The sequence below is a fragment of the Flexivirga sp. YIM B11880 genome, from assembly GCF_058148645.1.
Genome location: NZ_JBMAMH010000001.1, coordinates 227,090 through 281,305 on the forward strand (window position 1 = coordinate 227,090; position 54,216 = coordinate 281,305).

Below are 54,216 nucleotides of genomic sequence, written 5' to 3' on the forward strand. Positions count from 1 at the left end.
GCGGTGTTGCGGCGTCGCGACCGCCTGCCGCGGCCTCGGCGGCGGCCTGCAGCGCGGGACCGATGCCGTCGGACCGGGCCCCGTCATACGCCTCCAGCGCCGGCAGCCACGCGTCGATCATCGTCTTGTCACCGGCCTCCGCCTTCCCGCGTTGGACGATCCCGTCGACGCCGGCGCGCAGCGCGGCGCCAAGCGTTGCCGCATCGACCGCTCCGTCGCCCAACGCACCGCCGAAGCGCAGGAAGAACGTGCCGTAGAGCGGTCCGCTCGCCCCACCGACCGAGCTGACCAGCGTCATTCCGACCTTCTTGAAAAGCGCTGCAGGAGTGTCGAACTCGCCGGCATCGAGCGCCGCCGCCACCGCGCGCATCCCACGGTCCATGTTGCTGCCGTGGTCGGCGTCGCCGATCGCCGAGTCGAGCTCGGTGAGTTCCGCCGCGTTGTCGTGTATGACGCCCGCGAACGCTCGCATCCACTCGATGAACCGGTCGAGGTCCACGTCGTCCGCCATCATGCGGGGTCCCCGCGAAGTATCCGGAGGAGCGCAGCGGAGGAGGAACTTCGTGGGGTGCTCATCATGCGCCCCAGCGGAGCCCGGGGGTGTTGACCGGTGCGTCCCAGAGGCCGATGAACTCGTCGTCGGCCTTCACCAGGGTCACCGAGCAGCCGGCCATCTCCAACGAGGTGATGTAGTTGCCCACCAGACAGCGCGCGACGGTGATGCCGGCCTGTTCCAGCAGCCGATGGACCTCGGCATACATCAGGTAGAGCTCCAACAGCGGTGTCCCACCCATGCCGTTGACCATCGCGATCACCGAATCGCCGGTGCCGTACGGCAGGTCGGCCAACACCGGATCGACGAGCAGTTGCGCTGCTTCCCGGGCGGACGCCAGCGGGACGCGACTGCGGCCCGGCTCGCCGTGGATGCCGATGCCGAGTTCCATCTCGTCCTCGGCCAGTTCGAAGGTGGGTTTGCCGGCGGCCGGCACCGTGCACGAGGTGAGTGCGAGACCCATGCTGCGGCCGGCCTGGTTGACCCTGATCGCCAGGTCGGTGACGTCGTCGAGCGACCGGCCGCTCTCGGCGGCCGCACCGGCGAGCTTCTCCAGGATCACCGTGGTGCCGACCCCACGACGCCCTGCCGTGTAGAGACTGTCCTGCACCGCGACATCGTCGTCCACGACGACCGACCGCACCTGCACACCGCTGTCCGCGGCGAGCTCCGCGGCCATCTCGAAGTTCATCACGTCGCCGGTGTAGTTCTTCACGATGTGCAGCACGCCGGCGCCGCCGTCCACCGCGCTGGTCGCCGCCAGCATCTGGTCCGGCACCGGGGAGGTGAAGATCTCGCCGCAGCAGGCCGCGTCGAGCATCCCGGGTCCGACATACCCGCCGTGCAGGGGCTCGTGCCCGGAGCCACCCCCGGAGATCAGCCCGACCTTGCCCTGACGCGGTGCGTCCTTGCGGTAGATCACCTTGTGATCGTGATCGATCCGAAGCCGATCACCGTGCGCGGCTTCCACGCCGAGCAGCGTCTCGGAGACAACATCGGCCGGATCGTTGATGAGCTTCTTCATGTCCTCATCGGACCACTCTTCGCCTCAGTCGACAAGGACTTGCCTCAGGGCGCGAGCGCGTGTGCCTCCCCCGGCTTGACCAGCTTCTTGACCGTCCGCCCGTCGTGGAACTCGCCGATGGCGCGCATCTGCCAGGTCTCCGGGCCGATTCGCCGCAGTGCCGCCATCAGCACCCCGGTGGCCGGCTCCGAGCGGGACAAGTCGAAGCGGACCAGTTCCTGACCGGTCACGTCGTCGACCAGCCGGCAGAATGCCCGCCGCACGTCAGTGAACTTCTGCCCGCTGAACGAATTGATGGTGAAGATCAATGTGGCGATCTGCGGAGGTATGGCGAGCAGGTCCACCTTGATCTGCTCGTCGTCCCCTTCACCGGCGCCGGTCAAGTTGTCCCCGGAATGCCGTATGGCGCCGCCGAACTCGGCCTTGTGCATGAACCAGACGATCTCCAGTTTCCTGCCCGAGCCGTCATAGGCGATGACCGATGCGTCCAGGTCGATGTTGCCGCGGCCGGGTGCCGGATCCCAGCCGAGCCCCATGGTGACCTTCGCGAGCGGCGGTGCGCCGGTCTTCGTCAGGTCGACGCGCGCTCGCTTGGTCAGGTCCACCCTGCCCTTGTCGAGATTGACGACGCCAGCAGCGGTCCGCGGCGGGGCCGCCAGGGCCGGTGGCGGCATGTGCGCGACCGGTGCTCCCTGCGGCGGAGCCATCGGCATCGGAGCGGGCGGTGCGCCGTGCGGCGACACACCGGGCATCGGCGTCGGCGACAGCTGAGGCGGCGTGGGCGACTCCGGCTCGGTCTCCACCGAGATGCCGAAATCCGTTGCCAGTCCGGCGAGCCCGGAGCTGTAGCCCTGTCCCACGGCCCGAAGCTTCCACTGGCCCTGCCCCAGGTAGAGCTCGCCGCTGACGAACGCGGTCTCGTTCTCGGCCGCCATGTCGAAGGTGGCCAGTTCGACACCGGAGCTCGGGTCGGAAGCCACCAACCGCAGCCCTGGGACCTGTCCGAACGTGCCACCGTCGGCCGACGCGGCCAGCACCACGCGCGGCACCTCCCCCGGCAGCCCGGCGAGATCCACCTCGAGCGCATCGGCGCCGGGCTGTTTGCCGAGGTGCCGCACGGCGCCGCTCGGGTGCGCGGGCTGGTTGTAGAAGACGAAGTCGTCGTCCGAGCCGACCCGGCCCGCTTCACCCAGCAGCAATGCGGACGCGTCCACGTCGGGCACGCCCGGGCCCGGTTGCCACTGCAGGGTGATCCTGACCTGCGCGGTGTCGATCGGCGTGTTCGAGCCCTTGGTCAGCTGGGTCATGCGGTCAATCCTCACACGCGCTCCACGCGCTCCCGACGATGTTCGGTGAAGGGACGTCAGGACTTGTGGCGGCGTTCCGCGATCCGCAGCGCCAGCTGGAAACGGGTGCTCACATCGTGCTCGCTCATCATGGCGGCGATGCGCCGACGCACGGTGCGCAAGGACACCCCCATCGCGCGTGCGATCGCCTCGTCGGTCAGCCCCTGCTGCATCCAGTCCACGAGTGCGTTCGACGAAGGGTCGTCGGTGCGTTCGGCGGGCGTCGCGGCCGCCCACAACCGGTCGAAGAGCGCGATGAACGCGGCAACCACCATCGGGTCCCGCAGCACCACATAGTCGCCGCCGTCCTGCCCCCACTCGGTCGAGCCGATCGCCACCTCCTCACCGAAAACGACGAACTCGGAAGGCAATCCGCTCACGACACGCTGTTGCTCACCGAGACCCGCCCATTGCGCGAGCGGCTCGCCATACTCCTGCAGCGCCTCGGGCAGGTAGAGCGTACGTAGCTCGCGGCCCGCACTCAGCTGCTGGCGCACCGTCGGGAAATCCTCGGCGGACCGCGGTTCGCCCGGCTTGGCCTGCCGGATGATGCCGACCGTCGACGCCACCAGGTGCTCGTAGACCGAGTTGAACACCGCCTGGTCGACGCGCTCCCGCAGCGGCTGTTCCGACGCCTGCGTCTCCTGTCCGGCGCGATGGTCCGTGACGAAGGTGTCGATGGCGTCCCGCACCCGCGCCAGGTCCTGCCGACGGGTCGCCAGTCGCGCCTCCTCCGCGCTGACCACCCGCTCCAGGGCTGCGCGGGGGTGATCGGCGACGACCTCACCCAGGTTCGTCACCCGCACCAGGCGCCGCGCTCGCAACTGCTCGATGGCGTGCTCGGCCTCGTAGTCGGTCCAGCCCAGCTGTGCCACGTGGGCGGCCAGCGTCAGGCCCGGCGCGCGCAACACGTGCCGGTAGAGCTCCTCGCCCTGCGGCCCGACACCGAGCACTCCGAGTCTTCCGTCCACGTCGCCAAGCGTATGGCGACCCGGCACCCGCTCCCGTTCCGAACGACGAAAAAGCAACTGACCGGTAGGGGTTGACGCCACCAGCGGCCGTCCTCCACAGTTACCTAACACGATTTAGGTAATGGGAGCAGATCGATGGCAGACATCACCAGGAGGCTCGCCCTCGGCGCAGCGGGTGCCGGCACACTCGCGGCCCTGACCGCCGGATTTCCCCGCCTGTCCGGCCTCGACATTCCGTCCCGGCGGACGAACGCGCTGAAGGTCGCCCTCAACGGCACCCAGCAAGCAGCGGACGCGCAGCGGCAACTGGCCGCGGCGTTCCGCAAGAAGCATCCCGACATCGACGTGATGATCATGCCGATCCAGGGCCAGGACTGGGGCGACTTCTTCGCCAAGATCCTCACCATGGTGGCGGCCGGCACACCACCGGACGTCGTCAACGTCGCGACCGAGGGCGCCCAGCTGTTCGCCTCCCGGCTGGCGCACCCGCTCGACGCCTACGTCCGCCAGGACAAGGCCGAGATGCAGGACTACTTCTCCGACGTGCACCCGGCGTTGATCGACGCGTTCATGTATCGCGGCTCCCTCTACCAGCTGCCGGACAACTTCAACGCCGGCAACATCTTCATGAACATGAGCGCGGTGCGGAAGGCCGGCTTCGACTACCCGCCGGACAACTGGACCAAGGACGACTTCGTCAAGATGCTGCGGGCGATCAAACGCACCGCCGGCCGCGGCGTCGTGCCGTTCTACTGGACCAACCGCATGTGGGGCGGCGTCACGCCGTGGCTCTACATCAACAACACGTCGATCCTCACCGAGACGAAGGCTCCCGGTGGGCACTGGATGTGGGAGACCTTCTACCGCGGGGCACGGGGCGCCGAGGGCCGCGCCGGCGGACCGCTGTGGCTCGAAGCAGCGGCCAACACTTCGGCGGTCGAGGAGACCTTCGAGTTCCTCCGGGAGCTGGTGGTCGACGGCCTCGCCAGCAGCCCGGCACAGGGCGGCGGGAACACGCTGGTGCCGCAGTTCGCGAGTGGCCGGGTGGCGATGACCGTCGCGGGCGGTTATTGGGTGGACGGCCTGCACCAGGCCGGCATCCCGAACAACGTCTACGACGTGCAGTACATGCCGCAGTGGAAGTCCCAGAACGCCCAGTTCGGCGCCGCCGGCTGGTCGATCATGAAGACGTCGGCCAAGAAGGACGCCGCGTGGGAGTGGCTGAAGTTCTGTGTCAGCCGTGAGGGTATGGCGATCACCTACCCGATCCCGAACAACACTCCCACTCGCCGCTCCATGTGCAACGGCACCTTCTACGGCAAGGAAGGCCCGAAGCACTGGAAGGTCTTCTACGACACTCTGGACGACTTCCCGGGGACCCACCCGATCCCCGCACCGCCGAACGAGAGCGCCATCGAGCTCGCCCTCGACAAGAACACCATCAACGCGGTGACCGGCGGGTCCGGTCAGCTGAAGTCGGCTCTGCGCAGCCTGCAGGGCGACCTGAACCGAGCCCTGGAGGCGACGCCATGACCACCATCGCGAAGAAGCCGGCGATCCATCGGGACAATGCCGCGACGGATCTGGCACCGTCGGCGGTCCGCAAACGCGAAAAGCGTATGGCGATGGCCTTTCTCGCGCCCACGGTCATCGGCCTCGGACTCTTCACGCTGGTGCCGATCATCGCGTCCGTCGTGCTCGCCTTCTTCAAGTGGGACGTCATCAGCGCTCCACGCTGGGCCGGCCTGAGCAACTTCGGCAGCCTGTTCAGCGACCCGACGCTGCGGACGTCGTTCGTCAACACGATCCTGTTCGTGGTCGTCACGGTCATCCTGCAACTGTCGATCGCGTTGTTCCTCGCAGTGCTGATCAACAGCAGGCTGCCGAAGTGGTTGCAGTCGACCCTGCGCTCGGTGTTCTTCTTCCCGCTGATCCTGTCGGCCGCGTCGGTGTCGATCATCATGTCCTACCTGTTCAACCAGGACTTCGGGCTGGTCAACACCTATCTGCAGGACGTCGGACTGGGCAAAGTGCCGTGGCTGACCAATGGCTTCAGCGCCCAGGTCATGGTCGTGCTCGTCTATGTGTGGCAGAACTTCGGCTTCACGTTCCTGCTCTTCCTCGGCGGACTCGCCGCCATACCGAGGGACGTCTACGAGGCGTCGTCGATCGACGGCGCCGGCGGGTGGCGGCAGTTCCGCTACATCACGCTGCCACTCCTCTCGCCGACCACCCTGGTGGCGTCGGTGATGGCGATCATCTCCGCCCTGCAGATCTTCGATCAGGCCTATGTCCTCACCCGGGGTGGTCCGGGTGATTCGACGCGCACCGTCGTGATGGTGATCTACCAGGACGCCTTCGGGCAATTGCAGTTCGGCACCGCGTCCGCCATCGGGGTCGTGCTCACCATCGTGATCATGCTCGTAACTGCCCTGCAGTTCCGGTTGTCCCGCCGATTCGTCTACTACAGCTAGGAATTCAGGTCATGGCTACGATCTCCGCAACGACCACGGCGGGACAGCGCAAGCGCTCGGCGGCGCTGACGAGTCTGCCGAAGATGCTGATCCTCCTGGTGGCGCTCGTGCTGACGCTCGGTCCGGTCGCGTGGACGCTGCTGTCCTCCCTGCGGCCCCCGAGCGAGTCTCTCGGCGGATCGCCGATCAGCTTCAGCCACCTCAGTTTCGACGCCTACCGGCAGGCATTCCAGCAGGTCGACATGTGGCTGCTGATCCTCAACAGCGTGCTCGTGACCGGGCTGATCGCCTTCGCCCAGATGGTCACCGCCGGCTTCGCCGGTTATGTCTTCGCGCGCATCCCCTTCCGCGGCCGCACCCCGCTCTTCGGGATCGTGCTGGCCACGATGATGGTGCCGATGCAGGTGACGATCGTGCCGGTGTTCATGCTGATTCGAGGCATGGGCCTCTCGGACACGCTGTGGGCACTGATCATCCCCGCTATACCGACGGCCTTCGGGACGTTCCTGATGCGGCAGTACTACCTGACGCTGCCGCCCGAGTTGGCCGAGGCCGCAGCCATCGACGGCGCGAGCCCGTGGCGCACGTTCCGCTCGGTCTACGCTCCGCTGTCGACCCCCGGTCTCGCGATCGTCGGCATCCTGGCGTTCAACGCGATCTGGAACGAGTTCTTCCGTCCGCTGATCATGGAGATCAGCTCCAGGAACTTCACCCTTCCCCTCGGCCTGGTCTCGCTGCAGGGCAACATGGGCACCGGCAGCGTCTCGGTCGTCCTGGCCGGAGTCATCATCTCGATGATCCCGGCGCTGCTCGTCTTCGTCTTCGGCCAGCGCACCCTTCGGCAGGGCCTGACCACCGGCAGCTTCCGCTGAGCCCCCCTTTCCGCACCATCCATCGAGAATCCGAGGTCACCCTCCAGATGCCGAACACCTTGCCCACCCTGCACATTCAGCCGCTCACGGGCTGGCTGAACGACCCCAACGGAGTGGTGCACCGGGACGGGCGGTGGCATGTGTTCTACCAGGCGAACCCGCACGCGCCGGTGCACGCCGACATCGAGTGGGGACACGTCAGCAGCGACGACCTCGTCGTATGGCGGCATCACCCGTCCGCGTTCCGGCCGGTGCCCGGCGGACCGGACTCGGCCGGCTGTTGGACCGGCGTCTACCTGCCCTGGCTGCCACGGCCGGCTGTCGCCTATTCCGGTGTCACCGTTGACGATTGCCGCTCAACCGTGTGCGTGCGGGAGGCGGTCGACCCGGATCTGGTCGACTGGAGCAAGCCGCGCGTCGTCGCCCGCACTCCGGACGACGTGCCCGAGATGCGGGATCCGTTCTGCTTCAGCTGGGGCGGTCGCCGGCTGGCGGTCATCGGCGCCCAACTGGCCACCGGGGAGGCAGCCGTGTTGCTGTATGACGTCCAGGACCCCGACGCCTGGCAGTACCTCGGCGTACTGCTGCGCAGCGGCCAACTGGACGTCGACCCGCCCCACGCCGACATCTGGGAGTGCCCGCAACTGGTCATCGAGGGCAGCCGCTGCTGGCTCATCGTCTCGCGCTGGATCGCGGGCGAGACGGTGAACGTCATCGCGTTCCGCGGCACCGTCACCGACCGGAACGGCTTGCCGGCGCTGCAGATCACCGGTATCGAGGAGTTGGACGCCGGTGACACCTTCTACGCACCGCAGATCGCTCTGGACGGCGACGACGCTCCGCTGTTGTTCGGCTGGATCCGGGAACCCGACACGACCGCCGCGGCGGCCAGCGGGATCAGCGGCTGCCTCACCCTGCCACGTCGCGTCGACACGTCCGGCGACAAGCTGCGATTCAGCATTGACGACGGTCTGCAGCGGTATGCCGACGATGCGCCCGCCATACAGCTGCACCTGCCGGCCGATCAGCCGACCGCGCTGCCGCCCGTCGCCCGGATTCGCGGCACGGCGGGCTCGGTCCGGCTGAGCGGTGCGCGACAAGATCTCCGAATCGATTGCCCGACAGGGCAGTTCGAACTATGGGCGGACCACGAGATCCTCGAGTTCTTTCCGCAGGGAGCTGCCCCGGTCACCCTGCGCGACGCGGGCACCGAGCAGTGGCTGATCAGCGTCGACGCGCCGTCGACGCTGACCGTTTCCGAGCTGGCGCCGCCACCGACTCCCGCAGCACCGCCGGCGAAGGCAGCAGCGTCGGTGTCGCCGGCATCGTGCCACTGGTGAGCCGATCGACCAGCAGTGCAACGGCGGTCTCGCCCATCTGCCGGTGCGGCAGCGCGAAGGTCGTGAGGGCGGGCACCAGGTTGGCGGCCAGCTCCTCCTGATCGTCGAACCCCAGGATCGACACGTCCTCCGGAACGCGCAGTCCGAGCCGGGCCGACGCGAGCAGCGCTCCCGCGGCGACGCGATCGGTGACACAGAAGACCGCGGTCGGGCGCTTGGCTGCCGCTCGGTCCAGCAGCGCGGTCGCCGCCCGGAAGCCTTCGTCGATCGTCCAGTTGCGTCTGCCGAGCGACAGGACCTCGGGCGTGCAGCCCTGCTCGGCGAGGCGCGTGGTGAAGCCTTCGTGCCGCCAGCGGCCCGCGATCGCGATGTCTCCGGTGATGGTGGCGATCTCCCGGTGGCCGAAGTCCAGCAGCAGCTGGGCCGCGGCCGTTCCGGCCTCGCGCTCGGCCGGGATCACGCTCGGCAGGCTGGAGTCGGCGGAGAAGCAGTTTGCCAGCACGACCGGCAGCCCCGCGGTCGGCACGTGGGCGACCTCCCGCAGACCCATCGACGCATAGACGAGGCCGTCGACCCGGCGCCGGCGGAACTCCTGGGCGGCCTCCAGCTCGCGGTCGACCCGCCCGCCGCTGTCGAAAACTGCTGCGAGATAACCGCGTTCGCCGGCAAGCTGTGAGGCGCCGTCGAGCAACTGGCCCGCGAACGGACTGGACGCGATGGCGTCCGTGACGATGCCGATCAGGTGGGTGCGTTGCGTGCGCAGGCTGCGCGCCACCGGGTGCGGCGAGTAGTTGAGCTGGGACGCCGCCGCCAGGATGCGCTCGCGAGTGGCCGCGGAGACGTTCCCCTCCTCCTTGCCGTTGAGGACGAACGACACCGCGGTGCGGGAGGCGCCGGCGAGATCGGCCACGTCCTGCGCCGTCGCCGGCTTCCCGCCCTGCTGCGGAGTCACGCGGCGGCCTACAGCCCCAGCTCCCGCGCCCCCGTCGCGGACGAGTCGCGCAGGAAGTCCGCGCAGCGGCGCTGCTCGTCGGTCTCGCCGATCGCACCGGCCGCCTTCGCCAGCGCCCCGAGCGCCCGCAGGAAGCCGCGATTGGGCTCGTGTTCCCAGGGCACCGGACCCTGCCCGCGCCAGCCGGATCGCCGCAGCGCGTCGAGACCACGGTGGTATCCGGTGCGGGCGAAGGCGTAGCCCTCGACCACGTCGCCGTCGTCCAGCGCGTCCTCCGCGAGCGTCGCCCAGGCGAGCGACGAGGCCGGGTAGGACCGCGCGACATCCCGGGGGTCCACGCCCTCCTCCAGCGCCGAACTCGCCGGATCGGCAGGCAGTTTGGTCTCCGGTATGCCGAGCAGGTTCTCGCTCACTTCGAGTGCTTCCCCGCGGATCCGAGGTTCTCGCACGCCTCGACGACGCGCGCCGACATACCCGCCTCGGCCGCCTTGCCCCAGGCGCGCGGGTCGTACTGCTTCTTGTTGCCGACCTCACCGTCGATCTTGAGCACGCCGTCGTAGTTGCCGAGCATCCAGCCGGCGACCGGACGGGTGAAGGCGTACTGCGTGTCGGTGTCGACGTTCATCTTCACCACGCCGTAGGACACCGCCTCGGCGATCTCCTTCGGGTCCGAGCCGGAGCCGCCGTGGAAGACCAGGTGGAACGGCTTGTCATCGGGCGTGTTGAACTCCTCGTGCACCGTCTCTTGCGCCTTCTTGAGCACTTCGGGACGCAGCTTGACGTTGCCCGGCTTGTAGACACCGTGCACGTTGCCGAAGGTCAGCGCGGTCATGTAGTAACCCTGCTCCCCGGTGCCGAGCGCCCGGGCGGTCGCGACGGCGTCCTCCGGCGTGGAGTAGAGCTTCTCGTCCATCGCACCCTCGACGCCGTCCTCCTCGCCGCCGACGACGCCGACCTCGATCTCCAGGATGATCTTGGCGGCCTTGCACTGGGCGAGGAGTTCTTCGGCGATCTGGAGGTTTTCGTGCAGTTCGACAGCCGAGCCGTCCCACATGTGCGACTGGAAGTAGGGCAGGCCACCCTGTTTCACGCGCTCGGTCGACGCGGCCAGCAGCGGGCGCACGAAGCCGTCGAGCTTGTCCTTGGGGCAGTGGTCGGTGTGCAGCGCGATGTCGACGTCATACGCCGTCGCCACCTCGTGCGCGAAGGCGCTCATCGCGAGCGCGCCGGTGACCATGTTCTTGACGCCCTGCCCGGAGAAGTACTCCGCACCGCCGGTGGAGACCTGGATGATGCCGTCGCTCCCGGCGTCGGCGAAGCCCTTGATCGCGGCGTTCAGGGTCTGACTGCTGGAGACGTTGATGGCCGGGTAGGCGAAGCCGCCCTTCTTGGCCCGGTCGAGCATCTCGGCGTACTTCTCGGGGGTCGCGATCGGCATGGAGGCCCTCCTGCAGGCGTCGGCGAACAGTGCGTCCCACTATCCAACCATCCGGACTGCGCCGGGTGCGCCGCTGTTCGTCAGCTGACGTCGAGAGCGTCCCGCCGCGCCCGCAGCTGGTCTCGTTCGGGATCGTTGGCGCACCGCTCGATCGCGAGGTCGTACGCCGCTGCCGCTTCGGTATGGCGCGCCGCCCGCGCCAGCAATTCTCCACGCACGGCGGGCAGCCGGTGCGTGTGCGGCAGTCGGTCGTCCAGGCCGTCCAGCAGTGCCAGGGCGTTGGCCAGGTCGCCCGCTTCCGCGACCGCTACCGCACGGTTGAGCCGAACCACCGGCGAGCCGGTGAGCTCTTCCAGTTGCCGGTAGTAGTCGGCGATGGTGAGCCAGTCGGTGTCCTCGGCGCTGCGCGCCCGGGCGTGCTCCGCGGCGATCAGCGCCTGCAGCACGTACTCCGCCGCCAGCGCCCGCTCCAGCGCGACTCCGTTGGCTGCGCCGGTCGAGCGTCGTCCTGAGTAGCCCGGAGCTTGCGAAGGGCGTATCGAAGGGTGCCGGGGGAGCGCAGCGGAGGAGGTGTATCGAGACCCGCAGCCCGATCCGGTCAACTGCCCCAACAGCTCCAGTCCCTCGGCGATCTCGTCGTGGTGCCAGGCGTCGCGATCCTGCGCCGGCAGCAGCACCAGCGCACCGTCGGCGCGGACCCGGGCGTCCCGCCGCGCGTGCTGGAGGAGCATCAATGCGAGCAGCGCCGTGAGCGTCGGGCTGTTCGCGGCAGGATGACCTGTCTCCCGCACGAGCCGGATGAGCCGGATTGCCTCTCCCGCCAGTTCGGACCGCACGACGTCGGCTCCGCTGCCCGGTGCGTATCCAGCGGTGAACGTCAGATAGGCAACACGCGCAACGGTTTCCAGTCGCTCGGGCAACACGTCGTCATCGGGTATGGCGAGCGGGACCCCCGCTGCCACGACCTTTTTGCGCGCACGAGTGAGCCGAGCCGCCATGGTCGGCTCGGGCACCAGGAACAGTCGTGCGATGTCGGCAGTGGAGATGCCCAGAACCAGTCGCAAGGTCAGCGCCGCACCGGCCTCCTCGCTCAACGCCGGATGCGCCGCCAGGAGCACCAGCCGCAGGAGATCGTCGGACCCTCCGCGCCGCCCCCTCTCCTCCACCGCCAGCAGCGGCTGCTTCTTCGCGGCCACGGCTTCCGCGCGCAGCCGGTCCAGCACCCGTCGCTTCGCGGCCGTCATCAGCCAAGCCGGCGGGTTGTCCGGCATACCGGCCTCCGGCCACGTTCGCGCGGCCCGCTCGAACGCGTCGGCCAGCGCGTCCTCGGCCAGATCCAGTCGACGCGTCTGCGCGACGAGCAGGGCCAGCAGCCGGCCCCACTCGTCGCGCCAGACACGTTCCAGGGCGTCGCTCACTCGCTGACCCGGGGCCCCCGCGAAGTATCGGCGGAGGAGCGCAGCGGAGGAGTCGAACTTCGTGGGGTGGCGTCGTCCATCCCCTCGATGCGGATGCAGGGGCGGATCTCGATCGAATAGATCTCCGGGAGCAGCCGGCACCACTTCACGACCTGGTCGAGGTTGTCCGCCTCGACCAGATAGAAGCCGCCGAGGTGTTCGGCGGTTTCGGCGAACGGCCCGTCGGTGAGTTCGACCGTGCCACTGCGGCGCCGGAGCGTCGTGGCGGTGTCGGCGGTGTCCAGCGCCTCGCCGCCGAGGATCGCCGGCCCGACCTCGCGCCCGAAGGTGATGTGCTCCTGGTGCCAGCGCTCGCGATCCGCGGGGTCGGCATCGTTCCACTCCCCCTCGCGACCGGCCAGCAGGATGAGATATTTCGTCATGACACACGCTCCTCCGGTTGCACCGTCCGGCGCACCTCGACACCCTCACCGATCGCGGTGAGGATCTTGCAGCAGTCGAGCACGTCGTCGACGTCGTCGGTCTCGACCAGGAAGAAGCCACCCACCTGCTCGGTGGACTCCGCGAACGGCCCGTCGGTCACCGTGCTACCTCCGGGCGCGATCCGCTTCGCCTCGGAGGTGGCGTGCAGCTCGGCGCCACCGGTGATCTTGTGCCCTCGGTTGACCAGTTCGGCCGCGAACCGGCCGTATTCGGCGTAGCCGTGCGTGCGTTCCTCGGCGGACATGGTGGTCCACCAGCGGTCGGCGTCGCCCACGATCACGACCATGTACTCAGTCATCGTTGCCCTCCAGTTCGCGCAACTCGATGAGGTCTCCGGTGCTGGCCAGTTGCCGGCAGCACGCCTCGACGCCGTCGCGGTCGTCGCTCTCGATCAGGTAGAACCCGACAATCTGTTCGGCGGACTCGGTGAACGGTCCGTCCGTCACCGTCGTCCCGCCGTTGCCGTCCGGCCGCATCGAGACCGCCTGTGCCGACGGCCGCAGCGGCGACCCGATCACCACACGGTGGCCGCCCTCGGCGAGTTCGCGGTTGAAGCGGTCGTGTGCACGCATGCCTTTCTCGTGGTCCTCCGGCGGTAGCTGCGCCCACTCGGCTTCCGGCGCCGGCAGCAGGACAAGGAATCGCTTGGTCATGGTGACCCTTTCGATCTGGGGTGGCTCCATCCTCTGACAGCACGATGACGGGTGGGTCGGCCGGGAATCGACACTCCCGGGAAAAGTTTTTGCGAGAGACCGATGATTCGTGCCGTAGCCGCTGGTCGTAGTCAGGTAGGCATCACACTCCGAAGGGATTTCACCATGGGCCGGCTCGTCCTGTATTCGATCTGCTCCCTCGACGGTGCCGTCGACGACCCGACACGGTTGTTCCCGCCGGACACCGACGAACCGTCGCCGCCCGAGTTCGACGACGTGCTCGACGGCCGCTTCCGGCGGCTCATCGAGACGCAGACCGCCGTGCTGCTCGGTCGCGGGATGTATGACGAATGGGCCCGCTTCTGGCCGACGTCGAACGACCAGCCGTTCGCCGACTTCATCAACTCCGTGCCGAAGTATGTCGTGACGTCCTCCCCGCTCGACGGCGGCTGGAACAACGCACAGCCGGTGTCGGGTTCGCTCGCCGACATCGTCAGCCAGGTGAAGGCGGCCACCACGGGCGACGTCGGTGTCCACGGCAGCGTCACGCTCGCGCAGTCGTTGTTGGCCGACGGCCTGGTCGACGAACTGCAACTGACCGTCGCACCGGTCTTCGACCCGGTCGGCCGGCGGCTCACCGAACCCATCAGCGATCTGACGCAACTCACGCTGACCGATTCCTTGGTCACCCCGAGCGGCGCGATGTGGCTGACCTATCGCTTGACGACACGCTGAGCAGGTGTACTGGACCGGGGCGGCGGCTACCGGGCACCAGCAGGCGACTCGCCGAAACCGTGCACGTGCCGCAGGATCCAGACATGCATCGCGATGGCGGCGGCCGCGCCGGCATTGATCGACCGGGTCGAGCCGAACTGCTCGATGTGCAGCACGTCGACGCACGCCTGCTCCATCTCTGGCGTCAGCCCGGGGCCCTCCTGCCCGAAGACGAGGACGCACGTGCGCGGCAGCTCGTACGTCTCGATCGGCGTGCTGCCCGGCAGGTTGTCGATGCCGATCAGCGGCAGGCCTTCGGCTGCCGCCCAGGCCGCGAAAGCCGCGACGTCCGGGTGATGGAACTCATGCTGGTAACGGTCGGTCACCATCGCGCCGCGCCGGTTCCATCTCCTCTTGCCGACGATGTGAAATGCCTTGGCGTTGAAGGCGTTCGCGGTCCGGATCACCGAGCCGATGTTGAAGTCGTGCCCCCAGTTCTCGACCGCGACGTAGAAATCGTGGCGGCGTGAGTCGAGGTCGGCGACGATCGCCTCGTGCGTCCAGTAGCGGTAGCGATCCTCGACGTTGCGCCGGTCGCCGTTCGCGAGCAACTCCGGGTCGAAGCGCGGGTCGGGTATGCCGTCGGCGAGCGCCGGCCACTCCCCGTCATACGGCCCCACACCGACGTCCTGCGCTGCCTCCACGCGCTCAGCCAACCGCACCGCCGGCGAGCTGCGTCGTCCGGGTCGCCAGTCGCCGGTATGCCGTCACCAGCCCGTCGTTGTCCAGCACCTCGAAATCGTGCGGCAACCGCAACAGCCACCACGCCATGGTGTCCAGATCGTGAGCGCCGACCCGTAGGTCGCAGTGCGTCTCGCCGACCGCGCTGAGCGTGCCCCACCGCGCGACGTAGTCATCGACCTCCTCGATCGGGCAGGCGAGCCGCACGGTCGCCTCGTGATCCCAGCCGGACCGCACCGACCGGCGGATGTATTCCTCGGCGTCCGGCGCCTCCCGGGGCGTGAAGCCGAAGGTCGACGCACGCACCTCGGCCATCCGGTCCAGCCGGAACGACCGCCAGTCCTCCCGGTCGAGATCGAAAGCCATGAGATACCAACGTCTTCCGGTCGCCACCAGCCGATAGGGCTCCACTCTCCGGTATGACGCGACCCCATCGCGCGCCGTGTAGTCGAACCGCGCCTGATGGCGCTCCCGCACCGCTCGCGCGAGCGCGAGCAGCGCGTCGGAGTCGACGGTGATGCCCTGATATTCGACGGTGACCGTCGCCTCCTGCACCGCCGCGACATGCGCTCGTATGGCGGCCGGCATCACCTGGTCCAGTTTGGCCATCGTGCGCAACGCCGCCTCCCCCACGCCGGCCACCGTGCCGCCGGCGGCCAGTCGCAGACACACCGCGACGGCGACCGCCTCGTCCTGGTCCAGCAGCAACGGCGGCAGCGCCCGGCCGGCACCGAGTTGATAGCCGCCACCGCTGCCCCGGCTGGACTGCACCGGGTAGCCGAGTTCGCGAAGCCGGTCGATGTCCCGCCGGACCGAACGGGTCGTCACGTCCAGGCGATCCGCCAGTTCTTCACCGGTCCACACCGCCTGGGCCTGAAGCAGGCCGAGCAGTTGGAGCAGCCGTGCCGTCGTCGTCATACCCGCCAGTGTCCACCGGCAGCGGACAGAAGTTGTCCGCTAACCCATCGGGGGCGACGACCGGGGGCGTTGCCATACTGAACCGGTGCCGCCGGCCAAGCCACCGACCATCAGCGATGTCGCACGCGCGGCAGGCGTCTCCCGTACCACCGCATCCGACGCGCTGAACGGAACCGGCCGGGTCGACGCGTCGACCCGGAGCCGGGTGCGTGACGCGGCGCAGCGCCTCGGCTACCGCCCGAACTTGCGGGCCAAACGCCTGCACACCGACCGCTCCCAGATGATCGGCTTCGTGTCCTCCGTGCCGGCGGAAGTCGCGGCCGGCCCCGCGCGACTCGGTTTCTACATGGAGGTCGCGGCCGCAGCCGCCGAGGTCGCGCTCGAGCGCGGCTACGCGCTCATCCTCACTCCCCCGGTCGCCACCGAGACCCCGGTGGACACCCTCGACATCGACGGCGCGATCGTCGTCGAGCCGGTGCAGGACGACCCGATCACCGCCTCGCTGGCCGACCGCGGACTGCCGGTGGTGACGCTGGGCGCTCAGCTCGGATCGGACCGCCCGCACATCGGCCTGCACAGCGATCTGGCCACCCGCATCCTGCTGGACCACCAGCACGAGCGCGGTGCCCGCCGGATCGCGCTCATCGTCGGGGACACCCAGCGGCACTCCTACGACGCCGCCCGTGCGGCATACGACGCCTGGTGTGCCGAGCATCGGCTCGTGCCGGTGGTCGAGACCGCCGCGGAGAGTGCCGGGCCAGAGGGCGGCTACGCGGCCGCTCGGCGCATCCTCACCACGCACCCGGACACCGACGGCATCTGCGCCATGGTCGACGCCTTCGCCGTCGGATGCGTCCGCGCCGCAACCGAACTCGGCCGGCGCATCCCGGACGATCTACTGCTGGCGACCCGGTATGACGGGGTCCTTGCGCGCACCTGTGATCCGCCGCTCACCGCCCTGAACCTGCACCTCGCACGCTCGGCGTCGTTGGCGGTCGAGCTTCTGCTCGGGCTGATCCGCCGGGACGAGCCGGCGACCGCGGCCCCGGAGCTGCTCGAGCCACCGACCCTCGTGGCGCGCGCGTCGACGGGCGACCCGCGCTGATCAGGCCTTCAGCAGCAGCGTCAGCCCCGAGACGATGGAGAACGCGATGATCCCGACGCGGACCTTGGGTCCACGGACCCGGTGGTGGACCAGGCTGCTGGCCGCCATACCCGCGACGAGCGCCGGCAGCAGCAGCAGCGCGGCGACCAACTGATCGGCGTGCAGGCGACCGGTCACGGCGATCACCGCGAGCGACGCGAGCTCACCGACCAGGAAGCAGAAGGCGACCGTCGCGCGCATCACCGGCGCCGGATGGTGTTGGTAGACAAGGGCGTACGGTGGCCCGCCCACCCCGGTCGCCGTCTCCACGACACCGGTGATGACGCCCGCCGTGACGAACGCGCCGCGGCGCGGTGAGAAGGCCGGCGCGACCAGGGTGACGACGGCGGCGAGCACCGTCGCCACACCGACCAGCAGGTTGATCCGTCCGAGCGGGATCGCCGCCAACAGCACCAGCCCCGGCACTGTCCCCGGGATCCGGCCCAGGCTGATCCAGCCGGCGCCCGACCGGTCGATGTGCGCACGATCGCGCCAGGCGACGTACGCGTTCAACGGGATCATCAGCAGCAGCGTCGTCACCGGCACCAGTCCGGGGTCGGTCAGCCCGATCACCGGCGTGGTGATCAGCGCGAATCCCAGGCCCCCCGCCCCTTGCACGAAGGCGGCCACGAGCACTGCGACAGTGAGGACGGCCCAGACGGTGAGCGTCATCGGCTGCGCTCCCGATGCTCGTCGGCGGTCGGGTGGATCACCGTCACCGGCGCGTCGGCCAGCAGCTTCTCAGCGGCCCGCTGCGCGTCCTCGAGCAGCACCGCGGCATCCCAGCCGACCGGTTCGCCCCGCCAGATCCGCGGCACACCGTCGACAACGACGGCCTCGATCCGGTCTCGTCCCACCAGCCGGACCAGCTCCCAGGTCGGGTCGTGGCTCGGCACCAGCTCCGGGCCGGTGACGTCGACGATCAGGTAATCGGCCGCCGAGCCGGTCGCGACGCGGCCGACACAGGAGCCGAGCCCCACGGCATCGGCCGAGCCGGCCGTCGCGTGCTCCAGCCACGTCCAGCCGCCCCCGACCGACGAGTCGCCGGTCGCCATGCCGACCGTGAGCCGCTGCGCCGTCTCGGCGGCGTCGACCAGCCGGAACGCGTCTCCCCGGGTGGCGTCGGTCCCGATGCCGAACCGGATGCCCATCGCCGCCATCGCCATCGCCGGCGCCACCGCGTTGCCCTTCCAGGCGCTCGCGACCGGGTTGTAGCTGACCGCGGCACCGGTGTCGGCCACCCGCTGCAGTTCGTACGGCGTGACCAGCGTCGCGTGTGCCGCGAGCAGCGCCGGCCCGAGCGCACCCGCCCGGTCCAGATACTCCAGCGGCCGTAGCCCGGTGGCCTCCAGGGACCGCTCGACCGCGACGAGGTGCTCGTTGACGTGGATCTGCAGGGCACAGCCTGCCCCCATCGCCAGCCGATGCAGGGCGCCGAGCACCTCGGGCGAGGCCGCCTCCGGGATCGACACCGCCAGCGAGGGGTGGACGAGCGGGTATGCCGACCAGCGGCCCAGGTGACGCTCCGCCTGCTGCGTCGCCGGGCCGGGGTCGCCGGTCAGGTCGTTCTGTACCTCCGCGAGCACGCAGCGCAGCCCGGCGTCCTGCACCGCGGAAGCGACCGCGGCCAGATCGATCTGCGCGCGAGTGCCCGCGTCAGCAACGGTCGTGAACCCGCCGCGCAACCACTCCAGGGCCGAGAGTTTGCTTGCCAGATACGCGTTCTCCTCGGTCAGCTGCTGCTCCATCGGCACCCACACGCGGCGGAAGATCTCCGAGGGCTCGCCGAAGACCAGCGACTTGCCGAACGCCTGCGTCAGGTGGTGGTGGGAGTCGACGAAGCCGGGCATCAGCACTCGGCCGGGCAGTTCGTGGCATTCGACGGACGGGTGACGGGCGACCACTTCGGCGCGCGGCCCGACATCGGCGAAGGCTCCGCCGCTGATCAGCACCGCCCAGCCCCGGCGCATGCCCTCGGGCGCGAGCGTGAGCTCCGGGGCCAGCAGGACGTCCTCGCGGCCGAGCAGTTCGGTGGTCAGGACACTCATCGGGACAGACTCTCCGTTTCGGGTCGGATGTATGGCGCCGGCCCTACCGGGGGCGCCGCCTTCTTCCTGCCGGGCAGGTGGTTGAACACGATGTTGAGCAGCACCGCGATGATCGCGGTCATCGCGACTCCGCTGCCCAGGATGTTCTGCAGGGCCGCGGGGAACTGCGCATACGCTCCGTTGACGACGATCGGCAGCAGGCCGACGCCGATCGAGACGGACACGATGATGACGTTGCTGTGCTCGGTGAAGTCGACGGTGCTGAGCATCTTGACGCCCATCACGCTGATCACGGCGTAGACGGTCAGCGCGACGCCTCCGACCACGGCGCTGGGGATGCCGTTGATCAGCCGGGCGACCGGGGTGAACAGCCCGACGCCGATCAGGAACACCCCGGCTGTCGCGGTCACGAACCGGCTGCGGACGCCGGAGATCTGCACCAGCCCGACGTTCTCACCACTGGTGACCAGCAGGGACGTGCCGAAGAACGCCCCGACTCCGGAGGTCAGGATGTCGGCGATGATCAGCCGCGGCACGTCGCGGCGCGGGGTGATCTCCTTGCCCACGATGTCGCCGACGATCGCAGTCTGCCCGGTCGCCTCCGCCATGGTCGCCATACCGACCGCGATCAGCGGCACCGCAGCAGCCAGGTTGAACACCGGCGATCCGAGCGGGAAGACGCTGGGGACACTGACCACACTGCCGCCGCCGACGTGCCCGAATTCGCCGAGTGCGACGGACAGCAGCGCGCCGGCGACCAGTCCGAGCAGCACCGCGACCTGACGCCAGGCGCCGCGCAGCAGCCGCCAGAAGATCACCATCAGGATAGTGGTGGCCAGTGCGAGCCCGAACCCCTTGACCGAGCCGAAGCCGGGCGTGCCTGGCGCGCCGGTGACCAGTTTCGCCGCCACCGACACGACGTTGATGCCGATGATGACGATCAGGGTGCCGAGCACGACCTTCGGGAAGAATCGCAGCAATTGGACGAAGATCGGCAGGAACAGCAGCATCGCGGCGACGGTGATGAAGACCGCCCCGGTCGCGACCCGCAGGTCGTACTGCTTGCCGATCGCGATGAACACCACGAGCGGCGCGCCGCCCTGCAGCATCACGAACGGCATCCGCACGCCGATCCGCCAGATACCGAGCGACTGGATCAGTGCGCCGATGCCGCACATGACGAAGGCCGCGGTGAGCAGGTCGACGGTGGTCGCCGAGTCCAGGCCGAAGGTCCGACTGAGCAGGAAGACCGACGAGATCGGCGCGGCCGCGACGACCATGACGTGCTGGACGGCGAGGACCACCGTCCGGCGCGCGGGCAGCCGCTGGTCGACGGGGCAGATCTCGGACGGTGGGGCCGCGGGCGACTGAACGGGTTTCATCGCATCTCCAGGTGTATGCCGAATCGATCCGGCAACCATAGAACGTGATCTCGGTCACCGTCAATGGTTGATTTCGGGCGGCCCTCCAGCGTGGCGGTTCCTCGGCAAGCACCGGGGAGAGCCGACGGCCGCGCGAGATCCGTCGCTAAGCAATCGCTCAGCCGGCCTCACGTACGCTTGCGCGCGTGATGCACTCCCTCGGCCCGAGCTTCATGGACCCGACATACCTGCTCGACCGGTTCGGCGGCGCGTTCTTCGTCATCGCCCTGCTGATCGTCTTCATCGAGTGCGGGGTGCTGTTCCCGATCCTGCCGGGCGACTCACTGCTCTTCGCGATCGGCCTGTTCAGCTCCAGCGCGAAGTACGGCTTCCACGTGCCGCTCTACGTGTCGGTGCCGCTGCTCATGATCGTGGCGTTCGCCGGCAACGTCGTGGGCTTCGAGATCGGCCGGGTGGTCGGCAAGCCGATCTACGAGCGCGACGGCCGCATCCTCCGGAAGGAGTACTTCGAGAAGACCAACGCGTTCTTCGACAAGCACGGCAACAAGGCGCTGGTCATCGGCCGCTTCGTCCCGATCGTCCGCACCTTCATCACCCTCGTCGCCGGCGCCAGCCGGATGGACCGGAAGCGGTTCTTCACCTGGAGCGCCGTGGGCGCCATCCTCTGGGTCGCCATCGTGGTCGCCGCGGGTGTCGTCCTCGGCAAGGCGTTCCCCGGCCTCGGCGACAAGATCGACGTCGCCATCATGGTCGTCGTCATCATCTCGGTGATCCCGATGGTCTACGAATACCTCAAGCACCGCCGGCAGGCGCGTGCCGCGGGAGCAACGAGCGGAGAGTAGACCCGCGCAGAACCCGCAGCGCCGCCAGCGAGACCACGGTCAGCGACAGCACCCCGGCGCCGAGATAGGTGCTGCGGACGCCCACCGCCGTGCCGACCGCGCCGAAGATCAGCAGCGACAGCACATTGGTCGCCTGCATCAGTCCGTTCACGGTCGCACGTCGCGGTGCCGCCATACCGATTTCTGAAGTGCTTCCTTCACAACTATGAAAGTAACCTTCACGACTTCGGTGAACAGGGCATGCAGAAGCGGCCCGACCTTCCCGTTGAAAGGTCGGACCGCTCGTCCTGCCGCTTGGGTCAGTGCTGGCCGACAGGGCCCATCGGGCGCTGACCGCCCCGGGCCGCATCGCGCATCCGGGCGAATGCCTGCGCATACCGGGAGCCGGCGACGAGCAGCACGAGACCGACGACGATGAACGTGATCGCTCGCGTGGCGCCGCTCATCTCCTGCAGATCGAAGAGGAAGAGCTTGGCGATGGCGCAGCCGGCGAGCAGCAGGCCACCGGCCAGCGAGGTCGCCGCATGGCGCGGGAAGTACAGCCCGAATGCCATGAGGGACATCGCGACCGAGACCCACACGACGGTCACCCCGAGGTGCGCGCTGTGGAAGCCCTCCGTGGCACCGACCCACGAACCGAAGGAGACGATCGCGACGGTCACGCCATACAGGCTGACGATGCCGGCGCTCACGGTTGCCACGGTCGGCTGCACCTTCAGACCGGACCGCAGGAGGGCCAGGCCCGCCGTAGCCGCCCAGACAGCCAGCACGAGACCGCCGAGCATCGTGGCGTACGACAGCCGGGCGTCCGCCAGGCCGGACGACGCGAGCGAAGCGGGGTCGGCGAAGCCGAGGTATGCCGCGCCACCGACCACGCCGAAGGCCACGCCACCGCGGTGGCCAGCACGGAGTGGATGGAGACAGCGGCGGCAGTCAGGAGCAGGCCGGGCACGAGCAACAGGACCGGCAACCAGGAACCGTGTGTGAAGGTCAAGCAGGCTTCGATGCCGACGCAGACGGCCACCGCACCGAGGGTCGCCCGTCGGACGGCACCGAGCGACAGAAGGAGACCGGCGACGGCGGCCAGCGCGACTGCGACGGCGGCGCCGGTGATCATCGCAACCGGACGGTCCAGATAGGTCAGCTGCACGGCCACGGGCAGTGCTCCGACGACGAACGCGCCGCTGTGCAGCTCGTCGTCCTTGCCACGTGAGGCGATCACCGAAGCAGCCGAGAAGCCGATCACGGTGAGGACGGCGGGCAGCGAGAGGATCGACCGGACGTCGGCCGCGTAGGCGACGGCGACGAAGACGGCGGGCACGGTGCGCACCAGGGCCAGGTAGTGCCAGCCGCGGATGCGCTCCGGCACCAGCCCAGCAGCCTGCAGGATCACCATGAACCAGACGAGGGAGACGGTGACGCCACCGGTGAGGACGGGAGCGAGCGCCGCGACCGCGACGGTGACGCAGATTGCGAGCAACTCCGTGCGCCACTGCACGGCGAGGGCGCCGGCGGCGGCCGCGACAGCGCCGGCGAGCGCGAGCCCGGCGAGTGCCGGGATCCACTCGTAGAACGAGGTCATCGCGACCACCACGATGAAGAATCCGGCGATGCCGGTACCCGCCAACGCGACGCCGCCGATGCTGCCGCCGGGGCGGTGGTGGATGCGCATTCCGCCGGCGACCAGGACGGCGGAGAGGAGCGCGCCGCCGGCGATCCGCAGCTGCGGGCTGAGCAGCCCGGCGTGTGCGGCGATGACGAGCAGCATGACCACGCCGATGAGGGTGATCGCGCCGCCGGTCAGCACGAGCAGCTTGCTGACGACTCCTTCGCGCTGCCACCACGGTGCCTTGCGGGGCACCATCGGGTATGACGCGACAGGTCCCGCGCCTCCAGCCTGCGGAGTCGCGGGACCTGCGAACGGGTTGGCCGGGATCGGGCCCGGCACGGGACCTGGGTGCTGTGGTGTCGTGTTCATGCCCTCAGCCTGCGAGAAGCAGCGGCCGGCGACCTGAGTACGACTACTCAGACCACCTAGGGATTGTCGGCAGCGCTGCCACGGGCACCGTCACGCAGTCGTCCTGCGTATCAGTCCAGTTCGTGCTCGATGGCGTAGCGGGTGAGCTCGATCCGGTTGGACAGCTGCAGCTTGCGCAGCGTGGCCTGCACGTGGTTCTCGACGGTGCGGTGACTGACGTCGAGCCGGCGCCCGATCTGTTTGGCGCTCAGGCCTTTCGCCACGAGGCGCAACACCTCGAGTTCGCGCGGCGTCAGCGTCGGTGCAGGCGCTTCGCCGGCCGGTGTCGGCTCACTCGCCATACGGCGGTATTCACCGAGTACCAGGCCGGCGAGCCCCGGGGTGAAGACCGCCTGGCCGGCGGCGGTCGCGTTGACCGCTTCGATCAGCTCGGTCGCGGACGCGCTCTTGACGAGATAGCCACAGGCGCCGGCCTTGACCGCCTCGAGCACGTCGTCCCGTTCGGAGGACGCCGACAGCACGAGCACGTTGGCGCCCGGCGCGGCCTCGAGCACTCGGGCGGTCGCTTCGGCACCATTGCCGTCCGGCAGTTGCATGTCCATCAGCACCACCTGCGGGCTGGTGGCTCTGGCTCGCGTCGCAGCGGCGGCGACGCTGTCGGCGGTCCCACCACGACGAACCCCGCTGCCGTGAGGTCGCGACTCACCCCGTCACGCCACATCGGGTGGTCGTCGACGATCATGACGGTGGCGGCTTGCTGCTCAGTCACGGTGCCCATCCTGCCGGTCCGTCCGCGGCACATGCAGCTCCCACTCGGTGCCCAGGTCGGGGCCGGTGTCGAGGATCGCCTCGCCGCCGAGGTCGTGCATCCGGCCGCGGATCGACTTGCTCAGGCCCATCCGCCCTTGGGCACGCGCTTCGTCGAGGCGCCCGGCCGGGATGCCGACCCCGTCGTCCCGGACGGTCAGCACCACCTCGTCGCCGAGGTCCTCCAACAGAAGGAACGCCGTGGCGCCGTCACCCGCGTGCTGGTCGACGTTGTCCAGGATGGTCCGCACGACGGCGATCAGCTCGGCGACGGCTGCGCTCGGCAGCCGGACGGCCTCGGCCGGTCCGGAGAAGTTCACGTCCGTGGGAAGCACGGCCTGCAGCCGGCTGCGCAGGTCCGTCGACTCGTCGATGCCGGGCACCGGTGCCTGCTCACTGATCAGCGTGCGCAGCGCCTGCTCCTGCTGTCCGGCGAGCCGGCCCACCTGCGCGGCCCCGCCGCCGAGGTCCGCGCCGCAACGCCGCATCAGGGCCAGGACCTGGAGCGTCCCGTCGTGCACCTTGCGGGCGAGCCGCTCGCGCTCCTTGGTCGCCGCCTGCATCCGGATCGCCGCCGACAGCTCCTGCTGCGCGCGCGACACGATGCGCGCGCCGATGCCGAGCGTGACGCCGACGGTCAGCAGGATCGGGGTGGTGGCGTCGGTGACGACGTTGTGGAACTGCTGCTCGATGCCCAGGCTGAGCAGCGAGAAGCCGACACCGGTCACGCCGCCGGCGATCGGGCCCCAGAGCAGCGCCACGGACACGACGGCGTTGGTGATCCAGAACGTGGACGGCAGGCTCTGGTGATGGTGGAAGTACTCCGGCCGGACCACCCACACCGTGGACACCGTCAGCAGCACGGTGATGACGAGTTCGGTGACCACGATCGGAGTCCGAGGCGCCAGTTCGAAGGCATAGAGGAGGCCGCTCACTCCGGACCAGATCACCAGCAGTGCGATGAGCAGCCAGCTGATCAGCGGGTGGCTGTATGCGGGGATGCCGGAGCCGGACGGCGCCTGCGCCCGGACCGACACGATCTGCGCCCCGATCGCGTAAGCCACCGAGGCGAAGCGGAACACCTGCGCACCACGCCAGAAGGGCAGCGTGGCGTCCGAATCGATCTGCACGACCACGCGTTCCACGCCACCGACCGTAGAGCACGACGCGACGGGGTGCGGCACGATGGAGTCATGACCGAGCGGCGAACGCTGACGCTGACCGACCCCCGGGCCATCCGGGTGCTGGCGCACGAGGTCCGGCAGCAGTTGCTCGACGAGCTCGGCGGGGGCACGGTGCTCACCGCGACCGAGGCCGCCGGACGGTGCGGCATCACACCGTCCGCGATGAGCTACCACCTGCGGGCCATGGAACGGTGGGGGCTCGTCGAACGCGTCGAGAGCGAGGACGGCCGTGAGCACCCGTGGAAGCTGGTGGCGGAGTCGATCAAGATCGACGATGCGGCGGCCGCCGGAATCGATGCCGCTGTTGCCAATTCATTGCTCGGCAACCTCGTGCGCCGCATCTCGCGGACCGTGCAGGAGATGATCGAGCGCCATGACCCGGACGAGCACGCCTCGATCGTGCAGCAGGGCGGCATCTATCTCACGGACGGGGAGGCGGCGGAGCTCGACGCCATCGTCGACGACGCGCTGCATCGTTTCGACGACCGGCGCGACAAGCGCACCGCGCCGGAGGGCACTCGCCGACGTGACCTCTACTGGCTCAACCTGCCGCGCGGCTGATCTGCTGCGCCGGGGTTTGCAGCGCGTCGTCGAACCGCCGGCGGACCAGCGCCACGATGCGCGGGTCGGCGCCCAGTGGTTCGGTCACGGGCACGTCATACCGCTGCAGTCGATCGTGGAAGAACCCCCGACCCATCAGGTATGACGCAATCCGGACCCGGCCGCCGCCAGCAGCCGCGGTCTGGAGCGCCTCAGGCACGGAAGGTGTTGCCGCTGCGGCGAATCCGGCGATCACGCGACCCGGCCACAGCTGCGCCAGCTGATCGGCGACCACGCGCACGGCGTCCGCGGCCTCGGGCCGGGACGATCCGGCAGCCGCGAGCACGACGTGGTCGTGGGAGGCGGCGCCGGACTCCAGGAGCCGGTCGCGCAGGATCTCCGCCAGCACCGGATGCGGACCGAGCGGGGGCGCGGCCGTCACCAACGGGGAACTGCTCGCAGCGCCCGCCACGTCCACCTCCATGTGGTAGCCGGTCGACAGCAGCACCGGAACGATGATCGTCCGAATCCGTTGCCGTACCAGCTGATCGACGATCTCGCCGAGCCGCGGCGACTGGACGTCGACATACGCATCGATGACCCGGACGTCCGGGAGGCTGCGCTGCAGCCGGGCACGCAACACGCGCACGGTCTCCTGCCCGTGCCGGTCGGACGTGCCGTGCGCGACGAGCACGAGCGCGACGGGACTCATGGTTTCACTCCTTGAAGGGCCCGGGTCACCGCACCGATCACGATCACCGCGGGATTGCCGATGCCGGACTCGGCGACACGGTCGGCGATCGTGGCGAGCGAGCCGCTCACCTGACGCTGGTCACTGGTCCAGGCGGACTGGACGACCGCGACCGGGGCGTCGGGGGACTTCCCCGCACGCACGAGGTTCGCGGCGAGCTCGCGCAGTCGTCCCATGCCCATGAGCACGACGATCGTGTGCGGCCAGCGCGCGAGCGTGTCCGGGTCGAGGTCGTCATGGCCGGAGACGACCAGCACGCCGTGCGACACGTTCCGATGCGTGACCGGGATGTCTGCCGCGGCGGGAGCGGAGAAGGCAGACGTCACGCCCGGCACCACGTCGACCGGTATACCGGCGGCGCGACAGGCCAGCAGCTCCTCGCCACCACGACCGAGGACGAACGGGTCGCCGCCTTTGAGTCGTACGACGACCTTGCCTTGTTTCGCGCGATCGACCAACAACGCGTTGATCTCGTCCTGCGGCACGGGGTGATGGTGCGGTGTCTTGCCCACGTCGATGATCTCGATCCCGGGTGGCAGTTCCCGCAGGACGCCGTGCGGCGCCAGCCGGTCCACGACCACGACGTCGGCGTGTTCGAGCGCGCGCAGCCCGCGGACGGTGATCAGGTCGTCCGCGCCGGGACCACCCCCCACGAGCACGACACGACCCACCGGCGTCGACGACTCCTCGACCTCGGACACGTGGGCAACCTCTCGGACCAGCTCAATTCAGCGACAAGCCACTCTGGCATAACACGCCATGTGATTTCCAATAAGGTTAGGTAATGAGACGCGGTGCATTGGCCGCTCAGGCCAGGTCGAGGTCCTCCAGGCCGTATGCCGTGAGGTAGGGCACGCCCGCTTCTTCGATGCGTTCCCGAGCGCCGGTGGAGCGGTCGGCGATGACCGCGACCGCCACGACCTCGGCCCCCGTCTCGCGCACCGCCGCGACCGCTTCGAGCGCGGATGCCCCGGTCGTCGAGGTGTCCTCGACGACGAGGACGCGGCGACCCGTGATGGACGGCCCCTCGATGCGCTGTTGCAGCCCGTGCGCCTTGCCGGCCTTGCGGACGACGAAGGCGTCGAGCGACCGCCCCTCGGCTGCTGCCGCGTGCAGCATCGCCGTCGCGACCGGGTCGGCGCCCATGGTGAGGCCACCGACGGCGTCATACGACAGGTCGGCGGTGAGGTCGAGCATCACCCGGCCGACCAGCGGTGCCGCGGTGCCGCTCAATGTGATGCGGCGCAGGTCGACGTAGTAGTCGGCCTCCTTGCCCGAGGACAGCGTGACCTTGCCGCGGACGATCGCCTTGGCCTTGATCTGCTCCAACAACTCCTGCGCGGCCAAGGCCTGCTCCTTCGGTTTCACTGCGGACGGTGTTTCCGGGCGAGCTTGCCGGCCCGGACGATCGGACGGGGCAGGACGCGCAATGCGGCTGCTGCCACTTTGTACTGCGGACCAGGGATGGAGATGACCTTGCCCTTGTCGACATCGTCCAGGCAGGTCTTCACCAGCGAATCGGCTTCCAACCACATGAAATCGGGGATGCCGTGTCCCTTGATGCCTGCGCGTTCGTGGAACTCGGTGCGCGTGAACCCGGGGCACAGTGCCGTCACGGTCACCCCGGTGCCACTCAACTCGCTCGCCAGCCCTTCGGAGAAGACCGTGACCCAGGACTTGGCAGCCGAGTAGGTGCCGGACGCGAGAAAGCCGGCGACCGACGAGACGTTGACGATGGCACCGCGTCCGCGGTGCCGCATCGACAGCGCGGCCGCGTGCGACAGCACCATGACCGCGCGGACGAGCACGGCCAGCATCTCCTCCTCGTCGCGAATCTCGTTGCGCAGGAACGGCTTCTTCAGGCCGAAGCCAGCATTGTTGACGAGCAGCTCGACCGGCCGGGCCGGGTCCGCGATGCGATCGGCGACGAGTTGCACGTCCAAGCGGTCGGAGAGATCGGCCGGGAGCACTTCCACCGACACCGAGTAGCGCTGCTCGAGGTCGGCCTTGAGCTCCTCGAGGCGGCTCTGGGTGCGCGCCACCACCACGAGATCGTGGCCCCGCTGCGCAAGTTGGCTGGCGAACGTCCTGCCGATGCCGGCGCTCGCGCCGGTGACGAGTGCTGTGGCCATGGCAGGTCAGTCTAGGCGGGATCCCTCGTCGAAGGCGTCCCGGTGGGCGACGACGGCGGCGATGTGCTGCTCGGCCCACCGGCGCAGCACGTCGAGCGGCTCCTGCAACGACCGGCCGAGATCGGTCAGCGAGTATTCGACCCGCGGCGGAATATCCGGATAGGCAGTGCGTATGACGAGCCCGTCCCGGGCGAGCGCACGCAGCGTGGCGGTCAGCACCTTCCCGGAGATGCCGCCGACCCGGTCGCGCAGCGCCGAGAAGCGCATCGGCCCGTCCGCGAGCGCGCCGATGACCAGGACCGTCCACTTGTCACCGACCCGGTCGAGGAGGACCCGGGTCGGGCACTGCGGGTCGTAGCCGTCGCCGACCCAGTGCGAGACAGCTGCCGTCATACCGATCACATTCCCTGTTGGTTACGTTGAGGTACCAAGGTACCAGTGGTTACTGTCGCAGCATCAGTCCTTCTCATCGCCAAGGAGCAGACATGAAGATTGCGGTTATCGGTGCCAGCGGCATGGTGGGCTCGCGCCTCGTCGCCGAACTCGTCCGGCGCGGGCACGACATCACCGCCGTGACCCGGTCAGGCACGCAGGTACCCGGCACCAGGAGCGTCCAGGGCGATCTGGGCGACGCCGGCTTCGTCCGATCGCTGGCCGCCGACCACGACGTGATCGTGTCCGCGACCGGCCCGAGCCGCACCGGGGACGACCACCAGATCTGGCTCGACGCCCTGCAGACCGCCGAAGCCAACGCGGGCGACGCCCGCCTCTTCGTCGTCGGCGGTGCCGGTTCGCTGCTCGTCGACGGTGGGCGACTCGTCGACCAACCCGGCTTCCCGGACGCGTACAAAGCCGAGGCGCTCACGGCGGCGCAGTCGCTGGAGACGATCCGGCGGGCGCCCGAGTCGCTGGACTGGGTCTACCTGTCCCCCGCCCCGGAGATCGCCCCCGGTGAGCGCACCGGCAGCTATCGCACCGGGGACGACCAGCCCGCCGGCGACTTCATCTCGGCGGAGGACTTCGCGGTGGCGATCGCCGACGAGATCGAGCAGCCGAAGCATCGGCGGGCGCGGTTCACCGTCGCCAGCTGAGTCCTTCTGCTCGACTCCTCGCAGGTCGGCCCGGTCGCCCGACTCGCAAGCTCGCTCGGCACCCGGCCCGCCCTGGTCGTCGTCTCGCGTCGGCCGGCCTCCAGGGGTGCCGTAGGTTTACCGCGTGCGCATCGCGACCTGGAACGTCAACTCCATCCGCTCCCGCATCGACCGCGTCGTCGGGCTCCTCGAACGTCATGAGCTCGACGTCCTGCTGCTGCAGGAGACCAAGTGCCGCGATGATCAGTTCCCCGAAATGCCGCTTGCGGCAGCGGGTTACGAGGTTGCCATGCACGGGCTCAACCAGTGGAACGGTGTCGCGATCGTGTCCCGAGCGGGCCTGGAGGACGTGACGGTCGGCTTCCCCGGCATGCCCTCGTATGGCGAGCCGCCAGTCGCGGAGGCCCGTGCACTCGGCGCGACCTGCGGTGGCGTCCGCGTCTGGTCGCTCTACATCCCGAACGGCCGGGCGGTCGGCCACGCGCACTACGACTACAAGCTCGACTGGCTCGCCCGGCTGCGGGACACCGCGGCCGGGTGGCTCGCGACCGACCCCGAGGCGCAGGTGCTGCTGGCCGGCGACTGGAACATCGCTCCGTTCGACGAGGACGTCTGGGACCTCGGGTTTTTCGCCGGCCGGACACACGTCAGCGATCCCGAGCGCGCTGCCTTCCGGGCGGTTGTCGAGGCCGGGTATGCCGACGTGGTCCGTCCGTTCACCCCAGGCCCGGGGACGTACACCTACTGGGATTACACGCAGTTGCGCTTCCCGAAACGGCAAGGAATGCGGATCGACTTCGCGCTCGGCTCGCCCGCTCTGGCGGCGCGAGTGACCGAGGCCTCGATCGACCGCGAGGAACGCAAGGGCAAGGGCGCGTCCGACCACGCGCCGGTCATCGTGACGCTCGCCGATTGACGCCGACCGGCACAGTTGCCGCCGAGGGGCACAGCAACAGCTGTGCCCCTCGGCGTTTCATGTGCCAGTCGGCGTTCACGCCCGAAGTAGCCTGAGGCGTATGAGAACCACCCCACGAAGTTCTCCGCTCGCGAGCTCGCTGCGACTCTTCGCGTGGGCCGCGGAATGAACAGCGCTCGTGTCGATCACGACCTGGTCATCGTCGGCTCCGGCTTCTCCGGCATCGGGATGGCGATAGCGGCCACGAACCGAGGCCGCGACTTCGTCATACTCGAGAAGGCCGACGAGATCGGCGGCACCTGGCGCGACAACCGCTACCCCGGGTGCGAGTGCGATGTGCCGAGTCACCTCTATTCCTTCTCGTTCGAGCTCAATCCCTACTGGTCGAAGGCCTATGCGACGGCCGACGAGATCCAGGACTATCTCCTGTTCTGCGTGGAGAAGTACGGACTGCGCGAGCACGTGCGCTTCGGCAGCACCGTCGCCCGGATGACGTATGACGAGGGCCTTGCTGCCTGGCACCTGACCGTCACGGACCGCAGCGGGGACAGCCATCAGCTGGTCGCCGGCGCAGTCGCCCTCGGCGTGGGCGCATTGCACGAACCGCTGATCCCCGAATTCCCGGGCATCGAGCAGTTCCGCGGGGAACTCACCCACACGGCAACCTGGGATCCCGGCACCACCATGGTCGGCAAACGGGTCGGCATCGTCGGGACCGGTTGCAGCGCGGTGCAGATCATTCCGCACCTGGCCGAGGACGCGAAACATTTGACCGTCTTCCAGCGCACGCCGGCCTGGGTGCTGCCGAAGGTCGACCCGGCATACCCGGACTGGCTGATCGACCAGTACGAGAAGCGGCCCTGGCTGATGAAGGCCCACCGCGCCAAACTGCGGGCGGCCGGCGATGTGCGCGTCGGCGGCTTCACCCGCGCACCGGCCGCTCTCCGGGCAGCGTCGAAAGCCGCTCTCGCCAATATGCATTCGGCCGTGAAGGACCCGGAGTTGCGGGCCAAGCTCACACCGGACTACGTCATGGGCTGCAAGCGGGCAACGATGTCCAACACCTACTATCCGGCGCTGGCACGCGACAACGTGACGGTGGAGACCTCGCCGATCGAGGACGTCGGAACGAGCAGTGTGACGACCGCCGACGGGACGAGCCACGAGCTCGACGTGCTGGTGTTCGCCACCGGATTCGACGTCACCGGCTCCTACCGGCACCTGCACATCACCGGTCTCGACGGCCGGATGCTCGACACCGACTGGGCGGCCGATGCCGAGACCTACTACGGGGTGACCGCCCCCGGGTATCCCAACCTCTTCTTCTTGTTGGGACCCAACACCCTGCTCGGGCACACCTCGGTGTTGCTCATGGTGGAGGCACAGATCGGCCTGATCACCAAGCTCCTCGACGAGCGGGACAACCGCGGCGCCACGGCAGTCAGTGTCCGACCGGAGGTGGTCCCGGCGCATATGCAGCAGTTGGACGAGCGCAGCGCCCGGTCCGTCTGGGAGGAGGGTGGCTGCGTCAGTTGGTATCTGGATGACCAGGGGCGCAACCGCATCCTGTGGCCAGGCAGCGTCGGCGACTACGAGCGCAAGCTGGCCAAGCCCGAGCTGATCGACTACGAATTCACCGGCTCCGCAATCTGATCCGCCTCCGACACGCCGTGCGCGTGACGCCCCAGCAGCAGGGCCACTGCCGCGGCCAGCAGCGCGACCGCCGCGGCCCCGAGAAAGACCGTCTGCACCTGCAGCACGCCCGCCTCGGTCACCTGCGCGCTGGTGGGGTGGGACAGCGACTGGACGCGGCCGTAGAAGCGGTGCAGTCCGATCGCGGTCAACAGCGCGAGCCCCACGACCATGCCGATCATCCGCGCCACGACCAGCAGCGATGAGGCCACCCCGTGCGCCTCGTGCGGGGCGTCGTGGAGCGCCGCGTCGTTGACCGGCGCGATGGCCAGCCCGACCCCGAGACCCGCGAGCACCAGCATCGCCGTCGGCAGCAGCCAGGAGTGCAGCGCACGAGCGTCCCAGGTCGACATCTGCAGCAGTGCGAGGCCGGTCACCAGCAACCCAGGTGCCGCGATCCAGGCCGCCCCGAGCCGACGCAGCAGCCAGCCACCGACGAGGGCACCGACCGGCACGGCCACGAGGAAACGCAGCAAAACCAGCGCTGCCGTGGTCTGTGAGCTCGTCACGGTCAGTCGGGCCAGCACCGGTATGTCGACCACGATCGCCACGATCGCCGTGCCGACGCAGATCGAGACCACGAGCGCCGGCCGGACCCGGCCAACCACGACTCCCTTGGCGATCAACGGGTTCGGGGTGGCGCGCTGGCGCCATACACACGCAGCGGCCGCGAGCACGGCCACCGGCAACAGCCACCAGCCGAGCGGGCCGACGACCTGTTTCTCGGGGTTGGAGGCGGCAAAGGTGAGCACCAACGCACCCAGCGCGACCGCGATCAACAGCGCGCCCAGCACGTCGACGCGACGGGCGATCGGCCACCAGTAGCGCACCGAGAGCGCCAACAGCGCGGCGAGCGCGGTCAGGCCGCACACCCCGATCGGGGTGAGCAGTCGCGCCGTGTGGTTGCCGTAGGGCACGAACGGGCCGCCCCAGCGGATGGAGGTGGTGAGCGACTCCGGCGCCCACAGTGCCAGGCCGAGGACGACGACGGTCGCGGCTGCGACGAGCCCGGTCAGGCCGTGCCACCACCACGGCAACTGCCCACCGATGCGTGTACCCGGGCCCCGACGACCCGTGACGACCACTCCGGCCGCGAGCAAGATGCCCAGCAAACCGTTCAGCCAGAAGATCATTCGCCAGTCGGACACCGCCAGGACGAGCGCTCCGAGCAGCGGGCCCACGACGCTGCCGATCTCCTGAACGGCTCCGACCACGCCGAAGGGTGTGCCCCGCTTGCCCGGCGGCCAGATGTCGGTCACCAACGCCAGAGTGCCCGGCACCAGTCCGCCACCGCCGACCCCCTGCAGGAACCGTCCGGTCACCATGACCGGCAACTCTGCGGAGATCGCGGTCACCGCCGAGCCGATGACGAAGAGCACGAGGCAGGCGGTGAGGATCCGCTGGCGGTCCATCAGGTCCGCCAGCCGGCCGATCAACGGCAGCACCGCGATGTAGCCCAGCAGGAAGCCGGAGATGATCGGCGTGGCCTTCTGCAGCGCGTCGACGCCGAGGCCGACGCCGTTCATCATGTCCTGCAGCGCCAGCACCACGACGTAGGTGTCGGCCGCGGCGAGGGCCACCGCGACGGAGGCGGTCGCGAGGAGTGCCTTGTCGCGTCCGGAGGCCGGGAGGTCGGGCGCGAGCTGCGCCTCAGGGCTTGGAGACCGCAACCTTCTCGCCGTACTCGGTGAACTCGACGGTGTATGACGTGTCATTGGCGCCCTTGTAGAACTCCCCTGTGAGTTTCGCCGAGCGCAGCTCACCCTTGTCCGTGATGAGGTAGACCGCGTCGTATGTCGTGCCCGTCTGGCCGAAACTGAGCGTCTTCTTGATGACCCCACCGGGCAGTGTGCCGGTCACGGTCTGCACGACGTCCTTGCCGTCCCGCTTCTTGGCGCCGAACTTGGGCGACTGCGTCGCCACGAGCAGCGACGAGAAGCCGCCGTCCTTGGCGAAGATCTGTGCCGGGTCCGGGGCACCGAACTGCCGGGGGTCGATCTCGGTCATCTTCGGGTTGAGCGGTGTCTTGGCCCAGACCAACCCGTCCACTGCGACGACCGGGACGCTGATGGTGCCGGCGACCGCGATCCGCACCCCGATGGTGCCCTTGAACGCCGGCGCGTGGGAGCCGTCGCCCTCACCATTGATCAGGCCGTTCTCCTTGCTCGGCACCTTGTCGGAGGTGAGCTTCAGGTGCACGCCGGACGTGTCATCCAGGGTCTTCTTCGCCGCTGCGAGGGTCGACGCGGGAGTCGCCGCGGCCGTGCTGCTGCCCGAGGTGCCCGACACGGTGGCCTTCTTGTTCCCTGTGCTGCACCCGCTGAGCGCGATCGCCGCCGCGAGAGCGAGAGAGCTGGTGACGGTCAGAGTGCGTCGCATGCAGAGCAACCTATCTTTCCCGGGAGAGGAGGTGGGACTGTCCCTGGGTGGACGCGCCGAGCGGCCCGCCGGTTCCCGAAGCCCGGCAGCTTGCCGGGGCACGGGCTGCTTGCCGTGGCACGGGCAGCTTGCCGTGGCACGGGCAGTCGTGGCGCTCGGCAAGAATGGCGGCATGCCTCCACCCACCGCGCGCGACGCGCTCCCCGGCGACGTTCTCGAGCAGTTCCGGGCGGAGGCCGACCGGCTGCTGGACTTCGCACTCCGGTCGCGAGTGGAGCACGGCTTCGGCTGGCTGGACGACGCGGGCGCACTGCTCGACAAACCGCTGGAGCTCTGGATCACCTGCCGGATGACGCACTCGGCCGCGCTGGGCCTGCTCACCGGCCGGCCGGAGTTCGCGATGCTGGTGGACCATGGCGTGCAGGCTCTGCGCACGTCGTTCCGCGACGCGGAGCACGGCGGTTGGTTCGCGCGCATCGACAGGGCCACCGGCGCTCCGGTCGACGCCACGAAGGAGGCCTATGCGCACGCGTTCGTGCTGCTGGCGGCCAGCAGCGCCGTGGTCGCCGGCCGTCCCGGTGCGCGGCAACTGCTGGACGAGGCGCGGCGGGTGCACGAGGAACATTTCTGGATCCCGGCGAAAACCCGTGTCTGGGAAGCCTTCTCAGCCGACTGGAGCACACCGGAGCCCTATCTCGGGGTGAACGCGGCGATGCACACGGTCGAGGCGTTCCTCGCGGTGCACGACGTCACGGGTGAGGCGGTGCAGCTGGACCGGGCGGAGGCGATGACGCGGCAGGTGATCGACTGGGCCGCCGCTCGCGATTGGCGTATCCCCGAACACTTCGACGCCGATGGGACCGTGCTGCCGGACTACAACCGGGACCGCCCGGCCGACCCTTTCCGGCCGTATGGCGCCACGGTCGGCCACGGGCTGGAATGGGCACGCCTGGCCCTCTCGGTCGCCGCGGCCCGACGGTCACTCGACTCGTCATACGACGACGGCGACCTGATCCGGGCAGCGACGGCGCTCGCCGACCGGGCGGTCGCCGACGGTTGGGCGGCGGACGGGGCGGACGGCTTCGTCTACACCACGGACTGGGACGGCCGGCCCGTCGTGCGCGCGCGGATGCACTGGGTGGTCTGCGAGGCGATCGCCGCGGCATACGCGCTCGGCCTGACCACCGGCGAAATGCGTTGGTATGACGACCTTCTCACCTGGTGGCGCTACGCCCAGACGCACCTCGTCGATGCCGACCACGGCTCCTGGCACCACGAACTGTCCGCGACCAACGAGGTCGCGTCCGAGACGTGGGAGGGCAAGCCGGACGTCTACCACGCGCTGCAGATGTGCCTGCTGGTCGGCGACGCCCTGCCGCTCGCGCCCTCCTTCGCGACGGCCCTCGCCCGTCGCCACCAGCCCTGACCCTTTGCCGAGAGGCTCAGAAACGCACCGAGAGGCTCAGCAATCCCGGCTGAATTCGCCTTCATTGCTGAGCCTCTCGGCATTATGTGAGCCTCTCGGCGAGGACGGCGGAGGCTCGGTCAGGCGACGGCGGAGGCCGCGGTCGCTGGTTCCAGCACCAGGCCGTCGCCGTCGGCGGCCGTGTCGATCGTCACCGTCTGGCCGTCGCGCACCTCACCGGCAAGCAGAGCCTTGGCGAGCCGATCACCGATCTGCTTCTGCACCAGGCGCCGCAGCGGTCGCGCACCGTATGCCGGGTCGTAACCCTCATCGGCCAGCCACTGCTTGGCCGCGTCGGTGACGTCCACGGTGATCCGCCGCTCGGCGAGCCGCATGGCGATCGCATCGACCTGCAGGTCGACGATCCGGGTCAGCTCGTCCTTGGTCAGCGCCTCGAAGATGATGACCTCGTCGAGCCGGTTGAGGAACTCGGGCTTGAACGACTGCCGCACCGTCTGCATGACCGACTCCTGCTTCTGCTTCAGGTCCAGCGTCGGGTCGACGAGGAACTGCGAGCCCAGGTTGGAGGTCATGATCAGGATGACGTTGCGGAAGTCGACCGTGCGCCCCTGGCCGTCGGTCAACCGCCCGTCGTCGAGCACCTGCAGCAGGATGTCGAACGTCTCCGGGTGCGCCTTCTCGACCTCGTCGAGCAGCACCACCGAGTAGGGACGGCGCCGGACCGCCTCGGTCAGCTGACCGCCCTCCTCGTACCCGATGTAGCCGGGAGGCGAGCCGATCAGCCGTGCGACCGCGTGCCGCTCCGAGTATTCGGACATGTCGATCCGCACGACGGCCCGTGGGTCGTCGAAGAGGAAGTCGGCCAGCGACTTGGCGAGCTCGGTCTTGCCGACACCGGTCGGCCCGAGGAAGAGGAAGGAACCGGACGGCCGGTCCGGGTCGGAGACGCCGGCCCGACTGCGTCGCACGGCGTCGGAAACCGCTCGCACGGCATCCTTCTGGCCGATCACGTGTTCACCGATCCAGTCCTCCATGCGCAGCAGCTTCTCGGTCTCGCCCTCGAGCAACCGACCCGCTGGTATGCCGGTCCACGACGAGATCACGTCCGCGATGTCGTCGGGTCCGACCTCCTCCTTGACCATCGGCGCCTCCCCGCCCGCGGTGGAGCTGGTCGACTCGGCGGCCTGCGCCTCCGCCAACTGCTTCTCCAGGGACGGCAGGTCGCCGAACCGGATCTTCGACGCACCGCCGAGGTCGCCCTCACGCTCCAGCTTGTCGGCTTGGGTGCGCAGTTCGTCGATCTGGCTCTTCAGGTCACCGACCCTGTTGAGGCCCGCCTTCTCCTGCTCCCAGCGCGCCGTCAGCGCGTTGAGCTCGTCCTGCTTGTCGGCCATGTCGGACCGAAGTTTCGCGAGCCGCTCCTTGGAGGCGTCGTCGGTTTCGTTCTCCAGGTGCAGCTCCTCCATCTTCAGCCGGTCGACCGCGCGGCGCAGCTCGTCGATCTCGACCGGGGAGGAGTCGATCTCCATCCGCAGCCGGGAGGCGGCTTCGTCGATCAGGTCGATCGCCTTGTCGGGCAGCTGCCGGGCGGTGATGTAACGGTCGGACAGGGAGGCGGCCGCGACGAGTGCGGCGTCGGAGATGGCCACCTTGTGGTGGGCTTCGTAGCGCTCCTTGAGGCCGCGCAGGATCGCGATGGTGTCCTCGACGGACGGCTCCCCGACATACACCTGCTGGAAGCGGCGCTCCAGCGCCGGGTCCTTCTCGATGTGCTCACGGTATTCGTCGAGCGTCGTGGCGCCGACCAGCCGCAACTCGCCACGGGCCAGCATCGGCTTGAGCATGTTGCCGGCATCCATCGAGGAGTCCCCACCGGCGCCCGCGCCCACGACCGTGTGCAGCTCGTCGATGAAGGTGATGACCTCGCCGTCGGAGCCCTTGATCTCCTCCAGCACGGCCTTCAGCCGCTCCTCGAACTCACCACGGTATTTTGCGCCGGCGACCATGGCAGCCAGGTCGAGCGAGATCAATCGCTTGTCCCGCAACGACTCCGGCACGTCGCCGGCGACGATGCGTTGCGCAAGGCCCTCCACGACGGCGGTCTTGCCGACGCCGGGCTCACCGATCAGCACCGGGTTGTTCTTGGTGCGCCGCGACAGCACCTGGACCACGCGGCGGATCTCGGAGTCGCGGCCGATGACCGGGTCGAGCTTGCCCTCGCGGGCCGCCGCGGTGAGGTCGGTGCCGTACTTCTCGAGCGCGTCGAAGCTGCCCTCCGGCTCGGGGCCGGTCACCTTGCGACCGCCCCGCGTCTGCGGGATCGCGGCCACCAGAGCCTCTGCGTTCAGGCCGAATTGGCCGGTCTGCGCCAGCGCCACCAGGAGGTGATCAGTGGAGACGAAGGTGTCGCCCATCGACTCCATGACCTGTCGCGCCTGCTCCAGCACGTTGGCGAACGTGCGCGACATGGTCGGCTGCGCGACGGACGCGCCCTGCGCGGCCGGCAGCGCTCGAACAGCCTGCTCAGCGGTGGCGCGCACCGCCTGGGTCGTGGTGCCGACGGCCTCCAGCAGTGGCCCGGTGGTCGTGTCGGTCTGCTCGCTCAGCGCGAGCAGTAGATGGGCGGGCTCCACTTGCGGGTTGCCCGATCGGGTCGCCAGTTGGACGGCATTCGAAACGGCTTCTTGCGCCTTGGTCGTCAGCTGCAGATCCACGTCAGTCGGTCTCCTTCGTCAGGGTGGTCAGTCAGGTCGTATGCCGGACGCGGTCCGCCGTCGCGACTCTCCGTCAACCCTGGCGCGTCGACTTCGAGCGGGCAAGAGGCGACCGGTCCGGCACAGCTCTCACTGAGTACAACCAGGGCAAACTTGAGTCTATTCCGCTCAACTTTGTCCTGGCCATCCCATGACGACGCCCCTCGACTCGGCGTGGGTCAAGGGGCGCCTGTGGAAGGTGTCGGCGGCCGGCGGGTCAGCGGCGACGGAGCCACGGGGCCTGCTTCTCGAGGAGCAGCTCCTGCGCGTCCTGCTGCTCGCGGAAGAAGGCCCGGACCTTGCCGGAGAAGCCGAGCGGTGCCCGGCCCCGGCCGCCGCGGTGGGTGTTGTCGAGTGCGTGCGTTGTGTTCATGCATCCATTGTGCGATCTCGAACTATGCAGCACAAGCGATGCTTTCTTCACAAGTCGTAAGCTTCACTGTATGGTTGGCGAGTGCTCGACATCCACCGCCTCCGCGTCTTCCGGTCCGTCGTCGCGAGTGGCTCGGTGCAGGCCGCCGCAGCCAATCTTGGCTACACGCCGTCCGCCGTCAGCCAGCACATCAATCAGCTGCAGCGTGAGACCGGCTTGACGCTCTTCGAGCGGGCCGGCCGTGGCATTGCGCCGACCCCCGTCGGCCGGTTGCTGGCGGACCAGAGCGACGACGCGATGGGCGCCATCGCCCGGCTCGACAACGTGGTGACCGATCTGCGCAACGGCCGCACCGGCAGCCTCTCCATCGCGTGCTTCTCTTCTGCCGGGGAGGAGTGGGTGCCGCAATTGGTCGCCAAGCTGCAACGGGAGTTCGCCGATGTGCTGATCACGGTCGACCTCAACGAACTCACCGAAGCGAGCCGCGCCGAGTGCGACCTGGACATCCGTACCGAGGACCTCACCGAGCGGCCGCCGGTCCTCAAGGGCTACCGGCGGCACGAATTGATGACCGAGCCGTATGTCGCCGTGCTCCCAGCGGATCACCCGCTCGCCGGCCGGGCGCAGCTGTCGATGAGCGACCTGGCCGATCAGCCGTGGGTCGACGACAGCAACGAGGACCAGACCTGCGGCCGGATCCTGCGGCGCGCGCTCGACAAGGCCGGCATCACGCCGCGGGTGGTCGCTCAGTGTCAGGACCACCACACCAGTTTCGCGCTCGTCGCGGCCGGCATCGGTCTCACCTTGACACCACGGCTCACCCTCGGGGCACTTCCGCGGCGCGCGTGCGCCATACCGCTGACCGATCCGGAGGTCCGTCGGGGCATCGCGGTGCACGTGCGTGACGCGGCCGCCGGGAGCCCGGTCAGCCGGCGTGCACTGGAACTGCTGCACGAAATTGCCACGGACGGCTGAACGGGCGCTAGCTGCGGACGTCGATCGTCCACTCGGTCATCGTCTCGACCACCTCGAAGCCGAGGTCGACGTTGATGGAGGCCATGTGCTGGTTGTTCTCCTCATTGAAGGTGCGCACGAAACCGCGACCAGGGAAATCTCCTTGCAAGCGCTGCAGGTTCGCGACTTTCACCGCCATCCCCAGGCGATGGCCACGGTGCTCCCGATGGACGTACGTGCCGAGCTGGGCGACCGACGGCGACGCGTCGACCTCGAGATCTGAATGAGCGACGACCGTTCCCGTTGCTTCGTGAATGGCAAGGGCGGTGAGTAGATTTTGACCTTGCTCGACGTGGCGGGCATACATGTGCACGAGCCGCTCCGGGGTGACCTTCTCGGGCTCGAAATCGACATCGCCAGAAGGCGCGTCGACCGCGAGCAGACTCATCAAATCGGCCAGTCCAGGCAGCAACTCGTCCGGGACGCCGTCCGCGAAGGTCTCGATGCGGTAACCGGCGTGATGTGCGGCCGCCATGTCAGCGAGCGTCGCAAGCCGATCGCCCGGCACCGGCAGGCGAAGGTGTCGTGCGACTTCATCCCAGGCAGGGGTGAACCGCATCAAGCGCGCGAAGCGCGCATAACCGTGTTCCTCACGACACCAGGCGGGGGCGAGGGTCTCGATGAAGAGTGTTGTTCTGCCGAGCTTCCGGGCCCGCTCGACCGCGTGCTGCACCAGCTCGGTGCCGAACCCACGCCGCCGGTGCTCGGGCGAGACATCGACAGCGGCGTAGACCTTCTCCCGATTGTCCTCGGCCGGCACGAACAGCAGGCTGGTTGCGGTCAGGCGGCCCTCCGCATCGAAACATCCATAGAGCTCTCGCGGCTCCTCCGGCTCAGGATTGCGCATCCCGACCACCCAGGAGACGTATGTCGACGGCGAAAACCATGGACGGTCAACGCTTTTGGCCGCAACCCCCACGTCATACACCTGACGCATCACATCGTCGTCAGCCGGATCGATCTGTCGGATCACGCCGTCAACGCTAGGCAGCAGCCGCCAGGGGTGCGACCCGATTTTCGGCCGACGCCGCCGGTCACTCCTCGCTGGACCAGTCCTCGTCCAGCCAGCCACCGTGTTCTTCGGCCAGGTCGGTGAAGCGATCGGCGAGGGTCCGGGCGTTCTCCACACCGTCGGATTCGAGCACCACATGGACCACCCAGTCGACGTCCTCTGCGTCGTCCTCTCCGGCAAGTGCCTCCGAAACGACGCGGACGGAAGCAAATTCGCCGTCGTCCAGAAGCTGGTCCGCCACGTCCTCCGCAGCCTCCCGGTCGGCGAACACCATGAGGTATTCGATCACGGGCACCAACCTAGCGAGGCGTTGCTCAACGCTTGCGCCATACGACGAGGGCACGTTCGTTCCGAACCGGCTGTACCCGCTCCCCCGGGCGGAGCGCGGTGATCTGCCCGTCGGGTCCTGCGGCGAAGACTCGGCGCACGGCCTTGTCGCGCTCCTGCTGCAGCTCGTCGGAGAGCTCACGAACCCGGGAGCGCAGCGCATCGACCTGATCCTCGAGCTCGAGGATGCGCCGGACGCCGGCGAGTGACACACCCTCCTCCTGGGAGAGGCGCTGCACCTCGGCGAGAACCTTCAGGTCACGCACCGAGTAGCGTCGGCCGCCGCCCCGCGTGCGGGACGGCGTGACGAGGCCCAATCGGTCGTACTGGCGCAAGGTCTGCGCGTGGATGCCGGCAAGCTGCGCCGCGGCCGAGATGGCATAGATCGGCGCGTCCTCCGGCGGTGGCGTGTCACCTCGCCACGACGAGCGGACCATCAGAGCGCGGCCTGCGCGGTCAGCTGGGCGCGCGGGTCGACGCCGCTGTTCCGGTCCTGCGCGGCGAGTGTCTCGACGGCCTTCTTGGCGTCGTCGTCGAGCCTCTGCGGCACGATGACCTGGACGGTGACGATGAGGTCACCCGTGCCGTTCTTGCCCTTGATGCCCTCGCCCTTGACGCGCAACTTCCGTCCGGACGGCGTGCCCGGCTTGATCTTGACCTTCACGGATCTACCACTCAACGTCGGCACGGAAACCGTTGCGCCCAAGGCAGCTTCGGCGAACGTGATGGGCAGGTCGATGGTCAGGTTGTTGCCGTCGCGGTGGAAGACGGGGTGCGGCTGAACCGTGACGTGCAGCAGCAGGTCGCCCGGCTGCCCGCCGTTCGGGCTCGGCTGACCCTTGCCGCGCAACCGGATCGTCTGACCGTCCCTCACCCCGGCCGGGATGCGGGTCTTGATCGTCTGGCCGTCCGCGGCCTGCAGCGACACCGTCTCACCGGTCACGGCGTCGCGAAAGCTCAGCGTGGTCCGCGCCTCGAGATCGGCACCCTTGCGTGGACCGGCCTGATAACCGCCGTATGGCGAGCCGTAGCCGCCGGCACCGCCGAAGTGACCGAGGATGTCGTCGAGGTTGATCTGCTCGCCGCCGCCACCGGTGGAGAAGCGGACGTTCTGACCGCCGCCACCGCCGAACATCGAGCCGAAGAGGTCCTCGAAGCCGCCGGCACCGCGTCCCGGTCCACCCGCGGTGAAGCGGGCGCCACCGCCGACCATCTGCCGAAGCTGGTCGTACTCCTGGCGTTTCGCCGGGTCCGACAGCACCGAGTTGGCTTCGCCGATGTCCTTGAATTTCTGCTCCGCCGCCGTGTCCCCGGGGTTCTGGTCCGGGTGCCATTTGCGGGCGAGCCTGCGATAGGCCTTCTTGATGTCGTCCTCGCTCGCGTCCTGGGGGACGCCGAGGATCTTGTAGAAGTCCTTCTCGAGCCAGTCCTGACTAGCCATTCATCACTCCTTGAAGTTGCAGGTCGTTGATCGAGTGGGGTGTCCGTTGCCGGCGTCCCCACTCGATCAACGACGCGGCCTGCATCAGGACGGGTCCGCGACCGCGACGCGTGCGGGACGGACCATGCGGTCACCGAGCCGGTAACCCGGCTGCATGACCTGCACGATGGTGGTGCCCTCCGCGCCCTCCGGCACCTCGGCCTCGATGTGCATCAAGGCCTCGTGGTGCATCGGGTCGAAAGGCTCACCGACTGCGCCGAACTCGGTCAACCCCAGCTTGCTGAGCGTGGCTTGCAGCTTGTCGGCGATCTTCTCGAAGGGTGTCCCCTCCAAGTCGCCGTGCTCACGCGCCAGGTAGATGTCGTCCAGCACCGGCAGGAGCGACTCCAGCACGCGCGCCGTGTTGGCGTCTCGCTGGGCTTCCCGGTCGCGCTCGATGCGCTTCTTGTAATTGACGTATTCGGCCTGCACCCGCTGCAGATCCGCCAGCCGCTCGGCGGCGAGAACCGTGTCCGGGTGCTCATCCGTGTCGGTCGGAGCACCGGCATCCGGGCGCGCCGCAGTGTCCGGCGACTGCTCGGAACCAGCTCGCACGTCACCGTTTTCGTCGATCCGGCGCTTGTCGCGGATGATCGGGCCGGACTGCTCCTCGTCCTCCGGCCGCCGGCCGGGCTCCGGCGAACCGGAGCCCGACTGCTGGCCCTTGGTGGGCTCTGTCACTTTCCTTCACCCTCGTCGTCGACGACCTCGGCGTCCACCACGTCATCGTCGTTGCTCGACGAGGCGGACGACGCGTCCCCGGTGCTCTCGGTCCCGGCGCCCGCACCGGCGGCGTCGCCACCGGACTGCTGCTGGGCGGCATACAGCGCAGCACCCATCTTCTGGGAGGCGTCGTTGACCTTGCTGGTCTTGGCGGAGATGTCCTCGGCAGAGGTGTTTTCGTCCTTCAGCGCGTCCTTGAGCTCGCTGACGGCCGTCTCGACCTCGGCCTTGGAGTCGGCCGGCACCTTGTCACCGTTGTCGGCGAGGAACTTCTCGGTGGAGTAGACCAGCTGCTCCGCGGTGTTGCGGGCCTCGGTCTCCTCACGCCGCTTCTTGTCCTCGGCCGCGTGCTCCTCGGCGTCGCGCACCATCCGGTCGATGTCTTCCTTCGGCAGCGCGGAGCCACCGGAGATCGTCATCGACTGCTCCTTGTTGGTGCCGCGGTCCTTGGCGGAGACGTGGACGATGCCGTTGGCGTCGATGTCGAAGGTGACCTCGATCTGCGGCACGCCACGAGGCGCGGGCGCGATGCCGGACAGCTCGAAGTTGCCCAGCGGCTTGTTGTCCTTGGCCAGCTCGCGCTCACCCTGGAAGACCTGGATCTCCACCGACGGCTGGTTGTCCTCGGCGGTCGAGAACACCTCCGACCGCTTCGTCGGGATCGCGGTGTTGCGCTCGATCAGCTTGGTGAACAGTCCACCCTTGGTCTCGATGCCGAGCGACAGCGGCGTGACGTCGATGAGGAGCACGTCCTTGCGCTCACCCTTCAGCACGCCGGCCTGCAGCGCAGCACCGACCGCGACGACCTCGTCCGGGTTGACGCCCTTGTTGGGCTCCTTGCCGGTGAGGTCCTTCACGACCTGGGTCACTGCCGGCATACGGGTCGAACCACCAACCAGCACAACGTGATCGATGTCGTTGACGGTGACGCCGGCATCCTTCATGACCTGCTCGAACGGACCCTTGGTCCGGGCGAGGAGGTCCTTGGTGATGTCCTCGAACATCGCGCGGGTGATCGTCTCGTCCAAGTGGATCGGGCCGTTCTCGCCCATCGAGAGGTACTGCAGGCTGACGTTGGTCGACGTCGCGCCGGACAACTCCTTCTTGGCCTGCTCGGAGGCGTCCTGGAGACGCTGCATGGCGATCTTGTCCTTGGACAGGTCGACGCCGGTCTGGTTCTTCACCTGCTGGACCAGGTGGTTGACGATCCGCTGATCCCAGTCGTCACCGCCGAGCTTGTTGTCACCACTGGTGGCCTTGACCTGGATGGTCGAGAAACCGTCCTCCGGGTCCTTGCCGACTTCGAGCAGCGACACGTCGAAGGTGCCACCACCGAGGTCGAAGACGAGGATCAGCTCGTCCTCCTTGCCCTTGTCGAGGCCGTAGGCGAGCGCCGCAGCGGTCGGCTCGTTGATGATGCGCAGCACGTTCAGGCCGGCGATCTCGCCGGCTTCCTTGGTCGCCTGGCGCTCGGCGTCGTCGAAGTATGCCGGCACGGTGATCACCGCATCAGTCACGTCCTCGCCGAGGTAGGACTCGGCGTCGCGCTTCAGCTTCTGCAGGATGCGGGCCGAGATCTCTTGGGGGGTATAAGTCTTGCCGTCGACGTCCTTCTTCCAGTCGGTGCCCATGTGGCGCTTGACCGAGCGGACGGTGCGGTCGACGTTGGTGACGGCCTGCCGCTTGGCGATGTCACCGGCGAGCACGTCGCCGTTCTTGGCGAACGCCACGACGGACGGCGTGGTGCGGCCGCCCTCGGCGTTGGCGATGATTTCGGGGTCGTTGCCCTCCAGGACCGCGACCGCGGAGTTGGTGGTGCCGAGGTCGATACCTACCGCACGTCCCATGTTCTGTTCTCCCTTGGTTGATTCGTTGGTATGTCGTGTCTCGTCGCCGGCTGCGGGCCAGCCCGTCGTCATACGGCGAAGTTGACTGCATCCGACTCAACTCCGGTGCCGCGGCCATGTCAAACCGGCGGCTCCAAAGTTGCGCTTACTAGACTCAACTTTCGGTCCGGTCGAATCATTCCCGCCTGGCAGGAGTTTCTGGAACGGTCCTGTCCGGTGGCGCTAGTCGACGGTTCCAGGTATGCCGAGCGCGACCCGTCTTGCCGCACCGGAGCCGACGGGTCGAAGGCGAGTAGAGTCGCGACCTAGCCAACCTCGTCTGCGTGACGCTCGACAAGGAGATCATCGATGCAGCTGGTACGTCTCGCCGCTCGTGCGGCGATCGGAGGTCTGTTCATCGGCCACGGCACCCAGAAGCTCATGGGCTGGTTCGACGGCCCCGGTCTCGACGGCACCGACCAGATGATGACGGCTCTGCGCTTGCACCCACCCCGCCGCAACTCGATCGCCGCGGGCGCAACCGAGGCCGGCAGCGGCGCGATGCTCGTCGCCGGGCTCCTCACCCCAGTCGCTGCAGCAGGGGTGATCGGGGTGATGACCACCGCCATCCGAACGGTCCACCTGGCCAAGGGCCCCTGGAACGCCAACGGTGGTTATGAGTTCAACCTCACGCTCATCGCGCTGGCGGCAACGCTCGCCGAGGTGGGTCCCGGTGACATGTCCCTCGACCATCTCCTCCGGATCGAGCGGAGCGGGACGGCCTGGGCGCTGGGGGCAATCGCCCTCGGCGTCGGCACCTCGTTTGCCACCGTCGCAGTGGGTCGCCGCGCCGCACCCGATCACGCCACGGACGGCTGATAGCCCTCGGCTCCCAGCGCTGCGACCACCCGCTCGCGGTGCTCGATGCCCTTGGTCTCCAGCTCGACCTCGATCTCGACCTCGTCGACCGACAGTGTCGCCTCGCTGCGCGCATGACGCACCTCGACGACATTGGCGTCCTCGGCGGCCAGCTTCGCCAGCAGCCCGGCCAGGAAGCCGGGCCGGTCGGGCACCCGGACGGTGACCGACAGGTAGCGCCCGGCGGCCGCCATACCGTGCCGAATGATGCGCATCATCAGTAGCGGGTCGATGTTGCCGCCGGACAACACCGCCACGACCGGTCCCTCGACGTCGTCGATCGCACCCTCGAGCAATGCGGCGACACCCGCGGCGCCCGCCGGCTCGACCACGAGCTTGGCGCGCTCCAGCAGGAAGAGCATCGTCCGCGAGAGCGCTTCCTCGCCGACCGTGACCACCTGGTGGACGAGTTCGTCGATGATCGCGAACGGTATGTCGCCAGGGCAGCCGACCGCGATGCCGTCCGCCATCGTCGCCATTCGCTCCAAGGCAACCGGGTGTCCCTCGCGGAGTGACCCCGGGTATGCCGCCGCCTGCTCGGCCTGGACTCCGACAATGCGAACGTCTGGCTTGAGTTCCTTGACAGCGCACGCGATTCCGGCGGTCAGCCCTCCACCGCCGACGTTGACCACGATCGTGCGGACCTCCGGGCATTGCTCGAGGATCTCCAGTCCGCAGGTGCCCTGACCGGCGACGATGTCTCGGTGGTCGAAGGGGTGGATCAGCACCGCGCCGGTGTCGGCGGCCCATTGCTTGGCGTGCACCATGGACTCGTCGAGCGTCGCGCCGACCAGTTCGACCTGCGCGCCATACCCTCGCGTTGCCTGCAGCTTGGGCATGGGTGCACCGACCGGCATGTAGACCTTGGAGGGGATGCCGAGCAGCCGGGCGGCGAGCGCGACGCCTTGCGCGTGGTTGCCGGCGCTCGCGGCAACGACACCGCGCGCCTTCTCCTCATCGGACAGTCGTGACATCCGCGTGTAGGCACCGCGGATCTTGAACGAGCCGGCGCGCTGGAGGTTTTCGCACTTCAGCAATACCTGCGCGTCGATCTTCTCGGAGACCGCCCGGGAGTATTCGAGCGGTGTCTCCCGGATGACCTCGGCCAGGCCCTCCCGGGCCAGCTCCACGTCCCTCAAGCTCACCGGCAGAGTGCTCATCCTCGGCAGCGTAGCCCCGCTCACGGCCGCGGCGGTGCCGCCAACCGGCCGAGATGGGCGGCCGGCCGCGGAGGTTTGCGGTCAGCCGGGCGGGGTACGACGTGGTGAACGCGTCCGGGTGCGACCTCGGCGCATCACCACGTTGCTGTTCACCGAACGACGGGAGCCGAGATGGGTATCGGATCGGGTGTTGTGATCGCGGTGATCGGCGTGATTCTGCTGACCCACGCTGTCACGTTGCCGTCATCAGTGAGTAGCCATGTCGCGACGAACACGTTGGGATGGATCTTGCTGGTGGCGGGTGTCGTGCTGGCGGTTTTGTCGCTGCTCGCGATGCGGCGACGGAGGACAGCCGTCGTCGATCGCTTCGATCGCTGAGGAACATCGGCACGGCGACTCGCCGCAAGAAAGTCAGTGCTCGCCCTTGATGACGAAGTAGGAACCGCGGATGGTGCCGGCCAGCCTGGACTTCTGCCGGGCGAACTTGAAGGCACTCAGCTCCTCGGGCACATCCATGCCTTCGGAGAGCTTGAAGCCGACCGCGCGCTTGCCGCCGTCTTCGAGCGTGTAGAGCGCGTTGACCGACAAACCGCTCTGGTAGAAGACATAGGCCCACCGGATGCCGTCGACCTCGAACTCGGTGGCCTCCAGCGGCGGGCTCTGTATGACGATGCCGCGCTCGTCCTGCAAGATCTCGCTGACCCAGTCCACCGTCGCCTTCGCCTCCTCCGCCGGCTCGACGGTGAACACGTGGTCGTACTTGTTCTTGAAATAGCGGGCCTCGTTGGCGCGCAGCCCCGCGAGCGCGTCGGCGACCGGCGAGGACTCGAGACCGACGGTCGACACGGTCGTGAAATCAACGGCGTAGGACATGCACACTCCAGAAGATGGTGGGGGATGGCGCAGGTGCGGCCAAGGTTATCGAGTGCGGCCGCCTTGAAAATGGTCCTTCGAGGGTGTCCGATCGGAGCTTCGCCGTTCGTGGAGTGAATGAGCGGCGGCCGACCGGGTCGGCGCAACCGAGAGGAGACCACACATGCCTGAGTATCTGATCGCGTTCAACGACGAGTGGGTGCCGGAGCACACGCTGGAGCAACTGCGGGAAAAGAGCCGGAGGTCCTTGGCGGTGCTCGACGAGATGAAGGCAGCGGGGGTCTTCCTCTTCAGCAACGGCGGCATCGACGCCTCGTCGGTGATCTGCAGCGTTGCGGCCGAGGGTGGGCAGCCGGTCTTCAGCGACGGGCCGTATGTCGAGACCAAGGAGCACCTCGGCGGATTCTGCGTCATCGACGTGCCCGACGACGAGACGGCGCGCGACTGGGCGGGGCGCCTCGCCGTCGCACTCGACTGGCCGCAGGAAGTGCACCGCTTCCCCGGCCGCCACCGCTTGGAGGCGTAAGGGCGCTTTTACCTGCGCGCCTGTGTGCGGGCCCGCACGCGCAGTCCGACGACCTCGATGATGCCGAGCACCATCGCGACCGCGACGAAGGCGGCCACCACGAGCAGGCCGTGCACCAGCGCTTCGCCGAAGTCCGGGCGGCCGCTGCGGGCGGTGGTCTGCAGCACGCCGTAGAAGACGCTGCCGGTGATGGCGATGCCGGCTGCCGAGCCGACGCGCTGGGCGGTCTGCTGGATGCCGCCCGCGACGCCCGCCTGCGCGACCGGCACCTCAGCGACCGTCAGGGTGATGTTCGGCGAGATCACGAGGCCGCTGCCGATCCCTCCGACGAGCATCGGCAGCGCCATCGCCCAGCCGAGTCCTCTGCCGGTGACGACGTCGGCGGCCCACGCCATACTCAACGCACCGAGCAGCACCAGCGCCGCGCCGATCACGACCATGGGTCGCCCGAACGCGGTCACCACTTTGCCGCTGAGTGCGGCGGATGCTCCCGACCCGATGGCGAACGGCAGCGTGGCCACCCCCGACAAGAGCGCCGAGTAGCCCAGGCCCTCCTGCAGCGCCTGCGCGTAGATGAAGAAGACACCGGTGAAGCCCGCGAAGTAGACCATGCCCAACAGCACACCGTTGCGGTAGCTGGGTATGCCGAACAGCCGCAGGTTGACCACGGGGTCGCGCCCGCGTCGCAGATAGCGCAGGTCCCACCAGATGAAGAGCGCGCCGAGCACCGCCGCGACAGGAAACATCAGCGGGCGGAGCGGCGAATGCCATTGCTGCTGCTCGATGAACGGGAAGATCACGAAGAGCACCGTCAGTCCGAGCAACAACACGCCGACCGGGTCGAGATCGTGTCGCCGGCCCGATGGGACTGCCGCCTGCCGAGGGATGTAACGCAGGGCCAGCAGGATGGTGGCGATGCCGATCGGCAGGTTGACGAAGAAGACGTAGCGCCAGCCGCTGTGGACGCCGAACCCGCTGATCAGCAGACCGCCGACGATCGGACCGATGGCGGTCGAGATGCCGACGACGCCGCCGAAGATGCCGAACGCGACACCGCGTTCGGCGCCCCGGAAGAGCTGTTGGATCAGTCCGTTGACCTGTGGGGTGACCAGCCCGCCGCCCAGACCTTGCACGAGCCGCGCGATCACGAGCACCACCCCACTGGGGGCGAAGCCGCACGCGGCGCTCGCCAGGGTGAAGACCGCGACGCCCACCATGAAGGTGGACCGTCGGCCGCGGGCGTCACCGACGCGGCCGGCGGGCACGAGCAGCAGGCCGAAAGTGAGCGCGTAACCCGAGACGATCCACGACAGTTCGTTCTCGCCGGCGCTCAGGCCGGTGCGGATGCTCGGCAGCGCGACGTTGACGATGCTCACGTCGAGCAACGTCATGAAACCGGCAGCGAGACAGACCCCCAGCGCCTTCCAGCGAGCAGGATCCGGCGTGTAGTCGTCGCGCGCCCGCGCAGTCCCCCGATCAACCGTCACAGCCGCGTCCGCTCCATAGAACCCAAATGCTCACCTGACGACTCTAGGGGAGCAGGCTGGCCGCTCCGGACGCCGAGCCAAGAGCGGAGAGCGTCGAGCGACTCCTGGTGCCGACCCAGATCGACGACTGAGCCGATCCGAAAATCTTCTTCGGCGCGGATGTCGAGATCGGATCGACAGCTTCGTCCCTTGGCTGTCCGCGACCACAATGGTCGCAACAACGGAGGGAAACGACCATGAAATACCTGCTGCTGAAGCACTACCGCGGCGCTCCGGCACCGACCAACAACGTACCGATGGACCGGTGGACGCCGGAGGAGATCGACGCACACATGAAGTACATGAACGATTTGGCGGGCGAGCTGCAGGAATCCGGCGAATTCGTCTACGCTGACGCGCTTTCCGACCAAGGCATGTGGGTGCGGTATGACGGCGAGGGAAAGCCACCGGTGACCGACGGCCCGTTCGCCGAGACGAAGGACCTCATCGCCGGTTGGATGATCATCGACGTCGACTCCGAGGAGCGGGCCCTGGAGCTGGCCGGGCGGCTCTCGGCCGCACCGGGTGCCGCCGGAAAACCGCTCGGCGAATGGCTCGAATTCCGTCGAGTGCTCGACTGGGACCCCGAAGCCACAGCCGAGTGAGCAACACCCGGAGTTCGGAGCATGAATGACGAACTGCTGCGAAAACTGGTGCCCGCTGCGACCAGCGCCCTCTGCCGACGCGGCGCCGACTTCGCGTCGGCAGAGGACGCCGTCCAGGAAGCCCTGATCAAAGCGCTTGGCAGCCGGGACGATTCACCACCGAGGGATCCACTCAGCTGGTTGATCACAGTGGCTTGGCGGCAGTTCCTCGACCAGGTGAAGTCGACCCAAGCGCGCCACACACGAGAACTCCGGGTCGCACAGCAACGCGCCCCGGGCGGCCCCTCGAGCCGGGACGACAGCCTCCGGCTCTACTTCCTCTGCGCGAACCCGAAACTCACCAGTTCGTCGGCCGTCGCGCTGACCTTGCGCGCAGTCGGCGGCCTCACCACGAAGCAGATCGCCGACGCCTACCTCGTGCCCGAAGCCACCATGGCGCAACGGATCAGTCGCGCCAAACGACAGCTGCGGGACACCCCGCTCGACTCGCCCGGCGATCTCGCGACGGTGCTGCGCGTGCTCTACCTCGTCTTCAACGAGGGGTACGGCGGCTCGGTCGACCTCACCGCCGAAGCAATCCGGCTGACCCGCCAACTCGCTTCACTGACCGCGGAACCGGAGGTCCGCGGGCTCCTCGCGCTGATGCTGCTGCACCACGCGCGACGCGCTTCCCGGACCGACCCCGACGGACGACTTGTGCCGCTGCGAGCACAAGACCGCTCCCGCTGGGACACCTCGTCGATCGCGGAGGCGGTCGCGATTCTGCAGAGCGCACTGGCTGCCGACCGACTGGGTGAATACCAGGCGCAGGCCGCGATCGCGGCTCTGCACGCCGACGCCCGTGCCGTCGAGGAAACTGACTGGGTCCAGATCGTCAGCTGGTATGACGAGCTTCTCGACCTGACCAACTCTCCTGTGGTGCAGCTGAATCGCGCTGTCGCCGTCGGCGAGGCCGACGGGCCGCGAGTGGGGCTGGCCGCCCTCGCAGAGGTCGACCCGACGGTGCCTCGCCACAGCGCAGCGGCGGCATACCTGCACGAACGGGCCGACGATCTCGATGACGCGGCGCGTCTCTACGCCGACGCGGCACGGCAGGCGACCAACACCAAGGAGCGAGACCACCTGCTGCGAGAAGCCGCCCGGCTGCACCGGCTCAGTGCGACGCCGTGGAGTGCTGACGGTCGGTGACCACGAGGCCGTGGTCGGTGGTGATCCGGTGCCAGTAGGGCCGGCCGAGGTCGTCCGTGCCCACGTAGCTCGTGGTCGAGTGCCCGTCCGACTCGCTCGTGACGCCGTTCTCCCGCGCCAGGATGCCGTATGACGTGACGTTCCAGTCCCATCCGCGACGCACGTGCTGCCGGCCGTCCGTGACCAGGCTCTGCACCCGCTGGGTCATGTCGACGGTGCCCTCGAGCGAGAAGTTCTGGTCGTTGACGTAGTTGGCGGCGGAGAAGTCGACGGTGATCGGGTAGGACTCGCGCAGCACCGAACTGCGCACGATCCGGTGCCCGATGCGCGACACCGAACGCGAGTCCATCTGGTCGGACTGGGTGATGTTCTGCACGAGCCCGGAGTCGCCGATGCTGCCGGCATTCGACCAGTCACGAGAGGTGTTGACCGTCGTCACGACCCGTCCGGCGGAGGTGTCGACATACCCGCTCAGCTGATCGGCCCGCGTGGCGGTCTCCCCGTACTTCACCGTCCCGTCGACCGGCTGGCCGGCGGTCGTGTTCGTCGTCGGCGCCGCAGCCACGGTGTCCGAGGTCAACGCGCCCGATGTCTGCGCCTGGTGATGATCGGTCCAGAGGAACAGCGCGGCGCGGACGTTCCAGGTGTCGCCGATCGGGTTCATGGCGAAGGAGATCGTGTGCTCCTTGCCGTCGACCAGCCGGCCGGCGAACGGTGTCAGATCAAGCGATTCGGTGCGCATGTCCAGCGTGTCGATAGCCACGACCGGCCGCCACAAGGTCGGCACGATGCCACCGGAGTAGATGTGCGGGAAGGTGCCGACGGCACCGGCTCGGGTGCCGTCGACCGACACCATCGCCTCGCGATAGGCGCTCGCTGCGCAGAGGCCGTCGCCGGGAAACTCCGCCGCCACGGCGTCCGGGACAGCCGTGAACCACTGCTCGTCGCACCCGTTCCCCTTGAGCGTGGTCTCCAGCCGCGCGCGGGTGATGTTGCGTGGCAGGTCGGACAGCGTCGCGGACGCGGTTGGCGACCCCGGAGACAGGTCCGAGATCGGCACACCGACAACGTCGTCGGGGACGTCCGGCGCCGGGTGCTGCCGGTCGGCCAGGTAAAAGGTGATCTTCACCGTCTGGTCGTAGTTGCCGGTGTAGACGCTCGACATGTAGTTGCCGATCCCACCCGAGTAGGGCTGCGAGGTCTTGAAGAGCGAACTGAACTCGGTGATGTCCTTGCTGAACGAGAAGGTCGTCGGCTTGGCGCCGTTCGGCTCCTGTGTCGTGCCGAACCACACTGGCACACCGCCGACCTCGAGTTCACCGGACCGGTCGTACTGCCGGCCGGACACCGAGGTCGTGGAGTCGAGCACCACCTTCGACCACTTCTTCCCGCGGCATTGCTCGGGCACGGTGAGCGTCCCGGAGTAGTTCTGCGGCGACAGGTCGGCAGCGTTCGACATGAAGTGGTCGGCGAGCGTCACCGTGCAGTGCGCGGTGTCCGGGCGCGACACCGGCGGCTGCGCCGAGACGGTCTCACCTCCGGAGGACTCGATCACTCCTGTTGCCGCGCTCGCTCCCGTGGCGCCGGCGAGCGCCATACCCACTGACACGACTGACACCCCGACGACACCCAACACACGACGCACGACGACTCCTCGCACCCTTTCCGATCCGACTTCGGCCAACGAACGACGCTAGTCCGGT

General features: G+C 68.6%; 59 protein-coding genes (1 of these 59 running past the window's edge). 18 read left to right on the top strand and 41 right to left on the bottom strand.

Annotation, left to right across the window (positions count from 1 at the left end):
• The 4 genes from dhaL to ACN8HC_RS01065 form a co-directional block, all read right to left on the bottom strand.
• Nucleotides 1-511, bottom strand: the 5' portion of a protein-coding gene (gene dhaL / locus ACN8HC_RS01050; protein ID WP_490073674.1) for a dihydroxyacetone kinase subunit DhaL. The gene continues 116 nt to the left of window position 1, outside the view; the window shows 511 of its 627 coding nt (coding positions 1-511); the start codon lies at nucleotides 509-511; its stop codon lies off the left edge, out of view.
• 64 nt (nucleotides 512-575) lie between these two features.
• Complete coding sequence (gene dhaK / locus ACN8HC_RS01055) at nucleotides 576-1,577, bottom strand: dihydroxyacetone kinase subunit DhaK (RefSeq protein ID WP_490073010.1); 1,002 nt, start codon at nucleotides 1,575-1,577, stop codon at nucleotides 576-578.
• 44 nt (nucleotides 1,578-1,621) lie between these two features.
• Nucleotides 1,622-2,884: a TerD family protein gene (locus ACN8HC_RS01060; RefSeq protein WP_490073011.1), complete on the bottom strand. Its 1,263-nt coding sequence runs from the start codon at nucleotides 2,882-2,884 to the stop codon at nucleotides 1,622-1,624.
• Nucleotides 2,885-2,940: 56 nt separating this feature from the next.
• Entirely contained in the window at nucleotides 2,941-3,894 is a 954-nt protein-coding gene (locus ACN8HC_RS01065; protein ID WP_490073012.1) for a hypothetical protein, read from the bottom strand.
• Between the two features lie 135 nt (nucleotides 3,895-4,029).
• Here ACN8HC_RS01065 and ACN8HC_RS01070 point away from each other — a divergent pair, with 135 nt between their 5' ends.
• From ACN8HC_RS01070 to ACN8HC_RS01085, 4 genes are read left to right on the top strand one after another with little or no spacing between them, the layout of a single operon-like run.
• Nucleotides 4,030-5,427 carry an ABC transporter substrate-binding protein gene (locus tag ACN8HC_RS01070; protein ID WP_490073013.1) on the top strand — a complete coding sequence of 466 codons (1,398 nt, stop codon included), beginning with the start codon at nucleotides 4,030-4,032 and terminating at the stop codon, nucleotides 5,425-5,427.
• On the top strand, nucleotides 5,424-6,368 hold the full coding sequence (locus ACN8HC_RS01075; protein WP_490073014.1) for a carbohydrate ABC transporter permease: 945 nt from the start codon (nucleotides 5,424-5,426) through the stop codon (nucleotides 6,366-6,368). Before ACN8HC_RS01070 ends, ACN8HC_RS01075 begins: the two co-directional genes overlap by 4 nt.
• 11 nt (nucleotides 6,369-6,379) lie before the next feature.
• Nucleotides 6,380-7,240, top strand: a complete 861-nt coding sequence (locus ACN8HC_RS01080; RefSeq protein ID WP_490073015.1) for a carbohydrate ABC transporter permease — start codon at nucleotides 6,380-6,382, stop codon at nucleotides 7,238-7,240.
• 47 nt (nucleotides 7,241-7,287) lie between these two features.
• A complete protein-coding gene (locus ACN8HC_RS01085) occupies nucleotides 7,288-8,580 on the top strand; it encodes a glycoside hydrolase family 32 protein (protein WP_490073016.1) in 1,293 nt (430 codons plus the stop codon).
• Here ACN8HC_RS01085 and ACN8HC_RS01090 read toward each other — a convergent pair.
• The 7 genes from ACN8HC_RS01090 to ACN8HC_RS01120 all read right to left on the bottom strand — a co-directional run bounded on the left by ACN8HC_RS01090 (nucleotide 8,465) and on the right by ACN8HC_RS01120 (nucleotide 13,524).
• Nucleotides 8,465-9,532 carry a LacI family DNA-binding transcriptional regulator gene (locus ACN8HC_RS01090; RefSeq protein WP_490073017.1) on the bottom strand — a complete coding sequence of 356 codons (1,068 nt, stop codon included), beginning with the start codon at nucleotides 9,530-9,532 and terminating at the stop codon, nucleotides 8,465-8,467. The genes ACN8HC_RS01085 and ACN8HC_RS01090 overlap by 116 nt on opposite strands.
• An 8-nt stretch (nucleotides 9,533-9,540) precedes the next feature.
• The gene (locus ACN8HC_RS01095; RefSeq protein ID WP_490073018.1) at nucleotides 9,541-9,945 is read right to left on the bottom strand and encodes a DUF3151 domain-containing protein; all 405 of its coding nucleotides are present in this window, start codon (nucleotides 9,943-9,945) and stop codon (nucleotides 9,541-9,543) included.
• Complete coding sequence (gene fbaA, locus ACN8HC_RS01100; protein WP_490073019.1) at nucleotides 9,942-10,970, bottom strand: class II fructose-bisphosphate aldolase; 1,029 nt, start codon at nucleotides 10,968-10,970, stop codon at nucleotides 9,942-9,944. Before fbaA ends, ACN8HC_RS01095 begins: the two co-directional genes overlap by 4 nt.
• Nucleotides 10,971-11,050: 80 nt before the next feature.
• Nucleotides 11,051-12,388, bottom strand: a complete 1,338-nt coding sequence (locus tag ACN8HC_RS01105) for an RNA polymerase sigma factor (protein ID WP_490073020.1) — start codon at nucleotides 12,386-12,388, stop codon at nucleotides 11,051-11,053.
• Nucleotides 12,385-12,810 carry a YciI family protein gene (locus ACN8HC_RS01110; protein WP_490073021.1) on the bottom strand — a complete coding sequence of 142 codons (426 nt, stop codon included), beginning with the start codon at nucleotides 12,808-12,810 and terminating at the stop codon, nucleotides 12,385-12,387. Before ACN8HC_RS01110 ends, ACN8HC_RS01105 begins: the two co-directional genes overlap by 4 nt.
• Nucleotides 12,807-13,169 carry a YciI family protein gene (locus tag ACN8HC_RS01115; protein WP_490073022.1) on the bottom strand — a complete coding sequence of 121 codons (363 nt, stop codon included), beginning with the start codon at nucleotides 13,167-13,169 and terminating at the stop codon, nucleotides 12,807-12,809. The genes ACN8HC_RS01110 and ACN8HC_RS01115 overlap by 4 nt, the downstream gene beginning before the upstream one ends.
• The gene (locus ACN8HC_RS01120) at nucleotides 13,162-13,524 is read right to left on the bottom strand and encodes a YciI family protein (RefSeq protein WP_490073023.1); all 363 of its coding nucleotides are present in this window, start codon (nucleotides 13,522-13,524) and stop codon (nucleotides 13,162-13,164) included. The genes ACN8HC_RS01115 and ACN8HC_RS01120 overlap by 8 nt, the downstream gene beginning before the upstream one ends.
• A gap of 165 nt (nucleotides 13,525-13,689) precedes the next feature.
• Here ACN8HC_RS01120 and ACN8HC_RS01125 point away from each other — a divergent pair, with 165 nt between their 5' ends.
• Nucleotides 13,690-14,259, top strand: a complete 570-nt coding sequence (locus ACN8HC_RS01125; protein WP_490073024.1) for a dihydrofolate reductase family protein — start codon at nucleotides 13,690-13,692, stop codon at nucleotides 14,257-14,259.
• A gap of 26 nt (nucleotides 14,260-14,285) precedes the next feature.
• Here ACN8HC_RS01125 and ACN8HC_RS01130 read toward each other — a convergent pair whose 3' ends face one another.
• Nucleotides 14,286-14,942: a TrmH family RNA methyltransferase gene (locus ACN8HC_RS01130; protein ID WP_490073025.1), complete on the bottom strand. Its 657-nt coding sequence runs from the start codon at nucleotides 14,940-14,942 to the stop codon at nucleotides 14,286-14,288.
• 4 nt (nucleotides 14,943-14,946) lie between these two features.
• Nucleotides 14,947-15,897 carry a helix-turn-helix transcriptional regulator gene (locus tag ACN8HC_RS01135; protein ID WP_490073026.1) on the bottom strand — a complete coding sequence of 317 codons (951 nt, stop codon included), beginning with the start codon at nucleotides 15,895-15,897 and terminating at the stop codon, nucleotides 14,947-14,949.
• Between the two features lie 85 nt (nucleotides 15,898-15,982).
• Between ACN8HC_RS01135 and ACN8HC_RS01140 the strand changes: the two genes are divergently transcribed.
• The gene (locus tag ACN8HC_RS01140) at nucleotides 15,983-17,002 is read left to right on the top strand and encodes a substrate-binding domain-containing protein (RefSeq protein ID WP_490073027.1); all 1,020 of its coding nucleotides are present in this window, start codon (nucleotides 15,983-15,985) and stop codon (nucleotides 17,000-17,002) included.
• Here the strand turns inward: ACN8HC_RS01140 and ACN8HC_RS01145 are convergent, their stop codons facing one another.
• From ACN8HC_RS01145 to ACN8HC_RS01155, 3 genes are read right to left on the bottom strand one after another with little or no spacing between them, the layout of a single operon-like run.
• On the bottom strand, nucleotides 17,003-17,713 hold the full coding sequence (locus tag ACN8HC_RS01145; protein ID WP_490073028.1) for a sulfite exporter TauE/SafE family protein: 711 nt from the start codon (nucleotides 17,711-17,713) through the stop codon (nucleotides 17,003-17,005).
• Complete coding sequence (locus ACN8HC_RS01150) at nucleotides 17,710-19,089, bottom strand: amidohydrolase family protein (RefSeq protein ID WP_490073029.1); 1,380 nt, start codon at nucleotides 19,087-19,089, stop codon at nucleotides 17,710-17,712. The genes ACN8HC_RS01145 and ACN8HC_RS01150 overlap by 4 nt, the downstream gene beginning before the upstream one ends.
• Complete coding sequence (locus ACN8HC_RS01155) at nucleotides 19,086-20,471, bottom strand: uracil-xanthine permease family protein (RefSeq protein WP_490073030.1); 1,386 nt, start codon at nucleotides 20,469-20,471, stop codon at nucleotides 19,086-19,088. Before ACN8HC_RS01155 ends, ACN8HC_RS01150 begins: the two co-directional genes overlap by 4 nt.
• A 188-nt stretch (nucleotides 20,472-20,659) precedes the next feature.
• On the opposite strand from ACN8HC_RS01155, the gene ACN8HC_RS01160 reads away from it, so the two are divergent.
• Nucleotides 20,660-21,313 carry a DedA family protein gene (locus ACN8HC_RS01160; RefSeq protein WP_490073675.1) on the top strand — a complete coding sequence of 218 codons (654 nt, stop codon included), beginning with the start codon at nucleotides 20,660-20,662 and terminating at the stop codon, nucleotides 21,311-21,313.
• On the opposite strand, the gene ACN8HC_RS01165 is transcribed toward ACN8HC_RS01160, so the two are convergent.
• From ACN8HC_RS01165 to macS, 6 genes are all read right to left on the bottom strand, one after another.
• Complete coding sequence (locus ACN8HC_RS01165) at nucleotides 21,264-21,464, bottom strand: hypothetical protein (RefSeq protein ID WP_490073031.1); 201 nt, start codon at nucleotides 21,462-21,464, stop codon at nucleotides 21,264-21,266. The two genes, ACN8HC_RS01160 and ACN8HC_RS01165, sit on opposite strands and share 50 nt — an antisense overlap.
• Nucleotides 21,465-21,612: 148 nt before the next feature.
• Entirely contained in the window at nucleotides 21,613-22,014 is a 402-nt protein-coding gene (locus ACN8HC_RS01170) for a DUF2339 domain-containing protein (RefSeq protein WP_490073032.1), read from the bottom strand.
• A 14-nt stretch (nucleotides 22,015-22,028) separates the two neighbouring features.
• Nucleotides 22,029-23,291, bottom strand: coding sequence for a DUF2339 domain-containing protein (locus ACN8HC_RS01175; protein ID WP_490073033.1), 1,263 nt, complete (start codon nucleotides 23,289-23,291; stop codon nucleotides 22,029-22,031).
• A 110-nt stretch (nucleotides 23,292-23,401) separates the two neighbouring features.
• A complete protein-coding gene (locus ACN8HC_RS01180; RefSeq protein ID WP_490073034.1) occupies nucleotides 23,402-23,902 on the bottom strand; it encodes a LuxR C-terminal-related transcriptional regulator in 501 nt (166 codons plus the stop codon).
• Nucleotides 23,893-24,060, bottom strand: coding sequence for a hypothetical protein (locus tag ACN8HC_RS01185; protein ID WP_490073035.1), 168 nt, complete (start codon nucleotides 24,058-24,060; stop codon nucleotides 23,893-23,895). The genes ACN8HC_RS01180 and ACN8HC_RS01185 overlap by 10 nt, the downstream gene beginning before the upstream one ends.
• Nucleotides 24,053-25,243 carry a MacS family sensor histidine kinase gene (gene macS / locus ACN8HC_RS01190; protein ID WP_490073036.1) on the bottom strand — a complete coding sequence of 397 codons (1,191 nt, stop codon included), beginning with the start codon at nucleotides 25,241-25,243 and terminating at the stop codon, nucleotides 24,053-24,055. The genes ACN8HC_RS01185 and macS overlap by 8 nt, the downstream gene beginning before the upstream one ends.
• A gap of 48 nt (nucleotides 25,244-25,291) precedes the next feature.
• Here macS and ACN8HC_RS01195 point away from each other — a divergent pair, with 48 nt between their 5' ends.
• The gene (locus ACN8HC_RS01195) at nucleotides 25,292-25,843 is read left to right on the top strand and encodes a winged helix-turn-helix domain-containing protein (protein ID WP_490073037.1); all 552 of its coding nucleotides are present in this window, start codon (nucleotides 25,292-25,294) and stop codon (nucleotides 25,841-25,843) included.
• On the opposite strand, the gene ACN8HC_RS01200 is transcribed toward ACN8HC_RS01195, so the two are convergent.
• The 5 genes from ACN8HC_RS01200 to ACN8HC_RS01220 form a co-directional block, all read right to left on the bottom strand.
• Nucleotides 25,824-26,534 carry a sirohydrochlorin chelatase gene (locus ACN8HC_RS01200; RefSeq protein WP_490073038.1) on the bottom strand — a complete coding sequence of 237 codons (711 nt, stop codon included), beginning with the start codon at nucleotides 26,532-26,534 and terminating at the stop codon, nucleotides 25,824-25,826. The two genes, ACN8HC_RS01195 and ACN8HC_RS01200, sit on opposite strands and share 20 nt — an antisense overlap.
• Entirely contained in the window at nucleotides 26,531-27,274 is a 744-nt protein-coding gene (gene cobA / locus ACN8HC_RS01205) for a uroporphyrinogen-III C-methyltransferase (protein ID WP_490073039.1), read from the bottom strand. Before cobA ends, ACN8HC_RS01200 begins: the two co-directional genes overlap by 4 nt.
• Before the next feature lie 106 nt (nucleotides 27,275-27,380).
• Complete coding sequence (gene pyrE / locus ACN8HC_RS01210; protein WP_490073040.1) at nucleotides 27,381-27,941, bottom strand: orotate phosphoribosyltransferase; 561 nt, start codon at nucleotides 27,939-27,941, stop codon at nucleotides 27,381-27,383.
• Nucleotides 27,938-28,705, bottom strand: coding sequence for an SDR family NAD(P)-dependent oxidoreductase (locus ACN8HC_RS01215; RefSeq protein ID WP_490073041.1), 768 nt, complete (start codon nucleotides 28,703-28,705; stop codon nucleotides 27,938-27,940). Before ACN8HC_RS01215 ends, pyrE begins: the two co-directional genes overlap by 4 nt.
• Before the next feature lie 6 nt (nucleotides 28,706-28,711).
• Nucleotides 28,712-29,098: a winged helix-turn-helix transcriptional regulator gene (locus tag ACN8HC_RS01220; protein WP_490073042.1), complete on the bottom strand. Its 387-nt coding sequence runs from the start codon at nucleotides 29,096-29,098 to the stop codon at nucleotides 28,712-28,714.
• 92 nt (nucleotides 29,099-29,190) lie between these two features.
• On the opposite strand from ACN8HC_RS01220, the gene ACN8HC_RS01225 reads away from it, so the two are divergent.
• The 3 genes from ACN8HC_RS01225 (at nucleotide 29,191) to ACN8HC_RS01235 (ending at nucleotide 32,365) form a co-directional block, all read left to right on the top strand.
• A complete protein-coding gene (locus tag ACN8HC_RS01225; RefSeq protein ID WP_490073043.1) occupies nucleotides 29,191-29,796 on the top strand; it encodes an NAD(P)-dependent oxidoreductase in 606 nt (201 codons plus the stop codon).
• Between the two features lie 124 nt (nucleotides 29,797-29,920).
• Nucleotides 29,921-30,712: an exodeoxyribonuclease III gene (locus tag ACN8HC_RS01230; protein ID WP_490073044.1), complete on the top strand. Its 792-nt coding sequence runs from the start codon at nucleotides 29,921-29,923 to the stop codon at nucleotides 30,710-30,712.
• Nucleotides 30,713-30,877: 165 nt separating this feature from the next.
• Nucleotides 30,878-32,365, top strand: a complete 1,488-nt coding sequence (locus ACN8HC_RS01235; protein WP_490073045.1) for a flavin-containing monooxygenase — start codon at nucleotides 30,878-30,880, stop codon at nucleotides 32,363-32,365.
• Here ACN8HC_RS01235 and ACN8HC_RS01240 read toward each other — a convergent pair.
• Together ACN8HC_RS01240 and ACN8HC_RS01245 are read right to left on the bottom strand one after the other, a co-directional pair.
• On the bottom strand, nucleotides 32,338-34,074 hold the full coding sequence (locus ACN8HC_RS01240) for an MFS transporter (protein ID WP_490073046.1): 1,737 nt from the start codon (nucleotides 34,072-34,074) through the stop codon (nucleotides 32,338-32,340). The genes ACN8HC_RS01235 and ACN8HC_RS01240 overlap by 28 nt on opposite strands.
• Nucleotides 34,055-34,783: an LppX_LprAFG lipoprotein gene (locus tag ACN8HC_RS01245; protein WP_490073047.1), complete on the bottom strand. Its 729-nt coding sequence runs from the start codon at nucleotides 34,781-34,783 to the stop codon at nucleotides 34,055-34,057. The genes ACN8HC_RS01240 and ACN8HC_RS01245 overlap by 20 nt, the downstream gene beginning before the upstream one ends.
• Nucleotides 34,784-34,955: 172 nt before the next feature.
• Here ACN8HC_RS01245 and ACN8HC_RS01250 point away from each other — a divergent pair, with 172 nt between their 5' ends.
• Nucleotides 34,956-36,209, top strand: coding sequence for an AGE family epimerase/isomerase (locus ACN8HC_RS01250; protein WP_490073048.1), 1,254 nt, complete (start codon nucleotides 34,956-34,958; stop codon nucleotides 36,207-36,209).
• A 119-nt stretch (nucleotides 36,210-36,328) separates the two neighbouring features.
• On the opposite strand, the gene clpB is transcribed toward ACN8HC_RS01250, so the two are convergent.
• Both clpB and ACN8HC_RS01260 read right to left on the bottom strand, forming a co-directional pair.
• A complete protein-coding gene (gene clpB / locus ACN8HC_RS01255) occupies nucleotides 36,329-38,923 on the bottom strand; it encodes an ATP-dependent chaperone ClpB (protein WP_490073049.1) in 2,595 nt (864 codons plus the stop codon).
• Nucleotides 38,924-39,179: 256 nt separating this feature from the next.
• A complete protein-coding gene (locus ACN8HC_RS01260; RefSeq protein WP_490073050.1) occupies nucleotides 39,180-39,335 on the bottom strand; it encodes a hypothetical protein in 156 nt (51 codons plus the stop codon).
• 81 nt (nucleotides 39,336-39,416) lie between these two features.
• Between ACN8HC_RS01260 and ACN8HC_RS01265 the strand changes: the two genes are divergently transcribed.
• On the top strand, nucleotides 39,417-40,310 hold the full coding sequence (locus ACN8HC_RS01265; RefSeq protein ID WP_490073051.1) for a LysR family transcriptional regulator: 894 nt from the start codon (nucleotides 39,417-39,419) through the stop codon (nucleotides 40,308-40,310).
• Nucleotides 40,311-40,317: 7 nt separating this feature from the next.
• On the opposite strand, the gene ACN8HC_RS01270 is transcribed toward ACN8HC_RS01265, so the two are convergent.
• From ACN8HC_RS01270 to dnaK, 6 genes are all read right to left on the bottom strand, one after another.
• Nucleotides 40,318-41,322 carry a GNAT family N-acetyltransferase gene (locus ACN8HC_RS01270; RefSeq protein WP_490073052.1) on the bottom strand — a complete coding sequence of 335 codons (1,005 nt, stop codon included), beginning with the start codon at nucleotides 41,320-41,322 and terminating at the stop codon, nucleotides 40,318-40,320.
• A 61-nt stretch (nucleotides 41,323-41,383) separates the two neighbouring features.
• A complete protein-coding gene (locus ACN8HC_RS01275) occupies nucleotides 41,384-41,650 on the bottom strand; it encodes a hypothetical protein (protein ID WP_490073053.1) in 267 nt (88 codons plus the stop codon).
• A 25-nt stretch (nucleotides 41,651-41,675) separates the two neighbouring features.
• A complete protein-coding gene (locus ACN8HC_RS01280; RefSeq protein ID WP_490073054.1) occupies nucleotides 41,676-42,125 on the bottom strand; it encodes a heat shock protein transcriptional repressor HspR in 450 nt (149 codons plus the stop codon).
• The gene (locus tag ACN8HC_RS01285) at nucleotides 42,125-43,129 is read right to left on the bottom strand and encodes a DnaJ C-terminal domain-containing protein (RefSeq protein ID WP_490073055.1); all 1,005 of its coding nucleotides are present in this window, start codon (nucleotides 43,127-43,129) and stop codon (nucleotides 42,125-42,127) included. The genes ACN8HC_RS01280 and ACN8HC_RS01285 overlap by 1 nt, the downstream gene beginning before the upstream one ends.
• Before the next feature lie 84 nt (nucleotides 43,130-43,213).
• Complete coding sequence (locus tag ACN8HC_RS01290; protein ID WP_490073056.1) at nucleotides 43,214-43,849, bottom strand: nucleotide exchange factor GrpE; 636 nt, start codon at nucleotides 43,847-43,849, stop codon at nucleotides 43,214-43,216.
• Nucleotides 43,846-45,738, bottom strand: a complete 1,893-nt coding sequence (gene dnaK, locus ACN8HC_RS01295; RefSeq protein ID WP_490073057.1) for a molecular chaperone DnaK — start codon at nucleotides 45,736-45,738, stop codon at nucleotides 43,846-43,848. The genes ACN8HC_RS01290 and dnaK overlap by 4 nt, the downstream gene beginning before the upstream one ends.
• Nucleotides 45,739-46,086: 348 nt before the next feature.
• On the opposite strand from dnaK, the gene ACN8HC_RS01300 reads away from it, so the two are divergent.
• Nucleotides 46,087-46,596, top strand: coding sequence for a DoxX family protein (locus tag ACN8HC_RS01300; RefSeq protein ID WP_490073058.1), 510 nt, complete (start codon nucleotides 46,087-46,089; stop codon nucleotides 46,594-46,596).
• Here the strand turns inward: ACN8HC_RS01300 and ilvA are convergent.
• Entirely contained in the window at nucleotides 46,578-47,795 is a 1,218-nt protein-coding gene (gene ilvA, locus ACN8HC_RS01305) for a threonine ammonia-lyase (protein ID WP_490073059.1), read from the bottom strand. The two genes, ACN8HC_RS01300 and ilvA, sit on opposite strands and share 19 nt — an antisense overlap.
• Before the next feature lie 171 nt (nucleotides 47,796-47,966).
• Between ilvA and ACN8HC_RS01310 the strand changes: the two genes are divergently transcribed.
• A complete protein-coding gene (locus tag ACN8HC_RS01310; protein WP_490073060.1) occupies nucleotides 47,967-48,173 on the top strand; it encodes a hypothetical protein in 207 nt (68 codons plus the stop codon).
• Between the two features lie 33 nt (nucleotides 48,174-48,206).
• Here ACN8HC_RS01310 and ACN8HC_RS01315 read toward each other — a convergent pair whose 3' ends face one another.
• The gene (locus tag ACN8HC_RS01315) at nucleotides 48,207-48,668 is read right to left on the bottom strand and encodes a DUF8821 family protein (RefSeq protein WP_490073061.1); all 462 of its coding nucleotides are present in this window, start codon (nucleotides 48,666-48,668) and stop codon (nucleotides 48,207-48,209) included.
• Between the two features lie 163 nt (nucleotides 48,669-48,831).
• Between ACN8HC_RS01315 and ACN8HC_RS01320 the strand changes: the two genes are divergently transcribed.
• Nucleotides 48,832-49,194: a YciI family protein gene (locus ACN8HC_RS01320; RefSeq protein ID WP_490073062.1), complete on the top strand. Its 363-nt coding sequence runs from the start codon at nucleotides 48,832-48,834 to the stop codon at nucleotides 49,192-49,194.
• Nucleotides 49,195-49,202: 8 nt separating this feature from the next.
• Here the strand turns inward: ACN8HC_RS01320 and ACN8HC_RS01325 are convergent, their stop codons facing one another.
• Nucleotides 49,203-50,681, bottom strand: a complete 1,479-nt coding sequence (locus ACN8HC_RS01325; protein WP_490073063.1) for an MFS transporter — start codon at nucleotides 50,679-50,681, stop codon at nucleotides 49,203-49,205.
• A 236-nt stretch (nucleotides 50,682-50,917) separates the two neighbouring features.
• Between ACN8HC_RS01325 and ACN8HC_RS01330 the strand changes: the two genes are divergently transcribed.
• Entirely contained in the window at nucleotides 50,918-51,325 is a 408-nt protein-coding gene (locus tag ACN8HC_RS01330; protein ID WP_490073064.1) for a YciI family protein, read from the top strand.
• Nucleotides 51,326-51,346: 21 nt separating this feature from the next.
• A complete protein-coding gene (locus ACN8HC_RS01335) occupies nucleotides 51,347-52,513 on the top strand; it encodes an RNA polymerase sigma factor (RefSeq protein WP_490073065.1) in 1,167 nt (388 codons plus the stop codon).
• Here the strand turns inward: ACN8HC_RS01335 and ACN8HC_RS01340 are convergent.
• Nucleotides 52,479-54,158 (bottom strand): peptide-N4-asparagine amidase, encoded by a 1,680-nt coding sequence (locus ACN8HC_RS01340; protein WP_490073066.1) that lies wholly within the window; start codon nucleotides 54,156-54,158, stop codon nucleotides 52,479-52,481. The genes ACN8HC_RS01335 and ACN8HC_RS01340 overlap by 35 nt on opposite strands.
• Nucleotides 54,159-54,216: the final 58 nt, after the last annotated feature.

Excerpts from the sequence above, each read along its gene's own strand:
- dhaK (WP_490073010.1), bottom strand. The coding sequence starts at position 1,577 with ATGAAGAAGCTCATCAACGATCCGGCCGATGTTGTCTCCGAGACGCTG.
- ACN8HC_RS01060 (WP_490073011.1), bottom strand. The coding sequence starts at position 2,884 with ATGACCCAGCTGACCAAGGGCTCGAACACGCCGATCGACACCGCGCAG.
- ACN8HC_RS01070 (WP_490073013.1), top strand. The coding sequence starts at position 4,030 with ATGGCAGACATCACCAGGAGGCTCGCCCTCGGCGCAGCGGGTGCCGGC.
- ACN8HC_RS01075 (WP_490073014.1), top strand. The coding sequence starts at position 5,424 with ATGACCACCATCGCGAAGAAGCCGGCGATCCATCGGGACAATGCCGCG.
- ACN8HC_RS01080 (WP_490073015.1), top strand. The coding sequence starts at position 6,380 with ATGGCTACGATCTCCGCAACGACCACGGCGGGACAGCGCAAGCGCTCG.
- ACN8HC_RS01085 (WP_490073016.1), top strand. The coding sequence starts at position 7,288 with ATGCCGAACACCTTGCCCACCCTGCACATTCAGCCGCTCACGGGCTGG.
- fbaA (WP_490073019.1), bottom strand. The coding sequence starts at position 10,970 with ATGCCGATCGCGACCCCCGAGAAGTACGCCGAGATGCTCGACCGGGCC.
- ACN8HC_RS01110 (WP_490073021.1), bottom strand. The coding sequence starts at position 12,810 with ATGACGAAATATCTCATCCTGCTGGCCGGTCGCGAGGGGGAGTGGAAC.
- ACN8HC_RS01115 (WP_490073022.1), bottom strand. The coding sequence starts at position 13,169 with ATGACTGAGTACATGGTCGTGATCGTGGGCGACGCCGACCGCTGGTGG.
- ACN8HC_RS01120 (WP_490073023.1), bottom strand. The coding sequence starts at position 13,524 with ATGACCAAGCGATTCCTTGTCCTGCTGCCGGCGCCGGAAGCCGAGTGG.
- ACN8HC_RS01125 (WP_490073024.1), top strand. The coding sequence starts at position 13,690 with ATGGGCCGGCTCGTCCTGTATTCGATCTGCTCCCTCGACGGTGCCGTC.
- ACN8HC_RS01135 (WP_490073026.1), bottom strand. The coding sequence starts at position 15,897 with ATGACGACGACGGCACGGCTGCTCCAACTGCTCGGCCTGCTTCAGGCC.
- ACN8HC_RS01145 (WP_490073028.1), bottom strand. The coding sequence starts at position 17,713 with ATGACGCTCACCGTCTGGGCCGTCCTCACTGTCGCAGTGCTCGTGGCC.
- ACN8HC_RS01150 (WP_490073029.1), bottom strand. The coding sequence starts at position 19,089 with ATGAGTGTCCTGACCACCGAACTGCTCGGCCGCGAGGACGTCCTGCTG.
- ACN8HC_RS01155 (WP_490073030.1), bottom strand. The coding sequence starts at position 20,471 with ATGAAACCCGTTCAGTCGCCCGCGGCCCCACCGTCCGAGATCTGCCCC.
- ACN8HC_RS01160 (WP_490073675.1), top strand. The coding sequence starts at position 20,660 with ATGCACTCCCTCGGCCCGAGCTTCATGGACCCGACATACCTGCTCGAC.
- ACN8HC_RS01175 (WP_490073033.1), bottom strand. The coding sequence starts at position 23,291 with ATGAACACGACACCACAGCACCCAGGTCCCGTGCCGGGCCCGATCCCG.
- ACN8HC_RS01195 (WP_490073037.1), top strand. The coding sequence starts at position 25,292 with ATGACCGAGCGGCGAACGCTGACGCTGACCGACCCCCGGGCCATCCGG.
- ACN8HC_RS01200 (WP_490073038.1), bottom strand. The coding sequence starts at position 26,534 with ATGAGTCCCGTCGCGCTCGTGCTCGTCGCGCACGGCACGTCCGACCGG.
- ACN8HC_RS01215 (WP_490073041.1), bottom strand. The coding sequence starts at position 28,705 with ATGGCCACAGCACTCGTCACCGGCGCGAGCGCCGGCATCGGCAGGACG.
- ACN8HC_RS01220 (WP_490073042.1), bottom strand. The coding sequence starts at position 29,098 with ATGACGGCAGCTGTCTCGCACTGGGTCGGCGACGGCTACGACCCGCAG.
- ACN8HC_RS01225 (WP_490073043.1), top strand. The coding sequence starts at position 29,191 with ATGAAGATTGCGGTTATCGGTGCCAGCGGCATGGTGGGCTCGCGCCTC.
- ACN8HC_RS01235 (WP_490073045.1), top strand. The coding sequence starts at position 30,878 with ATGAACAGCGCTCGTGTCGATCACGACCTGGTCATCGTCGGCTCCGGC.
- ACN8HC_RS01245 (WP_490073047.1), bottom strand. The coding sequence starts at position 34,783 with ATGCGACGCACTCTGACCGTCACCAGCTCTCTCGCTCTCGCGGCGGCG.
- ACN8HC_RS01250 (WP_490073048.1), top strand. The coding sequence starts at position 34,956 with ATGCCTCCACCCACCGCGCGCGACGCGCTCCCCGGCGACGTTCTCGAG.
- ACN8HC_RS01260 (WP_490073050.1), bottom strand. The coding sequence starts at position 39,335 with ATGAACACAACGCACGCACTCGACAACACCCACCGCGGCGGCCGGGGC.
- ACN8HC_RS01280 (WP_490073054.1), bottom strand. The coding sequence starts at position 42,125 with ATGGTCCGCTCGTCGTGGCGAGGTGACACGCCACCGCCGGAGGACGCG.
- ACN8HC_RS01285 (WP_490073055.1), bottom strand. The coding sequence starts at position 43,129 with ATGGCTAGTCAGGACTGGCTCGAGAAGGACTTCTACAAGATCCTCGGC.
- dnaK (WP_490073057.1), bottom strand. The coding sequence starts at position 45,738 with ATGGGACGTGCGGTAGGTATCGACCTCGGCACCACCAACTCCGCGGTC.
- ACN8HC_RS01300 (WP_490073058.1), top strand. The coding sequence starts at position 46,087 with ATGCAGCTGGTACGTCTCGCCGCTCGTGCGGCGATCGGAGGTCTGTTC.
- ilvA (WP_490073059.1), bottom strand. The coding sequence starts at position 47,795 with ATGAGCACTCTGCCGGTGAGCTTGAGGGACGTGGAGCTGGCCCGGGAG.
- ACN8HC_RS01310 (WP_490073060.1), top strand. The coding sequence starts at position 47,967 with ATGGGTATCGGATCGGGTGTTGTGATCGCGGTGATCGGCGTGATTCTG.
- ACN8HC_RS01315 (WP_490073061.1), bottom strand. The coding sequence starts at position 48,668 with ATGTCCTACGCCGTTGATTTCACGACCGTGTCGACCGTCGGTCTCGAG.
- ACN8HC_RS01320 (WP_490073062.1), top strand. The coding sequence starts at position 48,832 with ATGCCTGAGTATCTGATCGCGTTCAACGACGAGTGGGTGCCGGAGCAC.
- ACN8HC_RS01330 (WP_490073064.1), top strand. The coding sequence starts at position 50,918 with ATGAAATACCTGCTGCTGAAGCACTACCGCGGCGCTCCGGCACCGACC.
- ACN8HC_RS01335 (WP_490073065.1), top strand. The coding sequence starts at position 51,347 with ATGAATGACGAACTGCTGCGAAAACTGGTGCCCGCTGCGACCAGCGCC.